54 protein-coding genes and 1 other annotated feature (2 of these 55 running past the window's edge) are annotated in these 57,671 nt (G+C 44.7%); of the genes, 17 read left to right on the top strand and 37 right to left on the bottom strand.

What is annotated here, in order from left to right; genetic code table 11:
• Positions 1–541, top strand: the 3' end of a protein-coding gene (locus ACTSEZ_RS13120) for a cytosine permease (protein WP_369734633.1). The gene continues 755 nt to the left of window position 1, outside the view; only the last 541 of its 1,296 coding nucleotides appear in the window; its start codon lies beyond the left edge, outside the window; it ends in the stop codon at positions 539–541.
• Positions 542–556: 15 nt separating this feature from the next.
• Here the strand turns inward: ACTSEZ_RS13120 and ACTSEZ_RS13115 are convergent, their stop codons facing one another.
• From ACTSEZ_RS13115 to ACTSEZ_RS13105, 3 genes are all read right to left on the bottom strand, one after another.
• Positions 557–724 carry a hypothetical protein gene (locus ACTSEZ_RS13115; protein ID WP_158001618.1) on the bottom strand — a complete coding sequence of 56 codons (168 nt, stop codon included), beginning with the start codon at positions 722–724 and terminating at the stop codon, positions 557–559.
• 82 nt (positions 725–806) lie between these two features.
• Positions 807–2,180: an argininosuccinate lyase gene (gene argH, locus ACTSEZ_RS13110; RefSeq protein WP_369734632.1), complete on the bottom strand. Its 1,374-nt coding sequence runs from the start codon at positions 2,178–2,180 to the stop codon at positions 807–809.
• A complete protein-coding gene (locus ACTSEZ_RS13105) occupies positions 2,177–3,388 on the bottom strand; it encodes an argininosuccinate synthase (RefSeq protein ID WP_369734631.1) in 1,212 nt (403 codons plus the stop codon). Before ACTSEZ_RS13105 ends, argH begins: the two co-directional genes overlap by 4 nt.
• Before the next feature lie 188 nt (positions 3,389–3,576).
• On the opposite strand from ACTSEZ_RS13105, the gene ACTSEZ_RS13100 reads away from it, so the two are divergent.
• Both ACTSEZ_RS13100 and ACTSEZ_RS13095 read left to right on the top strand, forming a co-directional pair.
• The gene (locus ACTSEZ_RS13100) at positions 3,577–3,888 is read left to right on the top strand and encodes a hypothetical protein (protein WP_369734630.1); all 312 of its coding nucleotides are present in this window, start codon (positions 3,577–3,579) and stop codon (positions 3,886–3,888) included.
• Between the two features lie 223 nt (positions 3,889–4,111).
• A complete protein-coding gene (locus tag ACTSEZ_RS13095; protein ID WP_369734629.1) occupies positions 4,112–4,291 on the top strand; it encodes a hypothetical protein in 180 nt (59 codons plus the stop codon).
• A gap of 72 nt (positions 4,292–4,363) precedes the next feature.
• On the opposite strand, the gene ACTSEZ_RS13090 is transcribed toward ACTSEZ_RS13095, so the two are convergent.
• The 10 genes from ACTSEZ_RS13090 to sppA form a co-directional block, all read right to left on the bottom strand.
• Positions 4,364–4,879, bottom strand: a complete 516-nt coding sequence (locus ACTSEZ_RS13090; RefSeq protein WP_369734628.1) for a MogA/MoaB family molybdenum cofactor biosynthesis protein — start codon at positions 4,877–4,879, stop codon at positions 4,364–4,366.
• Positions 4,866–5,720, bottom strand: coding sequence for an EcsC family protein (locus ACTSEZ_RS13085; RefSeq protein ID WP_369734627.1), 855 nt, complete (start codon positions 5,718–5,720; stop codon positions 4,866–4,868). The genes ACTSEZ_RS13090 and ACTSEZ_RS13085 overlap by 14 nt, the downstream gene beginning before the upstream one ends.
• A gap of 81 nt (positions 5,721–5,801) precedes the next feature.
• On the bottom strand, positions 5,802–7,211 hold the full coding sequence (locus tag ACTSEZ_RS13080; protein WP_369734626.1) for a Na+/H+ antiporter NhaC family protein: 1,410 nt from the start codon (positions 7,209–7,211) through the stop codon (positions 5,802–5,804).
• Between the two features lie 106 nt (positions 7,212–7,317).
• Positions 7,318–8,505, bottom strand: coding sequence for an acetate kinase (locus ACTSEZ_RS13075; RefSeq protein ID WP_369734625.1), 1,188 nt, complete (start codon positions 8,503–8,505; stop codon positions 7,318–7,320).
• Between the two features lie 243 nt (positions 8,506–8,748).
• On the bottom strand, positions 8,749–9,738 hold the full coding sequence (locus ACTSEZ_RS13070) for a class I SAM-dependent methyltransferase (RefSeq protein WP_369734624.1): 990 nt from the start codon (positions 9,736–9,738) through the stop codon (positions 8,749–8,751).
• Between the two features lie 414 nt (positions 9,739–10,152).
• Positions 10,153–10,653, bottom strand: coding sequence for a thiol peroxidase (tpx, locus tag ACTSEZ_RS13065; protein ID WP_369734623.1), 501 nt, complete (start codon positions 10,651–10,653; stop codon positions 10,153–10,155).
• 142 nt (positions 10,654–10,795) lie between these two features.
• On the bottom strand, positions 10,796–11,263 hold the full coding sequence (gene ytfJ, locus ACTSEZ_RS13060) for a GerW family sporulation protein (RefSeq protein ID WP_029279096.1): 468 nt from the start codon (positions 11,261–11,263) through the stop codon (positions 10,796–10,798).
• Between the two features lie 15 nt (positions 11,264–11,278).
• The gene (locus ACTSEZ_RS13055; RefSeq protein WP_369734622.1) at positions 11,279–11,980 is read right to left on the bottom strand and encodes a DUF2953 domain-containing protein; all 702 of its coding nucleotides are present in this window, start codon (positions 11,978–11,980) and stop codon (positions 11,279–11,281) included.
• Positions 11,981–12,057: 77 nt separating this feature from the next.
• A complete protein-coding gene (locus ACTSEZ_RS13050; protein WP_369734621.1) occupies positions 12,058–12,579 on the bottom strand; it encodes an RDD family protein in 522 nt (173 codons plus the stop codon).
• A gap of 15 nt (positions 12,580–12,594) precedes the next feature.
• Positions 12,595–13,599: a signal peptide peptidase SppA gene (gene sppA, locus ACTSEZ_RS13045; protein WP_369734620.1), complete on the bottom strand. Its 1,005-nt coding sequence runs from the start codon at positions 13,597–13,599 to the stop codon at positions 12,595–12,597.
• Between the two features lie 162 nt (positions 13,600–13,761).
• Between sppA and ACTSEZ_RS13040 the strand changes: the two genes are divergently transcribed.
• Both ACTSEZ_RS13040 and ACTSEZ_RS13035 read left to right on the top strand, forming a co-directional pair.
• Positions 13,762–14,565 (top strand): NAD kinase, encoded by an 804-nt coding sequence (locus ACTSEZ_RS13040; protein WP_369734619.1) that lies wholly within the window; start codon positions 13,762–13,764, stop codon positions 14,563–14,565.
• A gap of 755 nt (positions 14,566–15,320) precedes the next feature.
• The gene (locus ACTSEZ_RS13035; protein ID WP_369734618.1) at positions 15,321–15,659 is read left to right on the top strand and encodes a hypothetical protein; all 339 of its coding nucleotides are present in this window, start codon (positions 15,321–15,323) and stop codon (positions 15,657–15,659) included.
• An 87-nt stretch (positions 15,660–15,746) separates the two neighbouring features.
• On the opposite strand, the gene ACTSEZ_RS13030 is transcribed toward ACTSEZ_RS13035, so the two are convergent.
• The 6 genes from ACTSEZ_RS13030 to ACTSEZ_RS13005 all read right to left on the bottom strand — a co-directional run bounded on the left by ACTSEZ_RS13030 (position 15,747) and on the right by ACTSEZ_RS13005 (position 21,987).
• On the bottom strand, positions 15,747–17,321 hold the full coding sequence (locus tag ACTSEZ_RS13030) for an amidohydrolase (RefSeq protein ID WP_369734617.1): 1,575 nt from the start codon (positions 17,319–17,321) through the stop codon (positions 15,747–15,749).
• A gap of 94 nt (positions 17,322–17,415) precedes the next feature.
• Positions 17,416–18,993, bottom strand: coding sequence for an acyl-CoA synthetase MbcS (gene mbcS, locus ACTSEZ_RS13025; RefSeq protein WP_369734616.1), 1,578 nt, complete (start codon positions 18,991–18,993; stop codon positions 17,416–17,418).
• A gap of 124 nt (positions 18,994–19,117) precedes the next feature.
• Positions 19,118–19,249 carry a hypothetical protein gene (locus ACTSEZ_RS13020; RefSeq protein ID WP_369734615.1) on the bottom strand — a complete coding sequence of 44 codons (132 nt, stop codon included), beginning with the start codon at positions 19,247–19,249 and terminating at the stop codon, positions 19,118–19,120.
• A 104-nt stretch (positions 19,250–19,353) separates the two neighbouring features.
• Positions 19,354–19,554 carry an alpha/beta-type small acid-soluble spore protein gene (locus tag ACTSEZ_RS13015; protein WP_029279082.1) on the bottom strand — a complete coding sequence of 67 codons (201 nt, stop codon included), beginning with the start codon at positions 19,552–19,554 and terminating at the stop codon, positions 19,354–19,356.
• An 89-nt stretch (positions 19,555–19,643) separates the two neighbouring features.
• Positions 19,644–20,843: a tRNA uracil 4-sulfurtransferase ThiI gene (thiI, locus tag ACTSEZ_RS13010; protein WP_369734614.1), complete on the bottom strand. Its 1,200-nt coding sequence runs from the start codon at positions 20,841–20,843 to the stop codon at positions 19,644–19,646.
• A gap of 4 nt (positions 20,844–20,847) precedes the next feature.
• The gene (locus tag ACTSEZ_RS13005; protein ID WP_369734613.1) at positions 20,848–21,987 is read right to left on the bottom strand and encodes a cysteine desulfurase family protein; all 1,140 of its coding nucleotides are present in this window, start codon (positions 21,985–21,987) and stop codon (positions 20,848–20,850) included.
• A 242-nt stretch (positions 21,988–22,229) separates the two neighbouring features.
• Here ACTSEZ_RS13005 and brnQ point away from each other — a divergent pair, with 242 nt between their 5' ends.
• Positions 22,230–23,579 (top strand): branched-chain amino acid transport system II carrier protein, encoded by a 1,350-nt coding sequence (gene brnQ, locus ACTSEZ_RS13000; protein WP_369734612.1) that lies wholly within the window; start codon positions 22,230–22,232, stop codon positions 23,577–23,579.
• A gap of 43 nt (positions 23,580–23,622) precedes the next feature.
• Here the strand turns inward: brnQ and ezrA are convergent, their stop codons facing one another.
• Positions 23,623–25,320 (bottom strand): septation ring formation regulator EzrA, encoded by a 1,698-nt coding sequence (gene ezrA, locus ACTSEZ_RS12995; RefSeq protein ID WP_369734611.1) that lies wholly within the window; start codon positions 25,318–25,320, stop codon positions 23,623–23,625.
• A 230-nt stretch (positions 25,321–25,550) separates the two neighbouring features.
• On the opposite strand from ezrA, the gene hisJ reads away from it, so the two are divergent.
• Positions 25,551–26,354 (top strand): histidinol-phosphatase HisJ, encoded by an 804-nt coding sequence (gene hisJ, locus ACTSEZ_RS12990; RefSeq protein ID WP_369734610.1) that lies wholly within the window; start codon positions 25,551–25,553, stop codon positions 26,352–26,354.
• A 14-nt stretch (positions 26,355–26,368) separates the two neighbouring features.
• Here the strand turns inward: hisJ and refZ are convergent, their stop codons facing one another.
• Positions 26,369–27,013, bottom strand: a complete 645-nt coding sequence (gene refZ / locus ACTSEZ_RS12985; protein WP_369734609.1) for a forespore capture DNA-binding protein RefZ — start codon at positions 27,011–27,013, stop codon at positions 26,369–26,371.
• Positions 27,014–27,142: 129 nt separating this feature from the next.
• Here refZ and msrC point away from each other — a divergent pair, with 129 nt between their 5' ends.
• Positions 27,143–27,622, top strand: a complete 480-nt coding sequence (gene msrC, locus ACTSEZ_RS12980; RefSeq protein ID WP_369734608.1) for a free L-methionine (R)-S-oxide reductase MsrC — start codon at positions 27,143–27,145, stop codon at positions 27,620–27,622.
• A 63-nt stretch (positions 27,623–27,685) separates the two neighbouring features.
• On the opposite strand, the gene megL is transcribed toward msrC, so the two are convergent.
• Positions 27,686–28,870 (bottom strand): methionine gamma-lyase, encoded by a 1,185-nt coding sequence (megL, locus tag ACTSEZ_RS12975; RefSeq protein ID WP_369734607.1) that lies wholly within the window; start codon positions 28,868–28,870, stop codon positions 27,686–27,688.
• A gap of 91 nt (positions 28,871–28,961) precedes the next feature.
• Positions 28,962–30,758 carry a sensor domain-containing diguanylate cyclase gene (locus ACTSEZ_RS12970; RefSeq protein ID WP_369734606.1) on the bottom strand — a complete coding sequence of 599 codons (1,797 nt, stop codon included), beginning with the start codon at positions 30,756–30,758 and terminating at the stop codon, positions 28,962–28,964.
• Positions 30,759–31,102: 344 nt separating this feature from the next.
• Between ACTSEZ_RS12970 and rpsD the strand changes: the two genes are divergently transcribed.
• Positions 31,103–31,705 (top strand): 30S ribosomal protein S4, encoded by a 603-nt coding sequence (gene rpsD / locus ACTSEZ_RS12965; RefSeq protein WP_369734605.1) that lies wholly within the window; start codon positions 31,103–31,105, stop codon positions 31,703–31,705.
• A 39-nt stretch (positions 31,706–31,744) separates the two neighbouring features.
• On the opposite strand, the gene ACTSEZ_RS12960 is transcribed toward rpsD, so the two are convergent.
• On the bottom strand, positions 31,745–32,677 hold the full coding sequence (locus ACTSEZ_RS12960; protein WP_369734604.1) for a DMT family transporter: 933 nt from the start codon (positions 32,675–32,677) through the stop codon (positions 31,745–31,747).
• A gap of 138 nt (positions 32,678–32,815) precedes the next feature.
• Here ACTSEZ_RS12960 and ACTSEZ_RS12955 point away from each other — a divergent pair, with 138 nt between their 5' ends.
• On the top strand, positions 32,816–34,183 hold the full coding sequence (locus tag ACTSEZ_RS12955; protein WP_369734833.1) for an aminotransferase-like domain-containing protein: 1,368 nt from the start codon (positions 32,816–32,818) through the stop codon (positions 34,181–34,183).
• 264 nt (positions 34,184–34,447) lie between these two features.
• On the opposite strand, the gene ACTSEZ_RS12950 is transcribed toward ACTSEZ_RS12955, so the two are convergent.
• From ACTSEZ_RS12950 to ACTSEZ_RS12940, 3 genes are all read right to left on the bottom strand, one after another.
• Positions 34,448–34,645, bottom strand: a complete 198-nt coding sequence (locus ACTSEZ_RS12950) for a DUF6440 family protein (protein ID WP_369734603.1) — start codon at positions 34,643–34,645, stop codon at positions 34,448–34,450.
• 141 nt (positions 34,646–34,786) lie between these two features.
• On the bottom strand, positions 34,787–35,161 hold the full coding sequence (locus ACTSEZ_RS12945) for a cyclophilin-like fold protein (RefSeq protein ID WP_369734602.1): 375 nt from the start codon (positions 35,159–35,161) through the stop codon (positions 34,787–34,789).
• 153 nt (positions 35,162–35,314) lie between these two features.
• A complete protein-coding gene (locus tag ACTSEZ_RS12940; RefSeq protein WP_369734601.1) occupies positions 35,315–35,893 on the bottom strand; it encodes a sugar O-acetyltransferase in 579 nt (192 codons plus the stop codon).
• 225 nt (positions 35,894–36,118) lie between these two features.
• Here ACTSEZ_RS12940 and ACTSEZ_RS12935 point away from each other — a divergent pair, with 225 nt between their 5' ends.
• Positions 36,119–36,514 (top strand): MerR family transcriptional regulator, encoded by a 396-nt coding sequence (locus ACTSEZ_RS12935; RefSeq protein WP_369734600.1) that lies wholly within the window; start codon positions 36,119–36,121, stop codon positions 36,512–36,514.
• Between the two features lie 91 nt (positions 36,515–36,605).
• On the opposite strand, the gene ACTSEZ_RS12930 is transcribed toward ACTSEZ_RS12935, so the two are convergent.
• Entirely contained in the window at positions 36,606–36,824 is a 219-nt protein-coding gene (locus tag ACTSEZ_RS12930) for a hypothetical protein (RefSeq protein WP_369734599.1), read from the bottom strand.
• Between the two features lie 127 nt (positions 36,825–36,951).
• Positions 36,952–38,217 carry a tyrosine--tRNA ligase gene (tyrS, locus tag ACTSEZ_RS12925; RefSeq protein ID WP_369734598.1) on the bottom strand — a complete coding sequence of 422 codons (1,266 nt, stop codon included), beginning with the start codon at positions 38,215–38,217 and terminating at the stop codon, positions 36,952–36,954.
• A gap of 48 nt (positions 38,218–38,265) precedes the next feature.
• Positions 38,266–38,487, bottom strand: a binding site (T-box leader).
• 131 nt (positions 38,488–38,618) lie between these two features.
• Here tyrS and ACTSEZ_RS12920 point away from each other — a divergent pair.
• The gene (locus ACTSEZ_RS12920; RefSeq protein WP_369734597.1) at positions 38,619–41,537 is read left to right on the top strand and encodes a transglycosylase domain-containing protein; all 2,919 of its coding nucleotides are present in this window, start codon (positions 38,619–38,621) and stop codon (positions 41,535–41,537) included.
• A 486-nt stretch (positions 41,538–42,023) separates the two neighbouring features.
• On the opposite strand, the gene acsA is transcribed toward ACTSEZ_RS12920, so the two are convergent.
• The gene (acsA, locus tag ACTSEZ_RS12915) at positions 42,024–43,742 is read right to left on the bottom strand and encodes an acetate--CoA ligase (protein WP_369734596.1); all 1,719 of its coding nucleotides are present in this window, start codon (positions 43,740–43,742) and stop codon (positions 42,024–42,026) included.
• Positions 43,743–43,904: 162 nt separating this feature from the next.
• Between acsA and ACTSEZ_RS12910 the strand changes: the two genes are divergently transcribed.
• Genes ACTSEZ_RS12910 through ACTSEZ_RS12900 form a run of 3 tightly spaced genes read left to right on the top strand, consistent with a single transcriptional unit; the run spans position 43,905 to position 46,390 of the window.
• Complete coding sequence (locus tag ACTSEZ_RS12910; protein WP_369734595.1) at positions 43,905–44,537, top strand: GNAT family N-acetyltransferase; 633 nt, start codon at positions 43,905–43,907, stop codon at positions 44,535–44,537.
• 39 nt (positions 44,538–44,576) lie between these two features.
• Positions 44,577–45,221 (top strand): acetoin utilization AcuB family protein, encoded by a 645-nt coding sequence (locus tag ACTSEZ_RS12905; protein ID WP_369734594.1) that lies wholly within the window; start codon positions 44,577–44,579, stop codon positions 45,219–45,221.
• Entirely contained in the window at positions 45,218–46,390 is a 1,173-nt protein-coding gene (locus ACTSEZ_RS12900; RefSeq protein WP_369734593.1) for an acetoin utilization protein AcuC, read from the top strand. Before ACTSEZ_RS12905 ends, ACTSEZ_RS12900 begins: the two co-directional genes overlap by 4 nt.
• 42 nt (positions 46,391–46,432) lie before the next feature.
• On the opposite strand, the gene ccpA is transcribed toward ACTSEZ_RS12900, so the two are convergent.
• Together ccpA and ACTSEZ_RS12890 are read right to left on the bottom strand one after the other, a co-directional pair.
• On the bottom strand, positions 46,433–47,503 hold the full coding sequence (gene ccpA / locus ACTSEZ_RS12895) for a catabolite control protein A (protein ID WP_369734592.1): 1,071 nt from the start codon (positions 47,501–47,503) through the stop codon (positions 46,433–46,435).
• Between the two features lie 234 nt (positions 47,504–47,737).
• Positions 47,738–48,814: a bifunctional 3-deoxy-7-phosphoheptulonate synthase/chorismate mutase gene (locus ACTSEZ_RS12890; protein ID WP_029278965.1), complete on the bottom strand. Its 1,077-nt coding sequence runs from the start codon at positions 48,812–48,814 to the stop codon at positions 47,738–47,740.
• Positions 48,815–49,138: 324 nt separating this feature from the next.
• Between ACTSEZ_RS12890 and ACTSEZ_RS12885 the strand changes: the two genes are divergently transcribed.
• On the top strand, positions 49,139–51,259 hold the full coding sequence (locus ACTSEZ_RS12885) for a cell division FtsA domain-containing protein (RefSeq protein ID WP_369734591.1): 2,121 nt from the start codon (positions 49,139–49,141) through the stop codon (positions 51,257–51,259).
• 282 nt (positions 51,260–51,541) lie between these two features.
• On the opposite strand, the gene ytxJ is transcribed toward ACTSEZ_RS12885, so the two are convergent.
• The 3 genes from ytxJ to ACTSEZ_RS12870 all read right to left on the bottom strand — a co-directional run bounded on the left by ytxJ (position 51,542) and on the right by ACTSEZ_RS12870 (position 52,962).
• Positions 51,542–51,871, bottom strand: coding sequence for a bacillithiol system redox-active protein YtxJ (ytxJ, locus tag ACTSEZ_RS12880; protein ID WP_369734590.1), 330 nt, complete (start codon positions 51,869–51,871; stop codon positions 51,542–51,544).
• A gap of 103 nt (positions 51,872–51,974) precedes the next feature.
• Complete coding sequence (locus ACTSEZ_RS12875) at positions 51,975–52,472, bottom strand: YtxH domain-containing protein (RefSeq protein ID WP_369734589.1); 498 nt, start codon at positions 52,470–52,472, stop codon at positions 51,975–51,977.
• A gap of 46 nt (positions 52,473–52,518) precedes the next feature.
• Positions 52,519–52,962: a DUF948 domain-containing protein gene (locus ACTSEZ_RS12870; protein ID WP_369734588.1), complete on the bottom strand. Its 444-nt coding sequence runs from the start codon at positions 52,960–52,962 to the stop codon at positions 52,519–52,521.
• 216 nt (positions 52,963–53,178) lie between these two features.
• Between ACTSEZ_RS12870 and ACTSEZ_RS12865 the strand changes: the two genes are divergently transcribed.
• On the top strand, positions 53,179–54,294 hold the full coding sequence (locus ACTSEZ_RS12865; protein ID WP_369734587.1) for an aminopeptidase: 1,116 nt from the start codon (positions 53,179–53,181) through the stop codon (positions 54,292–54,294).
• Between the two features lie 215 nt (positions 54,295–54,509).
• Here the strand turns inward: ACTSEZ_RS12865 and murC are convergent, their stop codons facing one another.
• A complete protein-coding gene (gene murC / locus ACTSEZ_RS12860) occupies positions 54,510–55,808 on the bottom strand; it encodes a UDP-N-acetylmuramate--L-alanine ligase (RefSeq protein WP_369734586.1) in 1,299 nt (432 codons plus the stop codon).
• Positions 55,809–56,218: 410 nt separating this feature from the next.
• A protein-coding gene (locus ACTSEZ_RS12855; RefSeq protein ID WP_369734585.1) for a DNA translocase FtsK crosses the window boundary here: on the bottom strand, positions 56,219–57,671 show its 3' portion. It continues 1,391 nt past the right edge of the window; only the last 1,453 of its 2,844 coding nucleotides appear in the window; its start codon lies beyond the right edge, outside the window — the gene reads right to left on this strand; its stop codon occupies positions 56,219–56,221.

Raw genomic sequence — 57,671 nt, 5'->3', positions numbered from 1 at the left:
GTTCGGTTTTATCCTGACCGCATTTTTTGGCGCATACAGCGCGGCTCATTTCGGGGAGCTTAATCCCTTCATTTCAGCGAGTGCGCTGACAGACTCGGTGACGCTTGTATCTGTCATTCTGATCTGTTCCATATTGTCCATGTTCTCCATCAATTTAAACAATGCGTATACAGGGGCTTTCAGTCTGCTGAATATTTTCCCTTCGCTTGGAAGACTGAAGAGTGCGGTCGTGTTCGGGACAGCCGCTGTCGCATGCAGCACGATGCCCTCTCTAGTGACGGAAGCATCCTCATTTATCTCATGGATGGGCTCTGCCATCGTCCCGCTGTCTGCTGTTATTATTGCTGAATTTATATACGCGCAACTAAAAGGCAGAGAATTGCATGTACGAAAGCTTAACGGGAAAGGAGCAGCGGCAATCCTGTGCGGCATTGCGTTTTACTGGATCATTCCGGAATCTCTGTCCCCGGGGTTTGTTTCTTTCCTATTTACACTTCTCCTGTACAGCGCTTTGCTGAAAGGACAAAAAAAGTCATCATGAGATGACTTTTTTTGTTTACTCTGATTCTTCTCTCGGCTGCAGATTTTCCTGCAGGAAGTTTTGCTCATATTGCTGCTCAACGACTCCGCTCGAATACGCTTCAGTGATTAATTGAGACGTTTCATTTTCTCCTTCGTAATCGAAGTAGGCGGAGTGGTTTTTAGGATCCTTTTCTTTTCCCATCTTCCTTCAGCTCCCTGTCACCTGATTGTGTTCCCTGTTATCGTTTGTGAAATCAGGAGGAAATACGATGGTAATATCTTCTTTATGACAGAGCGTCTTCAGCCTTAAGCAGCGCTTCCTTTACTTTTGAAAAACCAGTGCCGCCATCACTGATTCTCTTTGCAACGGCTGTGTAGGGATCGATCGCTTCAAACAGATCTTCTGAAAATAAATCAGATGCAGCTTTGTATTCAGCAAGCGGCAGATCTTTTAAGTAGATGCCTTTTTGGATGCACGTATACACAAGCTTTCCGACCACTTCGTGCGCTTCTCGGAAAGGCATGCCTTTTTTAGCAAGATAATCGGCAAGCTCGGTCGCATTTGAAAAATCCTCCGTTGTCGCTTTCTTCATTTTTTCTGCTTTGACCTTGAGTGTGCCGATCATTCCTGTGAAGATCTGCAGACTGCCTTCAACCGTGCGGACTGCATCAAACATGCCCTCTTTGTCTTCCTGCATATCTTTGTTGTATGCAAGGGGAAGACCTTTTAACGTTGTGAGCAGCGCAAACAGATTGCCGTAGACCCGTCCCGTTTTTCCGCGGATCAGCTCGGCCATATCCGGATTTTTCTTTTGAGGCATCATGGAGCTGCCGGTTGCATAGGTGTCATCAAGCTCGACAAACTGAAATTCCTGGCTGCACCAGAGAATCAATTCTTCACAAAGACGGGACAGATGCATCATCATGATCGAGCTGTTGCTTAAAAACTCAACAATGAAATCACGGTCGCTTACGCCGTCAAGGCTGTTTTCATAAATGCCGTCAAACTCCAGTAGCTCAGCCGTCAGCTTGCGGTCAATTGGAAAAGTGGTGCCTGCGAGAGCACCGCAGCCAAGCGGGGAAAGGCTGATCCGCTTCAAGGATTCCGAAAATCGCTGTTTGTCCCGCTCAAGCATCCAAAAATAGGCAAGGAGATGATGAGCAAATGAAATTGGCTGGGCTCTTTGAAGATGTGTATACCCCGGAAGAATAGTCTCCACATTTTCTTTCGCCTGCTTGAGAAGCGTTTCCTGAAACGCAGAGATCAGTCCGACAATTTCGTTCACATGGTTTTTCAGATACAAGTGCATGTCCGTCGCCACTTGGTCATTTCTGCTTCTCCCTGTGTGAAGCTTGCCTCCGACTGGACCAATCTCATCGATCAGCAGTTTCTCAAGATTCAGATGGATATCTTCATAATCCACTGAAAAAGAAAGCTCTCCGTATTCTGCTTTTTCTTTCAGAAGAAGCAGGCCGGATTTAATCTGCTCTGCTTCTTCAAGTGAAAGAATCCCGCATTCGCCAAGCATATGAACATGTGCGAGGCTGCCCTGAATGTCTTCAAAGACTAGCTCTTGATCAAATGAAATAGATGCGCCAAACTCATCTACCCATTTCTCGGGTGTTTTTTGAAAACGGCCTCCCCACAGCTTTTTCATACATTCACCTTCTTTTTCCCCTGCACCATGCTGCTTACTTTTGTCGGAAGTCCATACAGCGAAATAAATCCGACTGCAGCACCGTGGTCAAAGGAATCTTCGGTTGTGTAAGTTGCAAGCTTTTCATCATAGAGGGAATACTCCGACTTTCTTCCTTCTACAATGGCATGCCCTTTAAACAGTTTGACACGAACTGTGCCTGTCACATATTCCTGCGTTTCTTTCAGGAAGCCCATCAGCGCATCTTTTAGCGGCGAGAACCAAAGACCGTTATAAATCAGTTCGGTCAGCTTCATTTCAATGACCGGTTTAAAGTGGGCCACTTCTTTCACCAGCGTCAGATCCTCAAGCTCCTTATGAGCTTTGATCAGCGTCATGGCTGCAGGGCATTCATAGACTTCACGGGATTTGATGCCCACAAGGCGGTTCTCAACATGGTCGATCCGTCCGACTCCATGATTGCCCGCAACTGTGTTTAAATGAAGAATCAGATCAGAAAGCGGGTAAGAAACGCCATTTAGCGTAACAGGAACCCCTTTTTCAAATCCGATTTCAATGATTTCAGGCGTGTCAGGTGTATGTTCCAGCGCGTTCGTCAGATCATAGGCTCCTTCCGGCGGAGCAGCCCACGGATCTTCTAAAACGCCGCATTCATTGCTTCTTCCCCATAAGTTCTGGTCGATTGAGTACGGGCTGTCAAGGTTGACCGGGATTGGAATGTTGTTGTCCATTGCATATTGGATTTCTTCTTCCCGCGACCAGCTCCACTCACGAACAGGCGCAAGCACTTCAAGGTCAGGATTCAATGCTTTGATGGATACTTCAAACCGCACCTGATCGTTTCCTTTTCCCGTGCAGCCGTGGGCTACAGCTACAGCCCCTTCCTGTTCAGCAACCTCTACAAGTTTCTTAGCAATGAGCGGACGGGACAGCGCGGATACAAGCGGATACTTTCCTTCATACAGAGCATGTGCCTGCAGAGCAGCGAGTGCATATTCATCAGCAAATTCTTTTTTCGCATCGATCACATACGATTTAGAAGCGCCGACCTGAAGGGCTTTGCTTTGAACAAACGCCAGGTCTTTTCCTTCTCCAACGTCCAGGCAGCAGGCCACAACTTCATATCCTTGATCCTGAAGCCATTTAACTGCAACTGAAGTATCTAATCCGCCTGAATAGGCAAGAACTACTTTTTTATTTTCGACCATCTTTAATTTCCCCTCTCGGATGTATAAATATTAATTTAGATTTATATTAATTCATTTTAATAACTATCACTTTAACAAGTTATCGCCTGTTTTTCAATACATTTCTTAAAAGTTTTTACGATATTTTCGTGAATTGTATACAGCCCTCATGTAGAATGAAAGAAAATCATGCCTACGGGGGAATGAAGATGAAGCATTTTGTATTCAGCAGCCGGCTGGGAATCTACATCCCGCGGCTTGAAATGGAGTGGGAGAAGCTTACGGAGCAGGAACAGGAATCCATTCTTATGCAGTGGGAAAAAATCCGCGGCCATATACCCGATCAGATTGCAGCGATCGAAAAGATCATAAACAAGAAGCAGGCAGCACTCAATTCAGAGGATGACTTTACTGTTTCCTGCAGGCTGAATTCAGAAATCTCGGAGCACGCGTCGGTCATTAACGACCTTTGGCTGTGGTTCAGGCAAAATCAGCATGTGTCGGAGAGGATGCATCAATAAACAACCTTAAGAGCAGGTCATTCGCATTGAATGTGCCTGCTTTTTGTCCTGATAAGCAAAACCGTATGAAAAGGATATATCTTTTTGTGTTATAATTGTAAAAAATAGTAAAATAAGGATAAATGTCATCTGGTTTTCATTTGCAGCAGCCTTTGAGATGGAATACCTTACAATCTAAACAGTGAACAAAAAACGACCAAAAACCGATGGGAGCGTGACCGAAATGATCTGGTTGTATATTTTGACACCTGTAGTTCTTCTAGGGGGCCTTGCTGTTTATTTCGATAGGAAGTCCGGAAGCATCCCCCCTGATGAAACGGTCCAGGATGAAAAATCAGGGGAAGTGTACAGTCAAAACGGCATGAATTCCAATGGTTTTCATGATGGCGGATCCGGTTATTAAATGAATATCAGCTGTAAATAAGAAAAAGCACCGCGCTCTAAGCGGTGCTTTTCCTTTGGTTTCCGTTTTTGTTCATGAGAGATCTTTCTTCAATTCTTTCACTATATGTCCAAGCTCCGGCAGAATGAGTTTCTCCATTGCAAGTCTGACTGCTCCGGTTGAACCGGGCATGGAGAAAACAATCGTATTGTCGGCGGTTCCTGCGGCCGCCCTGCTCAAAATGGCGGCAGAACCGATGTCTTCCTGATAGCTGAGCATGCGGAAGATCTCGCCGAACCCTGGAAGTTCCTTTTCGAAAATGCCGGACACAGCTTCAAGTGTAACGTCTCTTTTTGCAATGCCTGTGCCGCCGCTGATTAATACAGCATCTATATCAGGAGCTTTGCAGCCGCTGACTGCTGCATTTTTTATGAGCATTACTTCATCGGGAACTATTTCATATTCTGCTGCCCCGTGGCCTGCTTTCTCTAAAAGAGATAGAATGAGCCTGCCGCTTTTGTCTGTATCTGCTGTTCTGGTGTCGCTGACGGTGATCACTTTACAGGATACACGGACAGGAGCCATTTTTTTGTGCTCAATTGAACTCATGCTTTGAATCCTTCTTTTCAAGCAGAAGCCTGTATCTGTAGAATTGATGGGCAAACTCCGTGATCTGCCGTGTCATCTGGTAGTTCACCCCGGCCCCGATTGCCATTCCGATCAATGGTATGCCGCCAATCATTTTTTTTCTCAGCATCGATATCGCTGATACTTTAACAAGCTGCTTCACAAGATGATCAAGTGTCGCCTGATTGGCAAACCCATCTTCTCCTTCATAAAAGAAGGGATGGCTCTCGCTGTCCTGCAATTCTTCCTTAAGGGAAGTCCATTGCTCATACCTCAGGTGCTTAGGCAAAATGGCTGCATGATAAACCTTTAAAGAAGTCATCATCTCATACGGGGTGTTCACTTCATATCCATAGCTGAGTGCCGTCATTTGAACGGCGCGGAGGTTGAGCAGCATTTGGGCAGGCAGATCAATTCCCATCAGCAATAGTCCGCCCGTACCGGCGAGGCCGCCCTGAACGAACGAATAAAGCCTGTGCTTTGACAGCTGAAGATCGGATAAATAATGCAGCTGGTCAACAGATAATTTTTTCAGGTCCTCTATCTGTTCGATTTCATCATGAAATGTCTTTGCCGTCATCAGAAGCTGCTGTCGGGCATCCTGCTGCACATGAGAGTTTTGAATAAACGCATGCAAGTGAAACAAAATATCGTCCAGTTTGCCGAAAAATTTCTCTTTCAGCGGCCCCGGCAGCTGATTCAGTTTTCTGTTCAGCCATTTGTCGTATGTCCGTCCGAAATCCGAGCGAAGATCCTCCCGCATGGAGTCTTCCCATCTTTCGATTTCTAAAAGCAAGGCGGTTTCACGTTTTGTTAGCCCCATGTTCAGCCTCCTGTACATCTCCATTGTTTTCCTTATTATATCACAGGGACCGCTCCGTGCATCAGGATGTAATCAAGTCTCTTAGTTAAGAAAAAATCCCGCACATGCATACAGGACCGCAGCTGCAGCACAGCCGACGGCGGTAAATTTCAATTTATACCTTGCATAGGACACAACCGGCATTTCCAAAATGGATGCTGTTGTTATTGTCGTATCTCCAAGCGGAGATGTCATGGCCCCAAACGCCCCGCTTGCAAAAACCGCTCCGACTGTCAAAGGCAGTGATGCTCCTGAAGCAGCTGCGAGCGTCATTCCAAGAGGCATAAACAGCCCCCACGTCCCCCAGGAGGATCCGATGAAATACCCTACTCCCGAACCGAGCAAAAATATGATGGCCGGGACAAAAGCAGCCGGCAGCACATTTCCAAGCGTTGAGCTGATAAAATCTGAAAACCCGATATCTTCTGCAGAAAGAGACAATGCCCACACAAGGATCAAAAGAATAATTGCCTGCATCAGCTGGTTGCCTCCGTCGTAGAAGTGATAGAGCGTTTCTTTCAGCGGCACACGCCTTATGCTGTAAAACACAAATGTCAGAACGAGTGTTAAAAACACAGCAAGCAGCATGACAAATGTGGCATCCGCTTTTGCAAATGCCTGAAAAAGGGACTTTGCACCTTTTTCCATCCCGTCCTGCCACAGCAGAAACATCGAAAGACCCAGCAGGAAGAATAAAGGCACAATCAGGTGCCACGGCTGAGCCTCTACTTGTTCAAGCTCTTTTTTAAGCCCGATGCCATGATAGGGATGTTCCTCTGCTGCTTCTTTCTTTTCATCCTGCTTTTTCTTCGGCTTTTTAAACGTGCTGACAAGACCAAGAACCAGCATCGCGATGGCAAAAAAGTTAAACGGGATACTCTGGAGATAGATTTGATATGGCGGAAGATCGAGCTGATTCCGCTCAATTCCCCCTTCTACAAGTGACAGCATAAATCCCGTAAATGCCGTTCCCGCCGGCAGGAGAACAATGGTTGAGGCTGTTGAAACGTCCATTGTAAATCCTACTTTTTGTCTTGAAAGCTCGCTTTTTTCCATCAGCGATTTAATGACCGGGCCGATCATCATGATCCTGAACATCGGCATCATAAACGTAAACGGCAAAGACAGCCAGATCATGCTTAAAAGGCCTCTTTCTGATTTGACCCTTTTGCCTACCCATTCTGAAAAACCTTTAATGCCCCCGGAGATCTTCATCATGCCGACAAGTCCGCCGAACAAATAAAGAAACCCGATAATCTGAATATTTGTATCATCTTCAAGTGTTTTTAATACATACTTCAAAACCTGCTCAAGCCCTCCAAGCAGGTCTGGTTTTACAAGATAAGAACCGATAATAAGACCCGCTACAAGTCCGGGCAGTATTTCCTTCAGCCATATGGAAAAAGCAATAACGATGAGAAACGGTACAAGTGAAAGCCAGGCATACTCCATAATTGGCGCTCTCCTTTTGCATGACATTTCTGCTTAGTATTGCCTATAATGGCCATTATTTGCGCAAAAAAAGACAGCCATTTTGCCGGCTGTCTTTTGCGTTTCATTACTTTGCAATGCGCTCTACGTCGCGTGCAATCATTACTTCTTCATTTGTAGGGATGATCATGACTTTAACCGGTGAGTGAGGATAGCTGATAAACGCCTCTTCACCGCGCACCTGGTTCAGCGAAGGATCCCAGTAAACACCCATGAATTCAAGACCGCGGAGAACGCGCTCACGAATATCAATGCTGTTTTCGCCGATTCCTGCCGTAAAGATGATCGCATCTACACCGGACATGCGCGCTGCATAAGAACCGATGTATTTATGAATTCTGCTTGCAAACACTTCAAGAGACGTTCTTGCACGCTCGTTTCCTTCTTCAGCAGCTTTTGTAATGTCGCGAAGGTCTGAAGACAGTCCAGAAATACCGAGCAATCCGCTCTTTTTGTTCAAGATATCAAGCACTTCAATCGCTGAGTGTCCTGTTTTTTCCATGATGAACGGAATAAGGGCAGGGTCAATGTTCCCTGAACGCGTACCCATTGCAACACCTGCAAGAGGTGTGAAGCCCATAGAAGTATCAATAGACTTTCCGCCTTCAATAGCAGCGATGCTTGCGCCGTTTCCTAAGTGGCATGAAATCAGGCGAAGTTGCTCGATCGGACGGCCAAGAAGCTCAGCCGCTCTTTCTGATACATATTTATGCGACGTACCATGGAATCCGTATTTGCGGATGCCGAACTTTTCATAGTACTCGTATGGAAGGCTGTAAAGGAAAGACTGATCAGGCATTGTCTGATGAAAAGCAGTGTCAAAAACGGCTACAGCCGGCACATTTGGAAGCACTTCTTTAAATGCCTTGATTCCGACAACGTTTGCCGGATTGTGAAGAGGAGCAAGCTCTGACAGCTCTTCAATTTGTGCAAGTGTTTCCGGTGTAATCAGGACGGAATCGTCGAACTTTTCGCCACCGTGAACAACACGGTGTCCGATTCCTTCAATTTCATCAAGTGATTGAATGATGCCAAGGTCTGTCAGCTTAGAAAGAAGAATTTTAACAGCCACTGCGTGATCTGGAATTTCCGTTGTTTCTGTTTGTTTTTCTCCGTTCACAGAAATCGTGAATACAGCTTTGTCTAGCCCGATGCGCTCAACAAGACCTGCTGTCAGCACTGTTTCTGCAGGCATTTCAAACAACTGGAACTTCAATGAAGAGCTCCCAGCATTAATTGCAATTACTTTTGCCATAATGGTTACCGCTCCTTTTTATATAAAAACACGTTTGTGTATTAAAAAAATAAAGAAAATCGTTTCTTCTTTATTCTTTACAAATGAACCCGAATATTATCTGCCTTTCTCATTTAAACATTGCATGTCAGACATTTCAAGTGCAATTCACCCCTGCAATCGTTTACAGTTCATATTCATTTAATTCTGACTTTTTGTGTTGTCAGACATAAAAAAGAACCGCGTTATAGCGGTCCCTGAATGTTATTTATTTTCTTTGAACCAGCCGTCAAGCTGCTTCATGATGGACTGCATGCCTGCTTTATCAGAGAAGCTCGGCAGCTCAGCAAGCATGGCGTGCTTCGGTGCAGAAACACCTTCGCCTTTCTTTTGAAGAATAAACAGGCTTTTTTCATGCTGCTTGTCTTTAAACAGGGTCTGCGGGAGCTTCAAAAGACCTTGAACAATAGCATGATCCTTTAAGTATGCTTTCAGCTTCGGTGCTTCTGCAGACTCAAAAAGATGATTCGGCACAATAAAGAAAAGATAGCCGCCCGGTTTTGTATAGTTCAGACTCTGCTCAATAAACAGGTGATGGGAGTATGAATGGCCGCTGTCTGCTTTTAATTTGAATTTGTCTGCACCGACATCATTTGGATAATACCCTACAGGCAAATCGCAGATGACGTAATTTACGGGATCTACATAGAGCGGCTCAAGAGAATCCTGGTTATAAAACTGAACAGTATGCTCTCCAAGATTGGCATTCAGGTAGGCAAGCTTAATCAGGAGGTCATCCACTTCCACACCGTAGCTCAGCACATCCTCCCCGCCAATATGGTTAAGAACGGCCGTGAGAAGGTTGCCCGTCCCAACAGCAGGATCAAGAATCGAAATGTTCTTTTCCCCGGCTGCAAACTTGCTTACCAAGTAGCCTGTAAACAGCCCGACTGTATCCGGAGTCATCTGGTGATTGGCATGGGCGCCATCTTTAAGACCCTTTAGAATAACAAGCTGAAAGGCTTTGCGGATCTCTTCCTTTTGAAAAGAAGAGATGTTTGCCTGTTCATATTTTTTTGCAAGATTCTTTTTCGTGACCTCGCTCATTTCATCCTGCAGCACTTCATTCTGGAAAAGATTTTCTCCGGTTTCAGCTACGGCTTCAATATATGTAAGGTTGCATTCTTTTGAAATAATCTCGGCTGATTCATTCATCATCGTGAACAGCTTTTCAACATTCGAAACGGCTTGCATGGTCGTTTCCTCCTTCATGGTTCGTATCCCTCATTCTACTCATCAGGAGGGGATAATTCAAGCAGGATTGCCTGGGCGGCAAAAAGCAGAACACTTTCTCTTCTCGCATACTTGTAGAAAGTGCTGTTATAACCAGATTAGAACATTTTCTCTTCTCTTGTGGCATTGAAAAGTGCTGCTAAAACAAGTTTAGAACATTTTCTCCTCTAATGCGGGTGTGGAAAGTGCTGTTATAACCAGATTAGAACACTTTCTGACCTCTGACGATTTTGGAAAGTGTTCTTAAAACCCGAGTAGACAAATATTTTTATTTTCAGGTGTGAGAAGGGCAGCTCTATATATTTCACTGCTCGGTTCAATGCACAAAAAAAGAACCTCGCTGCCCAAAGGGCAAGAGGTTCTCCGGAAGACTGATCAGTTGGCAGCTTTAGCAGCTTCGATTGCAGCATCATAGTCTGGATGGTTTGTTGCTTCGCTCACGTATTCTACATACGTTACTTTGTCATTGCTGTCGACAACGAATACAGCTCTCGCAAGAAGTCTGAGTTCTTGGATGTGTACGCCGTATGCTTCGCCAAAGGAAAGGTCGCGATGGTCAGAAACGGTTTGGACATTTTCGATGCCGTTAGCTGCACACCAGCGTTTTTGCGCGAATGGAAGGTCGACGCTGACAGTCAGCACTTTCAGGTTGTCAATTTTTGAAGCTTCTTCATTAAAACGGCGCGTCTGTGCATCACAAACACCTGTGTCGATAGAAGGAACGACAGAAAGAATGCGGACTTGTCCTTTTGAATCGGACAGTGAAACTTCTGATAGATCATTGGCAAGCACTGTGAAATTTGGAGCTGTATCTCCGACTTTTACCTCGTTTCCAATAAGTGTTACCGGATTTTGCTTGAATGTAATAGACGCCATTTAATATTCCTCCTCCGAAAATATGTACAGTGTAAATATAGCCTGAATCAGGCGCTGTTGCAACGGATAAGGGCATCAATCCTCTAAATTGTTCAACAATTACAACAAAAAACGCCTGTCATTTTATGACGGGCGTCCGGGCTTAAATATCAAAATCATCTTTTTGCTGCTGATGACCAGTGTGGCTGTGATCATTTTTGTTCTTTTTGAAGATTCCCTGGATTTTTTCCACTGCCTGTGGAGCCGTATCGAGAATTCGTTCGTACAGGTGTGTGCTTTCATCTAAATGAAGCATTTTAATTCCGTTGTGGCCGACAATGAGAAAGGCAATCGGCGTGATTGAAACTCCGCCGCCGCTTCCGCCGCCAAACGGATGTTTATGGTGGTCATGCTGACCGCCAGCTGTTCCGCCGGTATTCTTTTCTTCAATACCCGTTCCATTAAATTCACTGCCCCCTGCTGCAAACCCGAAACCAACCTTTGAAACGGTCAAAATGACGCTTCCGTCAGGTGTTTCGACAGGGTCGCCGATGATTGTGTTCACATCAATCATCTGCTTAAGATTTTCCATAGCCGTTTTCATCAGGCCCTGAATTGGATGATCGCTCATAATAAGGTTCCTCCTTTAAGCTGGTGTGTTCTTTTTCTTGGACAAAAAAGAAAACTGCTGATCCCGTAAAGTTGGACGTCCGCCTCTCCAGTATTTGAGCAGGCGCAGTCCCGCCAACATAGCATGCCCTGTTCGAAAGTGGAGCATACATGAAAGCATCGTTTTTGAACTCTTTTGATAAAAATTCGGCTCAATTGAAAGAATGGGAGGTTTCTTCAGTTTCATGTAATGGCTGATGATGCCGAGAGCCGCTCCTTTTAATGTCCACCCGGGTCCAATAAGAAATCCTGTTTCAGCGGCGTCGCCTGTGCCTATCTCTGACCGCCACTCAAACTTCGTAATGGAAATATGTGCGAGAAACCGTTTCACGATCGCATGCAGATGCACAATGTGCTCGGTCAATTCTTTCACATCCTTTATGCTGGTCAGCATATCATCAGGAGAAATTTTTTCGTCACTGTTCTTAGGCTTTTGATTTTCGCCGACTGCTTTTTCTTTTTTCAGCAGCAGGTTCGGTCCATCAGGATCCACTTTAATTAAAGGAATTTTATAGGTGTATTTCAGCAGTCCAAACAGAGCTCTAAGTTTCAGGCTTATTTCATCGTCGTGTCCCACGTGTCTGATATCAGCGATAATCGTTATTTTCATAAACAAGAAAAGCGTAATAAAAAAAAGTAGTGCAATAGCGCAAATCCATATCCAAACCACCTGTTTCACATCCTTTCAATCCTCCAGTATCGTCCTCGGCAAAAAAAAATAAACCTGCGGCGGCCGCAGGTTTATTTCCTCAAAGCTTATTGTGTCCTTGCCGGAGCAAGGGTTCTTTCGCTTTTTCTCAGATATTCAGTTACAACGGCTGTATCTGCAAACAAATCGTGCACTCCCTGTTTCTTTGGAGTGAATGCTGCGACTGCGTAGCCGATCCACGTGAACTTTGAAATAAATCGCCCGATAAACTCTCTGAACAGAACGGTGCTCCATGTCAGTTTTTCCTGTTTAACAGAAATCACTTTCAGACCAAGCACCATTTTACCGAGAGTTTGCCCGAGAAATTTCGTCATCAGGACAAAATACGCGTAAAAGACGGCCGCGGAACAAATCGCGATCGGAGAAAAAATAAACGTTTTCGATACTGGAATATCCAGCCATGTAAAAAGCGGATGAAAGACAATCCGGTTGATGCTCCAAATGACAATGATATCAATCAGATACGCCCAGAATCTAAGCCAGAAGCCGGCGTAGTGGACATCCATTTCTTCTAGGTGATAAAGAGGCTGCTCCCGGGTTTGGCTGTTTTCTTCAAACGTAGCATCCATCTGCAAACCCTCCTTTTATTCTGAGTACAAATACATCATTCTCGGTGAATTCGACTGCGAGAAGAAACGGTATAAGCCCATCAGCTCAAATTCCTCGCTGAACACTTTTGTTGCGCCAAGTGACAGCAGTGAATCAAGTCCGGCATTCATTTCATACTCGACTACCTGTGCACCGTCGATCTTCAAATCTTTTTTCATGCCTTTTAAGGCATCATCAGAGTATCCCAGTTCATCAATCAAGTTCAGCTCTTTTGCCTGGCGCCCATCATAAATACGGCCGTCTGCAATTTTTCTTACTTCTGCATCTGACATCCCGCGCCCGCCTGCAATAACGTCGACAAATCCGCTGTACGCATTATCAACCATTGCCTGAAGGATTTTGCGGTCTTCAGCTGTCATTTCCCGGGAAGGAGACATGATATCTTTAAACTCCCCGCTCTTGATCGTTTCGAACTTCACGCCGTATTTCTCAGCAAGGCCGCTGTAATTCACTCCCTGCATGATGACGCCAAGCGAACCGGTTAAAGTATCCGGGGCTGCGTAAATTTTATCGGCAGGGGCAGAGATATAATAGCCTCCTGAAGCAGCTGTCGTTCCCATTGACACATAGATCTTTTTGTCATGCTTTTCTTTTGCATCCATCAAATGTTTATGTATTTCCGCACTCTCCACAACTCCTCCGCCCGGAGAATTCACTTTGAGCATAATGCCGCTGACATTGTTGTCTTCCGCTGCAGCATCAATCATTTTCAGGAACTGCTGATGATTGTAGCCTGCCGTCTCAAAAAAAGACGTCACATTTTCACCCGTGTCCTGAATCACGCCGTTCACTTCAAGGACGACGATTTTGTCTGATTCATTTCCTGCTTCAAGCACCGTCTCTGCAAATTCTTCATTTGCTGAAAGTGCATCTGTAAAGGCATTGCTGTTGGCCAAAGCCATACTTGTCAAGCTGATCACAACGGATACTCCGAACAGAACAGCTGCGGTGACAAGTGCCCCCCATCGTTTCCCATTCATGCTGATTCCTCCTAAAACAGTTTCTGCAGGCCGAAAAACCTTTAGCCTGGCACGTGCAATTATTTTAATATTTAAGATGAAAATGGTAAACTAAACACCATAAAGTATTGTAACACCATTTTCTAGGAATGTGTAACTTTTCCAACATTAAGGAGGATCACCATGACAGATAATCGGCGCAATGTTTACTTTTTCTACAAAAAACAGGATGATTTAGTACATAAAGTGGAAGGGCTTACTTCCCTCGCTTCCGAAAATGGATTTACAGTTGTGCAGGATGCAAAACAGGCTAACATCATTGTCAGCATTGGCGGGGACGGCACATTCCTTCAGGCTGTCAGAAAAACCGGATTCAGAGAAGACTGCCTGTATGCAGGAATTTCCGTAAAAGGAACTGTAAGCCTTTACTGTGATTTTAAAATTGAAGAAACAGATAAAATGATTGAGGCCATGAAGGAGGCTCAAGTGGAGGTAAGACGTTACCCGATCCTGAATGTAACCGTTGACGGCCATACATCCTTCCAGTGCCTGAACGAATGCTCTATCCGCTCCGGCATCATCAAAACGTTTGTTATTGACGTCTTTATTGATAACCTTCACTTTGAAACATTCAGAGGCGACGGCATGATCATCTCTACGCCAACAGGCAGCACGGCCTATAACAAATCCGTTCAGGGAGCAGTGGTTGACCCGCTTCTGCCATGTCTGCAAGTAAGCGAGCTTGCCTCTTTGAACAACAATAAATACAGGACACTCGGTTCCCCGTTTATCTTAAGCGGAGACAGAAAGCTTACACTGAAAATCGTTCAGGACGGCAATGACCACCCTGTCATCGGCATGGACAACGATGCCCTGAGCATCCGCCACGTTGAAAACGTCGAGCTTTCCCTAAGCCCGTCCATGATTAAAACCGTTAAGCTTAAAGACAATTCCTTCTGGGAAAAAGTGAAGCGGACGTTTTTATAAAGAAAAGCGGAATCGCCCGTTTAGCTCCGGGAGTCAGATAAGGAAACGGCGGTAAAGGCGCTATTTGCCTTTGCCGACGGTTCCGTTCTGACAGAGGAGTTGGGGCGATGGAGCTGGACACCGAGAAAAGCGGAGCCTTCCGTTTAGCCCTGACAGGCAGAAAAGAAATCACCGGAAAAGTCCGGGTTTGACTTTTGCGGGGATTTTGTTCTGACGGAAGGGCTGGGAGGCGGAGCTGGACACCACGAAATGCGGAATCGCCTTGGTCAGCTCCGAAGGGCAGAAAAGGATCCGACGGAAAAAGCCGGTTTTGCTTTTTACGGCGGAGCCGTTCTGACCGAGGAGTTAGGCGATGGAGCTGGACACCACTTAAGCTAATGACTGTGGAGGAATGACAGATTGGCATTCTGGTTTTATTACCCTGTATTTCGTGATTGATGAAATACAGGGTATTATTTCGGCTTTTTGCATCCCTATATTCTGCTACTGCTGATTTATAGGGCAGTATTTTTCCTTTTTGCATCCCTATATTCTGCTACTCCTAATTTATATGGCAACATTTCGGCTTTTTGCATCCCTATATTCTGCTCCTACTGATTTATAGGGCAGCATTTCGGCTTTTTGCATCCCTATATTCGGCTACTCCTAATTTATAGGGCAGCATTTCGGCTTTTTGCATCCCTATATTCGGCTACTGCTGATTTACATGGCAGTATTTTGGCATCTTGCCGCTCCATAATAACCGCCAGAGGAGGATGAACGGAATTTCAAAATTTGTTTTGCACGCTGTCTCCAATTTCCTCTTCGGTTCCGTCTTTCAATACATGTTTGTCTTATTTGTTATACTCTTCCTTTATGTGAGTGAAGCTCTGGGCTATACATTAGATCCGACATTGGAAAAAGGATTATTGATTCCTTTTCTTTTCATTACCGCTGCGGCAGGTTTTGTTTACTTTTCCGCAGTCATCTTGACAAACATGTATTACAGGAAGAAAATCAAATTGAAAAAAACGCATTTTCTACTGCTCACTTTTCTTTTCTTTTCATCAGGTGTTTTTGCAAACGGAGAGAGAATAGCAACCTTTTTCAATTGATGAAGCGATTGAATGAACTGCAAAGCAGCAATAAAAAAACGCCTGGAAAACCAGGCGTTTTTTATTACCTTCTAATCCAGCGTTCATTCACTTCTTCTCATACACAACCGTATCATCAACAACCGTCATAACCACTTCGGTCTCAAGAAGGGCATCTTCTTCAAAGATATCCCTGCTCAGGACGGTAAAGTCTGCGGTGTAGCCTTTTGCGATGCAGCCGTATTCATGTTCATGATGCACGGCATACGTGCTCCCTTTAGTGTATAGCTCCACCGCTTCATATACCGACAATCTCTCTTCTGGAAGATAGACCTGCCCGTCGTAAATGCTCTCTCTTTTTGCAGCTGAGTAAATTCCAAGGAGGGGATCGATCGGTTCAATCGGCGCATCAGATCCCCCTGCACATTTCACGCCTTCTTTAATTAGCGTTTTCCAGGCGTAGCAGTACTTTATTTTATCCCGTCCGATGCGGTCCATCACCCATGGAAAGTCACTTGATGAAAATCTGGGCTGAATGTCGAGAATAACAGGGAGTTTCTTTACACGTTCAATCAGTTCCGCGTTCAGAATTTGAGCGTGAATCAGCCGGTCGTGCTGATGCTTTTGACGGGGAGGATTCGCCTCAATTGCATCAAGCGTTTTTTCAAAGGCGAGGTCGCCAATCGTGTGAATGGCAGCCTCCATGCCATACCCTCTGGCTTTTTGAATCAGGCTGTGAAGCCCTTCATCTGAGTGGATGCTGACGCCATTTGTTCCGGGATCATCTTCATAAGGCTCGCTTAAGAGAGCCGTTCTTCCCCCAAGTGCACCATCGGCAAATAGCTTCATTGCGCCGAATTCGATAAACGGCCCCAAATCCCGCTCTTTCTGCTGAAATTCATCTGTTATATGGTGATGAACAAGAAGATGCGCTCTAAACTTTTTCTTTTCTCCATTAATCACTGAGTCAAATGCGCCAAGAACATTTTCCAGGCTGCCGTAGTAAGACAGATCTTCGGTATGTCCTCCAACAAGACCTTTTTTATGGCAGTCCTCGATCGATTTCAGCAATGCTTTATGTAAATATTCCTTTGAAACCTGCGGCTGCGCCTGAAAAACAAGCTCCTGGGCCCCATCATGCATATAGCCCGTCGGATCTCCGTCCTTATCCCGGACAATCACGCCGCCTTCCGGGTCAGGAGTTGCTGCAGAAATACCTGCCAGCTCCATAGCTTTTGTATTCACAATGACGGCATGATGGCAGATACGTTTAATTAAGATGGGATGAACCTCTGAAATGTCATCAAGCTCTCTTCTGTGAAGGATTTTGCGGTCAGGAAATTGGTTTTCATTAAACCCTTCTCCGATAATCCACTCACCGTGCTGAATAGTCTTTGCACGCTCGCGCAAGCTATCGAGCACTTCCTCTGAAGAAGCCATTTCTGAAAAATCAAGGTGCATCAGCTTTTCGCCATGGCCAATCACATGCATATGACTGTCTGTAAAACCCGGCAGCATCGTATGTCCGTCTAAATTCATTTCTGTTGCCCCGGGATATAAAGACCGGAGTTTTGCCAGGTCCCCCGTTTCTTTAATGAAGCCATTTTCTGTATAGACCGCTTCAACTGTATCTCTTTCTTCTATTAAAGTGTAAATGTTCCCGCCGAACCAAAGCGTGCCCACGTTCTCATTCCTCCAGCTCATTCATTTGAATCTATGGTATCATTCAGAGCATGGAAAAACCAGACAGAGAGCTCCTGTCTGGTTTTCACTGAATTTAAGCTTCTGCAAGCTCGCGCTGTCTGAGCTCAATCCGTCTGATTTTGCCTGACGTCGTTTTTGGCAGTTCCTCGACAAATTCAATTTTACGCGGATATTTGTAAGGTGCTGTCAGTTCTTTGACATGATCCTGAAGAGCTGGAATCAAATCCGGTGAGGAGGCATCCACTTCCTCCTGAAGCACGACAAATGCTTTTACGATGCTTCCGCGAAGCTCATCTGGACTTGCGACAACCGCGCATTCCTTGACGAAAGGATGCTTGACGAGCGCATCTTCAACTTCAAACGGTCCGATTGTATAGCCTGAGCTGATGATGATATCGTCTCTTCTGCCTTCAAACCAGAAGTAGCCGTCTTCATCCTTTCTGGCGCGGTCACCTGTAATATAGTAGTCTCCTCTGAACTGCATGGCAGTCCGCTCGGCATCTTTGTAGTATTCTTTGAACAGGGCAGGAGTATCAACATGCACAGCGATGTCGCCGACTTCACCAACCGCACAGATGTCTCCGTCCTCATTGATGATTTCCACTTTATTGCCCGGCGTCGGCTTGCCCATAGAGCCAGGCTTCAGCTGCATTCCTTTCATCACGCCGACGAGCAGTGTATTTTCAGTCTGGCCGTAGCCGTCTCTTACTTCTATGCCAAAGTAATTTCTGAACGTATCAATCACTTCACGGTTGAGCGGTTCACCTGCTGAAACGGCGCTGTGCAGCTCAGGAAGAGAATAATCCTTCAGATTGTCCACTTTGGCCATCAGGCGATACTCTGTAGGAGTACAGCAAAGTACGTTTACTTTATAATCCTGAAGCAGCTGCAGATACTTCTTAGGTTCAAAGCGGCCGTTGTACACAAGTCCCGTTGCCCCTGATCCAAGAACCGATAAGAACGGGCTCCAGATCCATTTTTGCCAGCCTGGTCCCGCCGTCGCCCAGACAACATCGTTCTCTTCAATACTGAGCCAATTGCTTGCAGCGGTTTTAAGATGGGCAAAAGCCCAGCCGTGCGTATGAACGACGCCTTTTGGATTGCCGGTTGTTCCGGATGTGTAGGACAAGAAAGCGTGGCTGTCTCTCTTTGTTTCTGCCATCTTGAGATCGCCTGACTGCCCGGCAGCCTCTTCTTCAAGACTGTACCAGCCTTCTGAAGTCCCTCCGACAGCAAATTTATGCAGGCTGTCATATTCTTTAATCCCGCTGCATTCCGCAGTAAAGTCGGTGTATGAAATGATGGCTTTCACATCTCCGTGGGTCACCCGGTATTGAAGATCCTTGGTGCGCAGCATTTCTGAGCTTGGTATGACAACAAAGCCTGCTTTAAGAGCTCCCAAGTAAACCGCATAAGCTTCTGGAAACCTCGGAATAATGACAAGAATTTTATCTCCCTGCTTGAGGCCCTTACTAAGTAAAGCGCTTCCAATTCTGTTCGCTCTGTCTAGAAGCTGTCCGTATGTAAGTTCCTGTTTTTCTCCCTGCTCATTTTCCCATTTAAGAGCGACCCGGTTTGCATCTTTTGCGTGTTTTTCAACTTCTTCTACTAAATTGTAGATTTCTGGCGCAATTAGTTCATTTCTCAGCATCAGTGACCCCTCCTTGTACTTTCTATTCGATTATACATAATAATTTAACATTTTTGAATATTATTACAAAATAACTTCCTTTTTTAAAATTAAAAAAAGACACGGATAGAATCCGTGTCCTGTCTTAACTCTGTTCATTTGATTCTACTGCATTTTTAGGTTCGTTTCTTCGTTTTCTGCCTTGCTTTCTTGACTTTTGAAGCTTTTGGTTCTGTTCCGGTCCCTCAGAAAACTCAGTGCGGTTGTTTTTTGTCATGTTTGGCAGCCTCCTCTATATGAATTGCTCATAGAGCAAAAAAGGGCAAAGAAAAGAGCGGGGTATGATCCCCACCCTTCGTAGCCATATCTATTTAGTTCAGGTTATTTTGAAAATCCACCCATGTTTTGTTGAGCGTAAGATACTAGACGTTTAGTGATCTCACCGCCAACAGAACCGTTAGCACGAGCAGTTGTTTCAGGTCCTAAGTTCACTCCGAACTCAGAAGCGATTTCGTATTTCATTTGGTCGATCGCTTGTTGTGCGCCTGGTACTACTAGTTGGTTTGAGCTGTTGTTTGCCATGTGTTTTCACCTCCTTGTGAGTATAGATTGTGTAAAAACACATGGCTTCATACAAACTTAATTTGGTAATTGTTCACAATTTCCTTTCATTAAAAGAATTCATCGAATTCTTCTTCAGAAGCAGCAGACAATTCCACTAATTCAGTCCGTTCAACAGCTTTTAAAATCATCGGCTCAAAATCAAGAAAGCTTTCAAAACGCTGCGCTTTCTCAAGCTTTGGCTTCGTTGCCGGTGATGGAGGCGTAAAAATGGTGCAGCAGTCCTCATATGGCAAGATGGATGTATCATGCGTGCCGATCTGCTTTGCAAGAGAGATGATATCTTTTTTGTCAGAGGCAATCAGCGGCCTGATGATAGGCGTGTTCGTCACGTCGTTAATGGCATACATGCTTTCAAGCGTCTGGCTTGCCACCTGCCCGAGACTCTCTCCTGTCACAATGGCAAGCGCGTCATGCTTCTCCCGTATCTTATCGGCTATTTGCAACATCATCCTGCGCGTGGAAGTCATGACATAGCTTTCAGGAACCTGCTTTTGAATCGCTTCTTGTATCTCTGTAAAAGGAACGATATGCAATCTGATTCTGCCCCCGAAAACAGTAAGCCTGCGGGCAAGATCAATCACCTTTTGCTTTGCCCGCTCACTTGTGTACGGCGGGCTGAAAAAGTGGACAGCTTCAAGCTCTATCCCTCTTTTCATCGCAAAATAGCCGGCTACAGGACTGTCAATTCCTCCTGAAAGCATCAAAACGGCTTTACCGCTTGCACCTGCCGGCAATCCGCCGATGCCCTCGTAGTCTTTGGAAGACAGGTAGGCTGCTTCCCCGCGGACCTCAACCCTTACGTCAATATCCGGGCTGTGTACATCTACAGTCAGTCCGTCAGTATTTTTCAATATATGGCTGCCTACTTCATAATTAATTTCATTTGTCAGCAATGGAAATGTTTTATCCGCTCTTTTAGCAGAAATTTTGAACGAGTCTCCTGCCTTGTATTGGCCTTCTATTAAAGCGAGAGCACCATTTTTGATTTCTTCCAGTTCTCTTTTCGTCTTCAATACAAGACTGAAGGAGTGAATGCCGAATACGAGCGGAAGCTTCTCAAGAATCCCCTCGTGATTTTCCCCGTTCAAGTTGATATAAAGCCGGTCGCGGTTGCCCCAGTATCCCAGTGCAGGATAATCAGACAGCACCGATTTGAGGTTTTGCTTCAGACAGTTTACGAACCATCTTCTGTTTTTTCCTTTAGTGGTAATTTCCCCGTACCTTACCATAATGTGCTCATACTTCATAAAACTACCTCGCAAGTTTCACTAGTTTTTTTACAGATGCTTCTAAAACGGTTAAAAACCGCTCCAGGTCTTTATCTTCTGTGTCGTACGAAAGGCTCACCCTGATGGAGCTTGAAGCAGCTGACCCGCTTTTTCCCATCGCAAGCAGCACTGTGCTGCTGCGCTTTCGCTTTGAAGAGCAGGCCGAGGTGGTGGAGACGTAAATCTCTTCCTGTTCAAGCATCCGCAATAGAACTTCAGCCTCTGTACCCGGCACGGAAAAGTTGATAATATGGTCGGCCGACTGCCCGCCAGGCGTGTTGATCTGGACCGTTTCCATATTTGCGAGCCCCTTAAATAGGAAATGCTTTTGACGTTTCATCTTTTCCCGGTTCGATTTGTACCGTTCAGTCGACATTCTTAGTGCTTTTGCCATCGATGCAGCAAGAGCAGCACTTTCCGTTCCGGAGCGTGCCTGCATTTCCTGATCGCCTCCTGAGAGCATCGGCAAAAGCTTTACCCCTTTTTTCATATAAAGGGCACCGCATCCTTTCAAACCATGGAATTTATGGCCTGATATGGTGCACAAATCAATATGTTCAAGCGACAATGGAACCTTTCCTGCTCCCTGGACAGCATCCACATGAAATGCGATTCTCGGGTACGCCTCAAGCATTTCTCCTATTTGTTCAACAGGCTGAATGGTCCCAACCTCATTATTTATATGCATGATTGACACCAAGATCGTGTCAGGTCTAATGGCTTCTTCTACCTTTTCTATTGTGATCATCCCGTACTCATCCGGCTGCAGGTATGTAACGTCAAAGTCAAAGTGTTCCTGCAGCTGCTTGATGCTTTCAATGACTGAGGGATGCTCAATCTTGCTTGTGATGATGTGTTTTCCATGATGTTTTCGCGCAAGAGCTAACCCTTTGACTGCCAGATTGTTCCCTTCAGTGCCGCCTGAAGTAAATATGACTTCGTTTTCTTCGGCACCTAAAAGCATGGCTGTCTGCCTTCTTGCCTGCGTGAGAACCTTTTCCGCTTCAGCTCCCAGGCTGTGCAGGGAGGAAGGATTGGCAAAAAACCGGGTTGCAACTTGTGAGAAAGCGTGCAATACTTCATCGTATGGTTTTGTTGTAGCGCTATTGTCCAGGTAAATCATTTCCTGCTCCTCCTGTGTACAAACGAGGATGATATCCTCAATCTTAATAGTTTGCACGAAACAAACAATCATAATAACACAGTTTGATGAAATAAGAAATCTTTCAAATAACATTTGACAGATTTAATTTTTAGAATATAATAAAAATTGATTTAATCACATTTTTCGACAAATTTTTCGGCGGATGTGATAGGATGTAAACGGATACATTGTTAGTACGTATATCTCAGGGGGATTTTTTGATGTCGAATAAATCGTTAACCATAAAAGAAACATTTGTTATAGGACTGATGCTGTTTGCCTTGTTTTTTGGCGCAGGGAACCTGATTTTCCCTCCGGCACTGGGGCAGCTCTCAGGAGATCACATGTGGACGGCGATTATAGGCTTCCTTATTACAGGTGTGGGACTTCCGCTTCTTGGAGTCATTGCCATCGGGCTGTCCGGCAGTGATATTCAGTCGCTTGCCGGCAGAGTCCATCCGCTGTTTGGATTCTTCTTTCCTTTTGTTCTCTATCTTGCAATTGGCCCAATCTTTGCGATTCCCAGAACGGCGACCGTCACATATGAAATTGGAGTGATTCCATATTTGCCGGAGTCATTGAGCGGGAACGGCTGGATCCTGTTTCTTTTCACGCTGGTCTTTTTTGCAGTAACGTACTGGCTGTCACTGAACCCTACCAAACTAGTTGATACAATCGGTAAACTGCTTACGCCGGTGCTGCTTTTAGTACTTGCCCTGATTACAGTGAAAATGCTGATTTCTCCGCTTGGAACGTTTGAAAGTCCCACGAAAGAGTACGAGAACGGCGCGTTTTTCAAAGGGTTTCTTGAAGGCTACTTGACCATGGACACACTTGCGGCACTGGTTTTCGGAATTGTTGTCATCAATGCGGTGAAAGACAAGGGAGTTACGGACAGATCCCAAATAGCAAAAATTTGCTTGAACTCAGGGCTAATTGCTGCTGCCGGACTCATGCTTGTCTATATTTCATTGGCCTATCTAGGCGCTACAAGCGTCTCAAAAGTTGGATACCTTGATAACGGCGGAGCTATTTTATCTGAATCTGTTCATTACTTATTCGGATCTTTTGGAAATGCAGTCCTTGGGACGGCCATCCTGTTTGCATGCCTGACTACAAGTATCGGACTCGTTTCTTCCTGCGGCAATTATTTTTCGAAAATTTTCCCAAGTCTGTCTTATAAAACGATTACCTTAATCATTTGCCTGTTCAGTATGACAGTGGCAAACGCCGGATTAACAAAGCTGATTTCGTTTTCTGTTCCTGTTCTGGTGGCGTTGTACCCTCTTGCCATTGTGCTGATTGCTTTATCTTTCTTCCACTCCTATTTCAGGGGGGCAAACGAAGTTTATCTTGGAAGCCTGCTTTTTACATTTGTGATAAGCGTCGCTGACGGTCTAAAAGCGGGAGGACTTCTTCCAGCAGGACTGGACGCCTGGATGAAAGGGAATGTTCCATTGTTTGAATACGGTATTGGCTTTATAGTCCCTGCTGCAGTCGGCGGCGTTCTGGGATATGTCTATTCCTCGTTCAGAACGGCACCAGCTTCACCAGACAGCCGGAGAAAGTAACAAATAAAAAAGATCCCGCACCGTTGAAGGTGCGGGATCTTTTTTATTTGGACGTCTGTTCTTCCAGCATGCTTTGAAGCTTTGACAGCGAGCCAGGCTCAACCTGTTCCAAGGCTGCAGCTGCTTTATCGAGCGACTTTGTATATTCATAATTGCGGAAGTGATCCTCCGCTTCTTTCAGCTGTTCAGCAAGCGTACCATTTCTTCTCCTGTACTTGTTGCCGTACTGAATGACTTTCTCTGTCAGGTAGACTTGTTCAATCATTTCGTCTGACTGTCTTGAAAAAATTTCAATATGAGCAGTCGCTTCTTCAAGGATACGATTAACATCGATCATATTAAGCGGGATTTCTTCAAGCTTTCGGCCTGCGTCTGCGAGAGAACGCTTCGCTTCTTTCAAAAGTTCTGCAAGATTTGGCGGCAGTCCCGGAACGTTGCTTTTTTGAATCTTCCGGCTTGCATCATAAAGCTGTTTTCTTCCTTCAGCAAGGGCTGCCCGCGCTTCTCTTTCTTCTTTCCTCAGTGCACGGAGCATTTCACTGAACTCCTGGTGCTCTGCACGCACTTCTTCGATTTGTCTTTGGAGCTGTTCGAGCTCTTCCTTCAAAATGGAATGGGCCAGCTGTTCGGACTGAAGCTTGTTCTGGATAAGAGAAAACTGTTTGCACAGCGCTGAAATCTGTTTTTCAATCTTACGGCGGCGGTCAAGGTCCACTTCTGAAATCTGGTAGCTTTCTTTGACAAGTTCCGCTTCTTCTTCTGTTTCCTGACGCTTTTTAAGAAGATCTGCAAGCTGCTCATCTATTTTTACAGCAGCGGTCTGGACGAAATGATGGGCGAGTACTTCTTTTTCAAGCAAGTCGTAAAAAGTATCAATCGCTTCCTGCATCTCTTCTATATTTTCTTTTACTTCGAGAGTCTCGCCTTGAGCAAGAAGGGCCATATACGCCTCCAGCTGTTTGTTCATTTTTTCAAGCTCTGTCTCAAGCTGGATATGCTTCAGGTGGAATCCGTTATCAAGCATTTCCTGATAGCCGTCAGACAGCTCTGAAAGCTGATTTGGAATGACAGTCTGACATTCTGCGAGCAGCTTTGGAATTTCGTCAATCTTCTCAAGGAGAATATGGATCTCGTCCTTTTGCCCCAGAAGGATTTCACGTGCTGCAAGGTAATTCCCTTCTTCTGTTTCCGTTTCAAACTGCTTAAGCGCCTCAGTGATTTCTGCAAGCCTGATTTCAAGCGCCGCATGCGACTTTCCGAAGGTATGGCTGTGCGCAAGCAGGGTCTTCTTCGCTTTTTTGACCTGTATTCTTACCTCTTCGATTTCTGTGCTGTTTTTCTCTTCACTTGTAATCAGTTCATCAATTTCAGAGATGATGATTTCAATTGATTCGTCAACAAGCTTAAGCGTTTTCTCGATATGTTCAAGCACTTTTTTCGATTTTGAAAAGCGGTACTTGTCTGCGTAATCCTCTGCATCAAACAGGAGCTCCTCTACTTCCGGAAGCTGGGCTGTCAGGATCTCGTCCCACTCTTTTCTCCACCGCTCAAATAATTCTTCCGCCTGTCCTGTCATCTTTAAATCTTTGACCTTTGAAAGCTCATCTGCAATCGACCGGTTCATAATTTCGATTTTCAAGGCTTCCAGCCGGTCTACTTCTTTGTAAATATTTCTTCTGATTGCGTAGCCGACTCCAAATAAAACCAGCAAAATGACAATAAGTCCAATAACGACTTCCATAGTGAGCCCCCTCGTTGTGTTCCAGCAAATCGTCATAACAAGGTATAATATATTTATATGAATGTAAGTAACGATTGTCGAATTTTCATATGTAATCAGTTCATTATACGGTTAAATGTTTTTTCATTGTATTTATGATACCATGTAAACGACAATTTTTGACCGGTATTTTAAATTTTTTTGCACAATTTATCGCCATATTTCGCGGTACTTGAGAGGGGATTTTCTGCATGAGAAAAAAAGACGGACATGTACATACGCCATTTTGCCCGCACGGCTCTGATGACAGCCTTGAAATGTATGTTGAAAGGGCTTTGAGTGAAGGATTTGAGGAGCTGACTTTTACAGAGCATGCCCCTCTTCCGGAAGGGTTCATTGATCCTGTTCCAGGGAGCGACAGCGCTATGAGCCGGGCTAAATTGGAGGATTATATTACCCGGGTCACTGCAGTGAAAAAGTCCTTTGACGGAAATATAAAAATTAATCTCGGCTTTGAAGTGGACTTTATCCGCGGTTATGAAAAAGGGACAGAACGCTTTTTAAACGACTATGGCCCGTACATGGATGACGGGATTCTGTCTGTTCATTTTCTGAAACCCGGCACTGAGTATCAATGCCTTGATTTTGACAGTGACACCTTTTTAAAAATGGCTGAATCGGCCGGCGGCGTAAGGAAGCTGCATGAACTTTACTATGAGACTCTGCTTGCTGCAGTTCAATCAGAGCTTGGTCCTTATAAGCCGGGCAGGCTTGGACATCTGACGCTTATAAAAAAATTCCAGAGAGCATTTCCGGCTGAGTTTGACTTAAAAGACCTGCAGCTGTCCCTTCTTTCTGCTGTTAAAAAGAACCGGATGGAACTCGATTTTAATACAGCAGGACTCAGAAAAGAACTTTGCGGCGTGCTCTATCTTGACGGATGGATGATCAGGGAGGCACAAAAACAAAACATCCCTCTCATATACGGGTCTGATGCCCATAGTGCAAAGGATGTTGGAGCACACTATTTTCATTATGAGGAGGCCCTTGTCTGATTTGGAAGGATTCCTTACACAATCGCTTCCTTCTTTGACGGATCGCATAAAAGATGGTCAATCCAGATTTCGATTTCGTGAAAATACTGTTTCACGAAGTAGATTTCATGTGTTTGAATATAGAGGACTTCGCTCATATATTGCGGCTGAAGGTACGGCATGTTCAGAAGGCTCTTCAGCTGTACAAGAATGTGGGCCATCGGTGCTTTCCGGAACTGTCCGGAGAGGATGCCCTCTTCAAGAATGGCTTTAAAAAAGTACTTCTCTTTTGTGAGATACGTTGTCATCACTTCTCTGATCAACATAGAGTCGAGGGTTACTTCTCTCAGAACAAATCGTGCAAGTTGACGGTTTTCATGCTGATAGTTTAGAATATCCCCAATCAAGAGAAGCAGGCAGTTTTTTGGTGTTTCACGGCTCAGGCGGAGATAGCCTGTTTCAATGACTGAAAGGTATCCTTCATAATACTTTGAAACCAAGTATTCCAGAAGGCCGCCCTTTCCATTAAAGTAATAGGAGATGTGAGCAACATTGACATTCGCTTTTTTGGCAATTTCCCTCACGGATGTGCCGTTAAAGCCCTGTGTGTTGAACAGTGCTACAGCTGCATCGATGATCTTTTCTTTCGTTTGATTGGAGGCGTTCGGCTGCACTGGCATAAATCTCACCCCTTTCATCATTACTTTGTACATTCAAGAAAATAGGAGAATATCCTCTATTCTTTTCTCGACAAAGTTTGTCCGCACGCTTATAAACGCGTGAAAAATACACAAAGGTGGGGAAATATCGTGTTTCATGTCGAAAATTACAGCGGAAAACAAGAAGAAAATTACGAAATGCTCATTAAGCAGCTGAAGGCTTTGCTGCATGGAGAAAAAGATGCCATTGCCAATCTGGCCAATGCGTCGGCTCTATTAAACCAGTTTCTTGAGGAGATCAATTGGGTCGGTTTTTATCTTTACAAAGAAAGCGAGCTTGTTCTTGGCCCGTATCAGGGATTGCCGGCGTGCGTCAGAATACCTGTCGGAAAAGGCGTCTGCGGGACCGCTGCTCTTAACCGCAAAACGGAGAGAGTGGCGGATGTTCATGCTTTTCCGGGACACATCGCGTGTGATGCAGCATCTCAGTCTGAAATCGTCGTCCCGATGGTGAAGGACGGGGAGTTAATCGGCGTCCTTGATATTGACAGTCCAATTAAAGACAGATTCAGTGAGCTTGACCAAAAGTATTTGGAGAAGTTCACGGAAACACTTATTGAATTTCTATGAGTTTTCCACTTTTAAAAGTATGACAAAATGCCCGAGAGGTCTGAGAACCCCTTGGGCCTTTTTTTATAAAGCATCCAAAGCCTGACTCAGATCATTCCAAATGTCTTCCACATTTTCAAGGCCGACAGACAGCCGCACAAGATTGTCGCTGATGCCCATCTCCTGCCTTTCCGATTCTGGAATAACCGAATGGGTCATAGTGGCAGGATGCTGAATCAGACTCTCCGCATCACCCAGACTTACAGCGATTTTTATAAGATTCAGCGCGTTCATAAATCGCTGAACCTCCAATTTGCTCTCTTCTTTTAACGTGAAAGAAATCAGTCCGCCGCCTTTTTTCATTTGCTTTCTGGCAATACGCGTTTCCTCAGAGTCACCGATAAATGGATACACCACCTGCCCGACTGCAGGATGCTTCAGCAATCTCCCGGCAATTTCAGCAGCACTCTCACAATGCCGGTCCATTCTGACTGGGAGAGTCTTCAGCCCTCTAAGCAAAAGCCATGCATCAAACGGAGACATAATGGCCCCGATATCTTTCCTTTCTGTCATAGCAAGCTTTTGAATGTACCCTTTATCCCCGGCAGCAAACCCGCCGATCACATCTCCATGCCCGCTGATGTATTTCGTGGCGCTGTGAAGAACAATATCACAGCCGTGAGAAAGCGGCTGCTGAAGGTACGGCGAACAGAACGTATTGTCAACCACGACGCGAAGCCCATGAGCTTTAGCAGCTTCTGCAACGGTTTGAAGACTGATGATTTGCATCGTCGGATTAATTGGCGTTTCAATATAAATAAAGGCAGTTTCCGGTCTAATCTCTTTTTCAATCTCTTCTTTTGAAGCAAGCTCAGAAAACGAATACGTCACGCCAAACTTTTCTTTCAGCATGTTCAAAAGACCAAACGTACAGCCGTAGATCCCTTTTGAGCAAAGAATGTGAGAACCTGTTCTCACCATTGACATCATAACGGCAGAAACCGCTCCCATGCCTGATCCAAAAGCAAGTGCTGCTTCTGCTCCTTCAAGCGACGCAATCTTTTGTTCAGCCAGCTGAACCGTCGGATTGCCGAGCCTTGAATAAATATGTCCTTCTTCTGCTCCTGCAAATCTCTGCTCGCCTATTTCCGCCCTGTCAAAAACAAAAGTGGCCGTTTGATAAAGCGGCGGAGCCAGACTGTTATATGGATCTTTCATCTTTTCCTGACTGTGAATCACCTTTGTTTCAAATTGATATTCCTTCCCCATGTCTTTTCCCCCTTAAGCTGCTGCCTTACATATCATATGATAAACCAGCTTATTTTGAAAGCGCTTTCTTATTGTCATAAAAAAAGAAGCGTCAGGAGGTCTCGTGCACGACCTCTGATTCTTCATGAAAGACAACGCAGTTCTTTCCGTTTTCTTTTGCTTTGTAAAGTGCCTGATCCGCTCTTCTTATCATTCTTTTGAGTGATTCAGGATCCTCTGCCGTCCAGTGTGCGACGCCGCACGAAATGGTAACAGACGGAAAGGTCTCATTCTTTACAGACTCAACGATGCGGTTCGCAAGTTCGATGCCAAAATGAGGGTCAGCCTGAGGCAAGTAAACGGCAAGCTCCTCACCGCCCCATCTGGCTCCAACATCATTCTTTCTGATGCTGTTCATAATGATGCCGGCCACCTGAATTAACACATCGTCCCCTGTCTGATGTCCGTGCGTATCATTAACGGCTTTAAAATCATCAATATCCATTAAGATAAGTGCTCCCTGTCTGTCTGTTTTAAGAGAGTGCTGCACCGAATCATCCAGATAATTGCGGGAATAAAGTTTTGTAAGGTGGTCTGTAATCACAAGCAGTTCAAGTTCTTCTCTCAGCATGGAGTTCATTAATGCAAGCGTTGAATGGTGAATGAGCGACTGCATCAATTTAAACATTTCAAACGTGAACGCATAGGGTTCACTATGCAAAATAACAGCAAAACCCTTTAATTCATCCCTTTGCACCATCGGAATGGCAATCATGGAAGAAAAAGCGGCATCTTTCACCTTTAAGTCACCGATGAATACTCCTTCAAGCTCCTGCCTCACTCTGCTTTCTGCAAGCCTCAGATAAAAGTCTGCACCCTCAGTCTGAAAAAAAGAAGTGCTGCCAGGCAGCATCCGTGTTCCGCCTTCGCTGCTGGTATAAAAGAAGCCGGTCTCATCAGCAGAAAAAGAACGGATAATCCGGTCCGACATATAAGTCATCGTATCGATCAGCCTTAGGTTTTTGTTGAGTTTGTGAGATGTCTCATTGATGAGCTGCAAATCAGAAACAAGTTTTTTCGACTGTTCGTAGAGCTTGGCATTTTCATAAGCATGACCTGCAGCTTCTGCAAGTGAAGCCGTCATCATCGTTTCATCCTCGTCCAGTTCAGACCGGTTCTGCTGAGTAACCTCGACTACACCGTATATGCCCTGGTTCCCTTTAAGCGGCGCATACAAAATAACCTGGTTTGCAGACTCCGGGGCATCCCATTTAATCTCTCCCTTTAAATAGGCTTCCATTGCACTCTCGCTGCCTGTCCCTTCATAATCGAACTCTTTCACCGGCAGTTCATGTCTGCTGTCACTGTCATGCGATAAAAATAAATAAAACAGGTAGGCAGGAAACAATTTCTGAAGAGAAAAAATGAATTGATTTAACACTTCATCCTTATTCATCGTCGCATGAAGTTTTTTAGTAAGCGCATAAAGCTCCTGATAGTTTTTTTCCACTTCCGTTTTCTTTTGAAGGCGCTGAAAGTAAGCAAGAAAATGATTGCACTCTTTAATTAATAGTCTATAAAAATCTTCATCAAAAACGTGTTCCTTCTCGGTTACGGAAAGCAGGAATCCATCAGAAAGCATAAGGTCGACCCTTGACTCTGCCCGTTCGATTAATGAGCGCTTCTGTCTGAAGGGCACCGTGTGGTAGGAATGCGAACTTGCAGCAATCAACAGGTACTGATCCTCTTTGCGTTCAAAAAAAGAAACACACTCTGCACTTAAATATGATTGGAGGCAGCTGACAGCATATTCCTCTGCCTGTCTGCTGTACGGACGTGCCTGACTGCTGATATAATCAAAAAAAGAACTTTTAATGGATAGTAGTATGTATTCAGAATGACTTGTCACAAAAATCCCCCGTATGTCCGAATCAGCTTTCGTTACTTCAGTATAACATATATTTTTTTCCAATTTATTATCCGAATGTGTTATTTCCTCTATTTGTATTATCGTCTTTCTTAATAGATTGTTGACTTTCAAATATCAAAATTATATAATGGTCGTTGTGTAAAATAAATATTCGCAGCCTATTGATACCACTGCTGTGATTTCATTTTGTTCCTCTGTGATGAGGTGTATCGTGTAACTCTCTGCTGCTGGAGCGAGGATATATGAAAACAAAATGTGCACTCAGTCAGGGTCAGTCTGTTTTTATTTTATGCCAAATAAAAACATGTAAGGAGGAGACATCTATGTCTCGTTATACAGGTCCAAGTTGGAAACTTTCCCGCCGTCTGGGAATTTCATTAAGCGGAACAGGTAAAGAATTAGAAAAGCGTCCATTCGCACCAGGTCAGCACGGCCCGACTCAGCGTAAAAAACTTTCTGAGTACGGCTTACAGCTTCAAGAAAAACAAAAGCTTCGCCACATGTTCGGTGTGAACGAGCGTCAATTCCGCAACACATTTGACAAAGCTGCTAAAATGACTGGTAAACACGGTGAAAACTTCATGATTCTTCTTGAATCACGTCTTGACAACGTTGTTTATCGTTTAGGCCTAGCTCGCACTCGCCGCCAGGCACGCCAAGTTGTTAACCATGGCCACATCCTGGTTGATGGAAGCCGCGTAGACATTCCTTCATACCAAGTGAAGCCAGGTCAAACAATTACACTTCGCGAAAAATCTCGCAACCTTGACATCGTTAAAGAATCTATCGAAGTAAACAACTTCGTTCCTGATTTCCTAACTTTCGATGCTGACAAATTAGAAGGTACTTTCACTCGTCTTCCAGAGCGTTCTGAAATGCCTGCTGAAATTAACGAAGCTCTTATCGTTGAGTTCTACTCTCGTTAATTTTTACAAACCCCCTTATCATGTTGTTTTTACAATATGTCAGGGGGTTTTTTGTTTTGTCTTCTCTGCAAATTCAGAAACAGCCATGCTATGATAATCACCCTTTTTTGATACTGCCGCATTTCTTCCAAAGAATACAGAAATAACTACAATAACTGCTGTAAAAACCGTCACCATAGTAACAGATTCACCTAGAAGGAGCGCTGCAAATCCTATCATCAAAAACGGCTGTAAATATTGCAGCTGGCTAATTCGTGCAATTCCCCCTGCTGCCATCCCTCCATACCAGGCAACATAGGCTAAAAACTGGCTTACAACCCCCAAATAGAGCAAACTGGCCCAAGCCTGCCATGGCACACGCAACATTTCCACAGACATATTCATCGCTACAGGAATCAGGAAAAAAGGCGCACCTATTACAATTGCCCAGGCGATTACTTGCCAGCTCCCCATCTCCCTTGACAGCTTTCCTCCCTCAGCATAACTAAGTCCCAAAATAAGAATGGCTGCAAAGAGTCCTGCATCCTCGAATTGGAGTTTTCCAAGACCTAAATGGATTGCATATGCAATGACAGCTCCTGAACCAATGAAGCTTGCAATCCAAAACCTGAAAGAAGGACTCTCTCCGCCTCTGAACAGGGCGAAACCTGCTGTAGCCAAAGGCAGTAATGCCAGTTCCACTGCTCCGTGTGAAACAGGGAGAGTCTTCATTGCCCATGAAGTCAGTAAAGGAAAGCCTAACACAGCTCCCACTGCAACAATGAAAATACCTTTCAGCTGCTTAAGGTCAGGTGCTTTTTCCTTTCGCAAGATCAGTATTACTCCCACCAGTACGAATGCAATGACTGTTCTTCCTAATCCCACTATCGTTGTGCCGAAATATTCAACTGCTAGACCTGTGGCAGGCAAAGTTAAACTAAAGCAGATTACGCCCACTAACCCCAGCAGTAAACCCATTTTTTCTTGCTCCATCTTCTCTCCCCCTTAAATTATCCGGAAAAATGAGGACAATTCAGATATAATCACATACTATTAGAAACAGATAACGGATACCATTGCTGTTTGCATCATCTGTCAGGGTACAGTTGTTTTAAGGAGGGCGGAATGACATTGAATCTAAAATACCTGAAACTCGCAGAAAATATTAAAGGTGAACTAAAAAAAAGAAATTTACCTGCCGGCAGTAAACTTCCTTCTATCCGAAGACTGTCTGAGGAATATAACTGCAGTAAAAATACGGTCATAAAAGCATTCCATGAACTAGAAAAAGAACACTTGATATATGCAATCCCCCAAAGCGGATATTATCTTGTGAATGAACCAATACTGCCAGACAATCAAGCTGGTACAATTGATTTCTTATCCGCTGGACCAGATAAACATTTATTGCCCTACAAAGAATTTCAGCACTGCATTAATCAAGCAATAGAAACATACAAGGAAGAGGTTTTTACATATTCAGATCAACAAGGCCTGCTTACGCTGCGCGAGCAGCTTACAAATAACTTTCAATATTCCCAGGTCTTTACGTTCGTTGAGCGTGTAGTGATCGTTTCAGGTGCACAACAAGCCATACATTTGCTGACTGCCCTGCCATTTCCTAATGGCAAAAAGAATATTCTTATTGAACAGCCAACGTATTTCGGTATGATTGAAACGCTCAAAGTAAACAAAGCTAAAGCCTTTGGCATTGAACTATCCATGAATGAAATTGATTTAGAACAAATCGAATATCACTTTAAAAACAGCGATATTAAGTTTTTTTATGTCATACCGAGATTTCATAATCCCCTCGGACACTCTTATACGAATGATGAGAAGAAAAAAATTGTGGAGTTAGCAAATAAATACGATGTTTATATTGTCGAGGATGATTTTCTGGGAGAATTGGAACGAAATAAAAAAGCGGATCCGTTTTTCGCTTTCGATCCGTCTGGGAGAGTCATTTACATTCAAAGTTTCTCCAAAATCTTTCTTCCTGGCCTGAGGATCGCAAGCGTTATACTGCCAGACAATTTAGTTGAAATTTTTTTGCGATACAAGTTCAGTGCTGACTTTAACAGCCCAGTTCTTTCCCAGGGAGCATTGGATATTTATTTAAAAAGCGGAATGTACCGCAGTCATTTAAAGAAAATAAAAGAAGTATATTTTCATAGGATGAACCTGTTGAAACATTCTTGCAGCCAATATCTTCCCAAGGGAACACAATATACGGAGCCGGATTCAGGATTTTATCTTTCTATCTATTTACCGAACAGCATTTCATCAAAAAGACTTGCCAAATTCCTTTTTGAGCAGGAGGTTCTTTTAGATGATACACACAGAATGTTTCTACCGGAGTTTAATAAAGACAATCTCATTCGTTTATGTATTTCCCAGGTGCATGAAAAGGAAATAATACAAGGCGTGAAAAAGATAAATGAAGCTATTACAGAATTTTACAATAAAAAACCTCATGCCATTTACCATCACAACTAAAAAGCAGCAGACAAGGAGTTCATGCTTGATTTTTGGGTTTTGAGGGCTTCCTTCAGTATGGTTACATGATTAAACCCACTCTGCAATTGCGGAGTGGGTGTTAGTCTGCTGTTATAGGTACTAGTCCACCCGAAATCCGGATTGTACCGCGCAGCAAATGACACTTCTTTGTATTTTTTTCAAGCAGCAGCTAATCACGCTAAAGTTTTAGAGATAGTAAAAGGCAATCCTTTTTAATGAGAGGTTGCTTAAAACGATTACTTTTCAATTGGCTCCTATCTGGTCCACTATTACCTTTCCATTCTCGTCTAACAAAGGTGTGAGAGCGCAGCCTTGCGCACTCCATGTGTATAAATAGTTAACACCTGTTTGACGGTCAACCCATATAGATATTAGGCTCCCCTGCTGAGAAGTTTGTATCAGCTTTTCATCAAAACGTTTATCATCTTTTTTATTGAACATCATTTATCACTCCTTATATATACTTTTAAATACCTAATCTCCTTTCTCCTTTAGTGATTAGATCAATACTGTATGACCACATTATTCTATACAGTGAATTTTTTTCCTGCATGTAACAACCTACTATTTTTCTTCTGCATGTTACTTCCTGTTTTCTTCCAGATCAAAAGCAACAGTTACATCTTCCGCTCCTGCAGCTTGAGCAAAACGCGCTGCGTCCTCAATGTATCCCATTCTTGTATAACGATAAGTACTCGAGAAACTTTCATAGAACAGCACTAGACAGTTATTTCCATACAGCATAATATCTCCTGCCCGGATCTCTCCCGGCCTTTCGGAGTCTTCAGGAAGGACATCTGAAAAATTGTAGAATTTTTCATTGCGATTATGATCGTTCATATTCATACTCAGGGGCAGTTTCTCAATGAATGCCCGGGTCGTTTGATGGTCATAAAGTTTTGCAGAAAATACCTGTTCACCAATTGTTAGTGTCACATCTATCAACTGATCTGTCATACTACTCTTCCCCGTTTCTTGAAGTGAGTTTTCCAGGCTGACCTCCCTTTCACTGCCGGTGCAGGCAGTCAGGGCAAAGCTGCAGAGAAACAAACATAGGACTGCTCTTCTACTATTCATGCTCCCCATATAAAATAACTTCACAGTTCTGCTTTAATCCTGATCAGATTCTATTTTCTTTATCATTTTCGCAGGCACACCGCCTGCAATGACATTCGGCGGCACATCCTTTGTTACAACTGCACCAGCGGCAATAATTGCCCCATCGCCTATGGTTACACCTGGAAGGATGGTGGCATTTGCACCTATCCAGACGCTGGTGCCAATGGTAATTGGCGCAGGATGCAAAGTGCTGCGTTTCCGGGGATCGATGTCATGATTAAGAGTAGCCAGCACAACATTATGCCCAATGAGTGCTCCATCGCCAATCGTAATCCCTCCCTGATCCTGAAAGCGGCAGCCAGAGTTGATAAAAACGTTCCTGCCCACATGAATGTTTTTCCCAAAATCCGTATAAAATGGCGGGAACAAAGCAAATGAAGGATCCGCCGGTTTACCTGTCAACTGCGAGAACAGTTCCTGGATTTCCTGGGGAGTATGGTACCTTCCGTTTAACTCAGCCGTTATTTTAAGTGCTTCTTGAGAAAATGTATGCATCAGCTGGTGCATCTCTGAATGTCCCGCCACCGCTTCTCCCCTGTTTAAGTGTGCCAGAAAATCATGAATGTCCATTATAATCCTCCCTGTAAATACGTTTGATTACGCTCGCTTACGACCTCTTATTTCTCCCCTGCAGTCTCCATGTTATTGCTTATAGTTAACTCTAGGTCAAGAGTAAATAGAGCTGCACTGCACAATTAAATGACTTTTTTGACACACAAAACAGCTCGTGATACGATTCAATTCACAAATCTCAAGTTAACTGCAGGTTTAAATTTATAGGGGAGGAGATGAAGCATGAATACATATTCCATTGGAGAAGCAGCGAAGGAATTAAACCTTACCGTATATACTTTGCGCTACTATGACAAAGAAGGCCTGATGCCTTTTGTAGAACGGACACCCAGCGGTACAAGAGTGTTCAAGGAGTCGGATATTGAAGCTTTAAGAATTATTGAATGCCTGAAATCCACCGGAATGCCGATAAAAGAAATTAAATCTTTTATAGATTGGTGTTCTGAGGGAGATTCTACATTAAAACAGAGGTATGAAATGTTTATGGAACGTAAGGCAAGTGTAGAGGCTCAAATGGAAGAACTGAAAAAGACGATGGAAATCATTCATCATAAATGCTGGTATTACAAGACTGCGATGGATGCCGGAACAGAGAATATTCATAAAGAGAACGTCTAGGTTTGCCTGAAACCTGCCTTTATTTTATCTTTAATAAGATGGAACAAAGGCAGGTTTTGTTTCTTTGTTTCGCCACCCGTTTTTTCTATAACTACGCATAATTCACTCGTTTCCCCTTCACACCGGCAGATAAAATGTTGTTCACCTTAAAGATCCTCACCTGCTGCTTTGAAAAACAGTACGCCTTCACATAGCTGCCGCGCATTTCTCTCACAGCGATTGTTCTCTGGGACAAAGCTCCTTTTTCAGAAAGATAAATAATTTCAATTGGAAGCTTCTGATTTATCGATCTCTCAAATAATCCGTTCATGTTGTCAGCTCCTTTTCTCTCCCTCTATTATATGCAAACACATGTTCGTTTACAACTTTTTGGGTGAGGATTTGGAGTGTAATTATTGCCAAGAAAAAAGCCTCTATAAAATAGAGGCTTTCCCTTATTATTTATACTGAATAAGCGTGTACTTCTTCTTTCCTCTGCGGATGACGGTGAACTTGCCGTCAATGCGGTCTTCGGATCCAAGAACTTTGTCTGTTTCCTGGATGCGCTCTCCGTTGATGTATACCGCTCCGTTTGAGACGTCTTCTCTCGCCTGGCGTTTTGAAGGCGAAATTTTGGCATTGACTAAAAGGTCAATCAGGCCGATTTCGTTCTCTTCTACTGTAAAAGCAGGAACATCTTTGAAGCCCTGTTCAATTTCATCGCCCGTCAGCTCTTTGATGTTGCCGCTGAACAGTGCCTGTGAAATTTTAATGGCCTGTTCGAGTGATTTCTCGCCATGCACAAGCTTTGTCATTTCTTCAGCGAGTGCTTTCTGTGCTGCGCGTTTTTCCGGCGCATCTGTCAGCTGCTGCTCCAGTGAACCGATTTCTTCATGAGAAAGGAATGTGAAAAACTTGATGTATTTGATGACATCGCGGTCGTCTGTGTTAATCCAGAACTGGTAGAATTCGTAAGGCGTTGTCTTTTCTTTATCAAGCCAGATCGCGCCGCCTTCTGTTTTGCCGAATTTCGTGCCGTCTGATTTTGTTACAAGCGGTACAGTTAAACCGAATGCTTTTGCATTTTCTTCTGATTTGCGGATCAGCTCAAGACCTGCTGTAATGTTGCCCCACTGATCGCTTCCTCCAACTTGAAGTCTGCAGCCTTCTTCTCTGTACAGGTTCAAAAAGTCGTATGATTGCAGGATCATGTAGCTGAATTCTGTGTATGAGATGCCGGATTCGATTCTTGATGCAACCGTATCTTTAGCAAGCATGTAGTTAATGCCGAAGTTTTTGCCCACATCCCGAAGGAATGTAATCAGATCCATAGAACCGATCCAGTCGAAGTTGTTTGCAAGTACGGCAGGATTTTTGCCTGAAGGATCAAAATCAAGGAAACGCGACAGCTGGTTTTTAATTTTATCTGACCATTCTTTGACGATATCAGATGTATTCAGTGTACGTTCTGCTTTTTTTCCGGATGGGTCTCCAATCATTCCTGTAGCTCCCCCTACGAGGGCGATTGGACGGTGTCCTGCCTGCTGGAAACGGCGAAGCGTCAAGATTGGAAGCAGATGGCCGATATGCAGGCTGTCTGCTGTCGGGTCAAATCCGGTATATAATTTAACAGACTCCTCTTCCAGCACCTTTTTCAGGCCTTCTTCGTCTGTCATTTGATTAATTAATCCTCTGAACTGAAGATCTTTGAGCAATTCACTCATTTTGCTTCTCTCCTTTTTCTTAAAATACAAAAACGCCCCTTCATAAAATGAAGGGGCGTGGAATACGCGGTACCACCCTGCTTTGGGAAGCATGCTTCCCGTCTCGAAAAGATAACGGCCTTTAACCGTCTTCTGCTAATTGGCGGATCTGCCGTTCACAAAAGAAGCTCCTGGAGGTAATTCATGATCCATCTTTGTGCTGATTTGCATCGGCCATCAGCTTTCTGGGACAGGGAGATGTTCACTACTTCTTCCAATCAAAGCAATAAAATAATAATAAATCTTTTTTACCACAACTCAGCACGACTTGTCAAACGATCCGCCCTGATTTGACAAGATCATACAAAAGTACTGTTTTTTTATGATATAATGAAGTGATTGTATAGGGGGATGATACGCTCATGGATAAACTTAGAACGTGGTACAGAAAATGGATGCCTTACAAACATAGAACAATTAAAGGGTTTAACATTACATATGGAGTCATCTGGAACCTGGTGCTTGTGTTTATTGTAATCGGTTTACTGACGGCTTCTTTCGGTGCGGGCGTAGGAGCAGGGTATTTTGCTTCTCTCGTAAAAGATGAACCTCTCCGCACATACAATTCAATGAAAAAAGACATTTACAACTATGAAGAAACCTCACAGGTTTATTTTTCGGATAATGTTTACCTCGGCAAGCTACAGGCAGATATTGAACGGCAGGAAGTAAAGCTTGCGGATATTTCGGATCATGTGAAAAATGCCGTAATTGCGACAGAAGATGAATTTTTCTACGAGCATGAAGGCGTTGTTCCTAAAGCGATTATGCGCGCCCTTTTTCAGGAAGCAACCAATTCGGCTAACCGCTCAGGCGGAAGCACGCTGACACAGCAGCTCATCAAAAATCAGATCCTGACCGATGAAGTTTCTTTTGACCGAAAAGCAAAAGAAATTCTGCTCGCCCTCAGACTCGAGCGTTTTTTTGAAAAAGAAGAGATTCTTGAAGCTTACTTGAATGTAGCGGATCTTGGAAGAAATGCATCAGGCAGAAATGTCGCGGGAGTACAGGCAGCTGCTCAAGGCATTTTCGGAGTCGATGCAAAAGACCTGTCCCTTCCTCAGGCTGCGTTTATAGCGGGACTGCCGCAAAGCCCGTTTGGCTATACTCCGTTTACAAACGAAGGTAAAATTAAAGGAGATCTTGACGCGGGAACATCCAGAATGAAAACCGTTCTGCGCCGCATGCACGACAAAGGCTTTATTACCCAGCAGGAATTCCAGGAAGCAAGCAAGTTTGACCTCAGAAAAAGCTTAACAGCTGCCAAACCTTCATCAGTTGATGAGTATCCTTGGCTCACCTACGAAATCGAAGAACGCGCGAGAGATATTCTTCTTGCCCAGCTCGCGGAAAAAGACGGCCACAAACTGGATAAATTAAAGCAAAATAAAGAACTCTATGCAGAATATAAAGCTTTGGCAGACAGAAATCTAAGACAAAACGGCTACAAGATTCATACCACCGTCAATAAGGCGATGTACGATAAAATGAATGCCATTGCCAAATCCTATGAATATTACGGCAACAGTAAACCAGAATACAAGATTGATAAAGAAACAGGCAAAAAGATTCAGGTACAGGAACCGGTTGAAGTAGGAGCTGTATTAATCGAAAACAAAACCGGAAAAATCCTCAGCTTTGTCGGGGGAAGAGATCACGCTGTTTCACAGACGAATCATGCGACAGATGCACCGCGATCGAATGGATCGACGATGAAACCGCTTGTTGCTTATGCACCTGCTATGGAGCTTGGTGAACTACAGCCTGGTTCTGTGCTTGCGGATGTGCCATTGCCAGGAAAATACTCTCCAGGTAACTTTGACGGAAGATTCCATGGTTTCACAAGCGCAAGATACGCGCTCGCTAAATCATATAATATCCCTGCTGTTAAAGCATACATGAAAATACAGAATAAAAATCCTCTTTCTTATCTAAAAAAAATGGGCATGACCACTATTCATAAAAGTGACGGGGGACCATCTACGGCACTAGGAGGTATAACTACCGGGGTAACTGTTGAAGAAAACGTTAATGCCTATACAACATTTGCGAACGGCGGAAAGTTTATTGATGCTTATCTGATTGAAAAAATTGAAACAAAAACAGGAGAAGTCATTTTTCAGCACAAATCAAAAGCAGTAGATGTTTTTTCGCCGCAGACAGCTTATTTAACGCTTGATATGATGAGAGATGTCATCAGTGAAGGGACAGCAGCTTCCGCAAAAAATTACTTGTCTTTCAGTGCTGACTGGGCCGGAAAAACTGGAACGAGTCAGGAATACAGGGACATCTGGTTTGTAGCCTCTAATCCAAATGTGTCTTTTGGAACTTGGCTCGGATATGATACACCTAAACCTGTTGATAAAAGGTATAAGGGGATGAACTATGGCAATAGAAACATTCTCCTCTGGTCAAAAATGATGAACGCCGCCTATGAAATAAACCCTGGACTAATCGCTCCAAAGTCCACATTTAAAATGCCGGGCGGAATTGTCCAGAGATCCTACTGCGCACTTTCAGGAGACCTTCCGTCTGCGATGTGCCAGCAGGCAGGACTTGTGTCAACAGATCTTTTCAATGCCAAGTTTGTGCCTACTAAGACAGATAACAGTCTGACATCGGGCAAATATGTATTCGTTAAAGACCGTGCGTATCAGGTTCCGCCTTCTGCACCGGCTGAATTTGTCCAGCAGGGTCCGATGCTGAAGAAGGAAATCCTTGAAATGCATAACCTCAGCAGCTTCAGCGACTTAAAAGAACTGCTGCCAAACAAAACAAACTGGGGGAAAATTGTTGTCACCGACGGAAATGAGATCAGGGACAACGGTGCAGTTCCAGGGCAAGTATCCGGTGTCCGAATAAGCGGCAGCTCTCTTGCCTGGAACACAAGCGGAGATTCTGATGTCATCGGATACCGCGTATATGCAGCCGGCAACTTCTCTAAAAACTTTAAAAAAGTTGCCAGCATTCCAGCTTCCAAGAGCCTGTCTGCTTCAATCGGCGGTTCTCCGGCAGCCTATTATGTCACAGCAGTTGATGTAGCCGGAAAAGAATCACCTGCTTCCGCCATTGTGAAAAGCGGCAGCTACCAGGCAGAAAAACCGGCTGCGCCAAAACCTGCAGTGCCTAAGCCTGCCGAACCGAAGCCGGCAGAACCAAAACCTGCGGAGCCTAAGCCTTCTGAACCGAAGCCGCCGGCTCCGCCTGAAAAACCAAAACCTGGAGAGCCGGCAAAACCACCGGGCGAACCTCAGACACCGCCTGAAAAACCTAATGGATGATTATAATGAAGGATGCCCGCTGCGGGCATCCTTTTTTAGATTCAGGTAGTGGCGCTAAAAACGAAGGTTCCACCACCGAGAAAGTGGCAGTACTCCGGCGAGTCGTACCACAAACGAAGGTTTCAACATCAAGAAAGTGGCTGCACTCCACCTAGTGGCGCCACAAATATAGGTTCCACCACCGTGAAAATGGCACCACTCCGACGAATTGCGCCACAAACGAAGATTCCACCACCGAGAAAGTGGCAGTACTCCGGCGAGTCGTACCACAAACGAGAGTTTCAACATCAAGAAAGTGGCTGCACTCCGACGAGTTGCGCCACAAATAAAGGTTCAAGCACCAAGAAAGTGGCTGCACTCCACCGAGTGGCGCCACAAACCAAGGTTCAAGCACCAAGAAAGTGGCAGCACAAACCAAAATCCTTCCCAACAGAAAAAATCCGAACTAATTACCTCAGTTCGGATTTTCCTTGTTCTATTCGTTCTTTAATCTTCCATTGTCGACAAGTCACCTGTCGGAAGGTCAAGTTCCCATGCTTTCAGGACGCGGCGCATAATTTTTCCGCTGCGTGTTTTAGGCAGCTTGTCGCGGAATTCGATTTCGCGCGGTGCCGCGTGTGCAGCCAGGCCTTTTTTGACGAAGTTGCGGATTTCTTCTTTGAGTTCATCCGTCGCCTCATAGCCGTCGCGAAGGGCGACAAACGCTTTGATGATCTCGCCGCGGACAGGATCAGGTTTGCCGATGACGCCTGCTTCTGCAATGGCAGGGTGTTCGACAAGCTTGCTTTCCACTTCAAACGGCCCTACGCGCTCACCGGAAGTCATGATGACGTCATCAATTCTTCCCTGGAACCAGTAATAGCCGTCTTCATCCTTATAGGCAGAGTCACCTGATACATACCAGTCGCCCGGCATGAAATAGGATTCGTACTTTTCTTTGTTGTTCCAGATTGCATGCATCATGGAAGGCCAGCCTTTTTTTATGGCAAGGTTGCCCATGCGGTACGGCGGCACTTCATTTCCCTGGTCATCCACTATGGCAGCCTGGACGCCAGGAATCGGCTTGCCCATAGAGCCCGGTTTAATTTCCATGGACGGGTAGTTGCAGATCACCTGCGCGCCTGTTTCAGTCATCCACCACGTATCATGGATCCGGTTATCAAACACTTTCACTCCCCATCTGACAACTTCAGGGTTGAGGGGCTCTCCGACACTCAAAACATGTCTTAATGAGCTCAAATCATATTGTTTAACGAGCTCGTCTCCTGCTCCCATCAGCATGCGGAAGGCAGTCGGCGCACTGTACCAGACGGTAACGCCATAGTTTTGGATCGTTTCATACCAATGCTCAGGCTTGAATCTTCCCCCAACAATGACATTTGATGCACCGTGTAGCCATGGTCCGAAAATACCGTAGACTGTACCCGTTACCCAGCCTGGATCTGCTGTGCACCAGTAAACGTCATCTTCCTTCAGGTCAAGAACCCAGCTGCCTGTCTGGTAATGCTGGACCATTGCCTGATGGACATGAAGCACGCCTTTAGGTTTTCCTGTCGAACCGGACGTGTAGTGAAGAAGAAGTCCGTCCGTCTTTTCTACCCATTCAATTTCGAGCTTCGTGCTCGCGGTTTTCATTCTTGTAAGGAAATCTATGTACGGACCATCTTCATTTACATTTTCTCCAACTAAGACAACATGCTTTAAAGCAGGCAGATCGTTGAACGGAACCCGCTCAAGCAGTTCAGGCGTTGTCACAATGACCTTAGCCTCGCTGTCTTTCAGGCGGTCGCTTACTGCCCCCTCCATGAATGCCTCAAATAAAGGACCTACGATGGCACCCAGTTTGATGGCTCCAAGAACGGTAAAATAAAGCTCAGGCGTTCTCGGCATGAAGACAAACACTCTGTCGCCTTTTTCAACATCTGCACATTGGCGGAGAATATTCCCTGCTTTATTTGAGCGTTCTTTCATTTCTTTGAACGTATACTTCTCTTCTCTTTCAGGGTCCCGGTAGTACAAGGCAACCTTGTTCTTCCGGAAAGATTCTGCATGTTTGTCAATTGCTTCGTATGCAGCATTGATTCTTCCTGTTTCCGACCACGAGAGGTTTTTTTCTGCCTCAGACCAGTCAAATTGGTCATAGGTTTTTTGGTAGTCTTCAAGATTGTGGTTCCCCTTTGCTGCTGGCAGCGCTTCCAACTTCATCTTAATTCCCCCTTGTTCAGTGTATACATCCTCTATTATAGAACAGTTTCTATCTTTTCTCAATTTTTAAAAAAATGACGGTTTTTTCGTGTAAACGCTTCATTTTCTATTTTTTCTAGTATAATAGATGATAGTTCAGCAGATTAAAAAGGCGGTGAATGAATGGAACACCCGAAAACGTACAACGCAAAAGAGATTAAAACTCCGTTTGGCCCCCTTATTATAGAGGGACCCATTAAGCCTGAAAAACTGGCGGGACTTGAATTTCACAAGGATCTGGTGGCTTTCAGGCAGCCTGAGCAGCAGCACAGGGCGCTGATCGAAATAGCGGGACTTCCGGAAGGCCGGATTATCATTGCAAGAAATCGCCATACCATTGTCGGGTATGTTACATATTTGTATCCTGACCCTCTTGAGAGATGGTCAGAAGGAAAGATGGAAAATCTGATTGAACTCGGTGCGATTGAAGTCATACCTGAATTCCGGGGCTTCTCTGTGGGAAAAAACCTTCTGAGAGTTTCGATGATGGATGATGCCATGGAGGATTACATCACCATTACAACCGAGTACTATTGGCACTGGGATTTAAAAGGAACCGGACTGAATGTATGGGAATACAGGAAAGTCATGGAGAAGATGATGAATGCAGGCGGCCTTGAATGGTATGCGACAGATGAACCTGAAATCAGCTCTCATCCTGCAAACTGCCTGATGGCAAAAATCGGAAAAAGAGTCGATCAGGACTCCGTTCAGCAGTTTGACCAATTGAGATTCAAAAACCGCTTTATGTACTGATATGTTTCGTTCATGCTTTAAAACAAAGGGGTAATAAGAATGATCGTCGAACAAATCATGAATAAAAACGTCGTTACGCTTCCGCCGGATGCAACCATTGCTGAAGCCATCGAAAAAATGGCTGAACACCGGATCCGCCATATTCTTATTGTGTCAGGAAACGATATGCTCGCAGGCATCGTTTCAGACAGGGACATAAAGGATGCGAGCCCTTCCATATTCGAACTGACCAATGACAGGGAAACCTTGAATAAACCGCTTAAATCCATTATGAAAACAGATGCGATTACCGGACATCCGCTTGATTTTGTTGAAGAAATCTCGTCTATTTTCTATGAGCATAAAATTGGCTGTCTGCCTATTATCAAACACGGAAAGCTAGTGGGGATTGTGACCGAAACGGATCTTCTCCATACATTTGTTCAGCTGACAGGAGCTGACCAGCCCGGCTCTCAGATTGAAGTAAAAGTTCCGAACGTATCAGGAGTTCTTTCAGAAGCAGCAGCTGTTTTCAGCAGACACAATGTGAATATATCGAGTGTGCTCGTTTATCCTGATCAGGACGAACGGTTTAAGATCCTCGTCTTCAGAGTTCAGACAATGAATCCGATGCCTTTAATTGAGGAGCTTGATAAAGAAGGCTATACTGTTCTGTGGCCTAATGTACCGGGGATTTCGTCATGAAAGAAAATATCTTCATCTACTCCCCTCTTTTTCAGCAGTACAAATTCAGCCAGGACCACCCGTTCAACCAGCTGAGAGTTGAATTGACCTATGACCTGCTGAAAAAGATGAATGCATTGTCTGATGATGAGCTTGCAGCTCCGAGAATGGCCACAGATGAAGAGCTTGCACTCGTTCACGACAAAAAGTACATAGAAGCTGTAAAAAAGGCAGGAGCGGGAGAACTGGATCAAAAAGAGGCAATGAATTACGGGATCGGAACGGAAGATACACCTATTTTTCCGGGTATGCACGATGCCGCAGCACTTCTTGTCGGAGGCACGCTTGCAGCAGTCGAGCACGTTATGGAAGGAAAATCCAAAAGAGCCTTGAATCTTGGGGGCGGGCTTCATCACGGCTTCCGCGGCAAGGCTTCCGGATTTTGCATATACAACGACAGTTCTGTTGCGATTAAGTACATTCAGAAAAAGTATCAGGCGAAAGTGCTGTATATCGATACAGATGCTCATCACGGAGATGGCGTGCAGTGGACTTTTTACGATGACCCTTCCGTCTGCACCCTGTCCATTCATGAAACCGGACGCTATTTATTTCCTGGGACAGGCAATGTGACCGAGCGCGGCGCAGGACAGGGCTACGGGTATTCGTTTAATGTACCGCTTGATGCCTTTACTGAAGATGAATCCTGGATGGATGCCTACAGGCAGTCTATCCGGGAGGTTGCCGCTTTCTTTAAGCCTGATGTGATTCTTACCCAAAACGGGGCAGATGCTCACTTTTATGATCCTCTTACCCATTTCGCGACAACAACCGCTATTTTCAAAGAAATTCCTAAGCTGGCTCAGGAAATTGCTGATGAGTACTGCGGAGGTAAATGGATTGCCGTCGGCGGCGGCGGGTATGACATTTGGAGAGTTGTCCCAAGGGCATGGGCGATGATCTGGCTTCAGATGAAGAATCTGCCTGCAGAAGGAAATCTTCCTATCGAGTGGATTGAACAGTGGCAGTCTAAAGCACCTGTCACACTTCCTTCCTTCTGGCACGATTCCAAGGATGACTATAAAGCCATCCCGAGAAAGCTTGAAATCGAAGAGAAAAATGCGCAGACGACCGCTAAAGCTCTTTTTCCGATCCGTCAGAACAAAACGAAAGACAGGCACTCTCTTTAAACCTTAAAAAAGGCATGAATCGCAGGGATTCATGCCTTTTAATTATGATTTTGTCGATTGTCTGATTTCAATGCGGTGCGGAAGCTCAACAATGTGATTTTCCACTTCTTCTTTGTTCATCAGCTTTGTCAGCAGACGCATAGCTACAGCTCCGATGTCATAAGTCGGCTGAACAACGGTTGTCAGCTTAGGGCGGACCATTGATGCAAGCTTCGTGTTGTCAAATCCGATGATTTCAATATCATTTGGAATCACATAGCCAAGGTCCTGAGCGGCATGTACAACTCCAAGCGCCATTTCATCTGTACCCGCAAAGATGGCAGTCGGTTTATCAGACAGCTCATTGATTTTCTCAAACGCCTCAAGGCCTGAATCATACGTGTAGTCACCCTCTGTGATCAGCGCTTCATCAGCATCGATGCCTGCTTCTGATAATGCACGGAGGTAGCCCTTCATTTTCATTTCTTTATTAATCGGCTCTTCCATTGGTCCTGTTACATAACCGATGCGCTTATGGCCTTTTTCAATCAGCATGGACACAGCATCAAAAGATGCCTGCTCATAGTTGATGTTTACTGAAGGCGTCACTTCATTTACATCAACAGAGGCAGCAAGAACGATCGGTACAGGGGAGCGCTTAAACTCTTCCACATGCTCGTCTGTAATATTTCCGCCCATGAAGACAATTCCGTCTACTTGCTTTCCAAGCATCGTGTTCAGCAGGTGAAGTTCTTTATCGCGGTTTTGATCTGAATTACTCAAGATAATATTGTATTTGTACATAGTTGCGATATCTTCAATTCCGCGGGCAAGTTCTGCATAAAAAGTGCTTGAGATATCAGGAATGATAACCCCTACAGTCGTTGTTTTCTTGCTGGCAAGTCCCCGTGCAACGGCATTTGGGCGGTAGCCGAGACGATCAATGGCTTCAGACACCTTTTTGCGCGTTGTCGGTTTTACATTCGGATTGCCGTTTACAACCCTTGATACTGTAGCCATGGAAACATTCGCTTCGCGGGCTACATCGTAAATCGTAATATTGTTCATTTTCCTACACTCCTTCGAAATCCATCTATATGTATAGTTAGCATTTACAATTATTGAAAGTAACATGTCATCATTATGAATTTATATGTACATAATGATACGATACTATGAAAACGTAAGCAATCAATTTACAGCGTTTTTACGCAATATAACCGTATTTGTTCATAAATGAGCAAAGTTTTTCGTAAACAGCACTGTTTTCTATCATAAATAAAACATGGTGATGTTGCAAGCAAAACAAAATCAGGGTGCCGTGCGGATTAAAGAATTCTCTCCTCCGAGGCACCCTGAACAGGTTGTTTATGCTTTAACTTTAATTAAAGGTTTAATTTCATTCATGAAATCAGCAAACTGATCGAAATCCATCTGCTGGGCCGAATCTGACAGTGCAACCGCCGGGTCCGGATGAACCTCTGCCATTACGCCGTCTGCTCCGATTGCAAGTGCAGCTTTTGCACATGGAATAAGCAAATCGCGGCGTCCTGTTGAATGCGTCACATCCACAAGTACCGGCAAGTGCGTTTCCTGTTTCAAAATAGGGACCGCTGAAATATCAAGCGTGTTGCGTGTTGCTGTTTCATACGTTCTGATGCCGCGTTCACAAAGAATAATCTGGTCATTCCCCTGTGAAATGATGTACTCGGCAGCATTTACAAATTCATCAAGGGTTGCCGCAAGACCGCGCTTCAGGAGCACAGGCTTGTTAACGGCACCGGCAGCTTTCAGCAGCTCAAAGTTCTGCATGTTGCGTGCACCGATCTGAATGACATCAATGTATTGAATCGCAATCTCGATATCCGCCGGGTTGACGATTTCACTGATGACAGCCATATCGTACTCATCGGCAACGCGTTTCAAGATTTTCAGGCCTTCTACACCAAGACCCTGGAAATCATAAGGGCTTGTGCGCGGTTTGAACGCACCGCCGCGAAGCAGGCGTACACCCTGTTTTTTGGCTTCTTCTGCAACAGCAGCAACCTGCTCATAGCTTTCAACTGCGCATGGACCGGCAATCAGCACCTGGCTGCCGTCTCCGATTTTAACTCCTTTTACATCCACGATCGTATCTTCAGGTTTCTTTTTGCGTGAAACAAGAAGGGCTTTGCGGTGGTCGTCTTCCTGAAGCTCAAGACTCGCTTTAAAGATTTCTTTGAATATATGCTGAATGGTGGAATCCTCGAAAGGCCCGTCATTGTTTTCTTTCAGTTTGTTAAGCATTCTTCGTTCACGGACAGGATCATATCGATTAACGCCCTGCGCTTCCTTGGCTTTACCAATATCCTGTACTAACTTTCCTCGCTCATTAATCAGCTGTAATATCTGCAGATTAATCTCTTCTGCTCTCTCTCGCAATGCTTCTAACTCGGCGTTACTCATCTGACTCATCCTTTCCCGTTTTTATAGAAACCGGCAAACCGGCTTGTACATGCATCTTATTCAAGCATCTGTCCGTATTCAAAGCAGATGCATTATGCACTGAAAAGAAAATAGTAATCATTTTCTTTTGTAATTAGTGATAATTATATACAAAAACAATCCTGTTGTCACGCATTTTTCTTTAACATTTAAACGCTTTTAAGCAATAAAGCGTTTGGGCGATTGTTTTTACTGTCTTTTTCAGGAGTCTGTATGACGCACGGCTGATGTTTTTTCGAAATCAGCCGATAAAGTAGATAAGAATAAATGAAAGAGGTGCTGTTCATGAAAGCAGCTGACCATACATTCGCACTCGATATCGGCACGCGTTCAGTCGTGGGACTGCTTCTCTCTCGGCGCAGCGGCGTGTTTGAAATCATTGATGCCGTCATAGAAGAACATAATGAGCGCTCAATGCTCGACGGACAGATCCACGATATTCAAGCTGTTGCCAGAGTCATTGTGTCCGTAAAAGAAAAGCTTGAAAAAAAACATGGACCTCTGACGAAAGTCTGCGTTGCCGCAGCAGGAAGAGCGCTTAAAACCCTTCGTGCAGAAGCATCCATTGATATAAAAGGAAAACCTATTCTGGAAGCTGAGGCAGTCTCCCAGCTTGAATTAATGGCCGTTCAACTTGCCCAGCAGGAAATCGCGCTGAAAGAAACAGGCATGGCAGGCTATGACTGCGTGGGCTACTCTGTTATTTCCTATAAGCTTGATCAGCAGGAGATCGGCAGCCTGCTCGATCAGCAGGGTCACACCGCATCTGTCGAGATTATAGCTACCTTTCTGCCTAAGGTTGTAACAGAGTCTCTCCTGGCCGCTTTAAAAAGAGCAAACTTAGAAATGCTTGCCATGACGCTTGAACCGATTGCAGCCATCAATGTGCTGATACCGGCATCTATGAGAAGGCTCAACGTGGCTCTGGTTGATATTGGGGCAGGCACATCTGACATTGCCATTACAAGTGAAGGCACGGTTACCGCATACGGAATGGTGCCGGCAGCAGGAGATGCGATTACAGAAGCTGTTTCAGACGAATATTTGCTTGATTTTCATGAAGCAGAACGGGTGAAAAGAGATCTTAATACGTCACAGATCATCCGTTTTAAGGATATCCTCGGCTATGAGAAAAGTGTTTCAAAAGAAGCAGCGGCTGCCTCCATACAGCCTGCCGCTTCCCGTCTCTCGAAATTAATAAAAGAAGAAATCCTCTCCCTCAACAGCGGAAAGCCTCCAAGAGCTGTCATGCTGATCGGGGGAGGCAGCTTGACTCCGGGACTGCCGGCCCTGCTTGCAGAACAATTGTCGCTGCCTGAAGACCGCATTGCCATTAGAGGGATTGAAGCAATCCAGCAGCTTCATCTTTCAGAGAGCTTGGGAAAAGGACCGGAGCTTGTGACGCCGATCGGCATCGCAATTACTTCAAGCATCAATCCGATTCATTATGTCAGTGTCAGTGTCAACGGACAGAAAGTGAGACTTCTTCAGATGAAAAAGCGGACCGTCTCTGACAGCCTGCTGTCATCCGGCATTCAGCTGTCAGGCTATTACGGCAAACCCGGACTTGCCTATTTTGTATCAATCAACGGCCGCTCTGTGACCGTTCCGGGCACCTACGGCGAAGCACCCGTCATCTGCAAAAACGGCAGGCGCTGTTCAGTAGATGAAGAACTTCAGAACGGGGATGAAATAACGATTCAAAAAGGGAAGGACGGCCACTCCCTCCCTGTCGTCATTTCAGATTTGATCGATGTTGTCCCGGAGAAGAAAATCATTTTAAACGGCGAGCAAGTCGCAGTCCAAGCGAAGCTCTTAAAAAATGGAACACCGGCTGAACCCAATGACCCGGTCGCTGACAGGGATGTGATTACATATACGTTCCCTGACAAAGTCATGGACCTTTTTCAGGACGCGTCAAGATGCACGCCCTTCTGCCTGTCTGTTGACGGGCGATTAGTCCATCTGGACGCATTCTCAGGAAAGATCACGATAAACCATGAAAAAGCACACCCGGATTCCTCATTCAAAGAATGGGATCAGATAGCTGCCGTCCGCAAAAAAAGGCCAACTCTGGGCCAGGTGCTTTCTGCTCTTGAAATGGATGCCTATGAATCCATCACCATTTTCTATAATCAAGAGCCCACTGTCATTAAAAAAATGCTCCTCCACGTATACAGAGGAGGAAACCTGCTGTCCTTATCAGATGAAATACGAAGCGGCGATGACTTAAAAATTCAAAAACAGCAGGCATGCAACTTCATCTTCCAGGATGTGTTCAAAGCTGTGGACGTCACATTCCCCGCTCAGACGAACAAGCGCTTCCTCCTGCTGAAAAATGAACAGGAAACAAGTTTCCATGAAGAGCTCTCTCCAGGAGATAGGCTGAGTATAAAGTGGATATAAGAAAAGCGGAGCCGACTGCTTAGCTCCGACAGGCAGAAAAGAAATCACCCGAAAAGTCCGGTTTTGACTTTTTGGGGGATTTTGTTCTGACAGAGGAGCTAGGAGGTGGAGCTGGACAACAAGAAAAGCGGAGCCGACTGCTTAGCTCCGACAGGCAGAAAAGAAATCACCCGAAAAGTCCGGTTTTGACTTTTTGGGGGATTTTGTTCTGACAGAGGAGCTAGGAGGTGGAGCTGGACAACAAGAAAAGCGGAGCCGGCTGAACGGCTCCGCTTTCTTCTGTTAGTTTCCTGCAGCCTGCTTGAGGGAGTCTGCTGTGATTTTCCAGTGTGATTCGTTCCAGACAACCTGCTTGTCCTTGAACAGAAGGGCCTGTGGCGATTCGTGCCTGATTCCGTATGTTTCGGCAATATAGTTGGAAAGGGGTCTTGCTTCCTGCACATTCAAGTAATAGGCGGGAATGGAATCGTTCCCTTCTGTAAACGCGGAGAACTCAGAAAAGGCGGCCTGGGCAATCGGGCACGTCAAGCTGTTTTTAAAAAACAGGAATGCACCTTCCTGCTCGGTTATTTTCTGGAAGTCTTCTACTGTATCAATTTTTACTTTTGGCATGATTTTAGGCCTCCACTGGTTTTACCTACATTTTATACGAATAAATGACAAAATAAAAACAATCGGCTTTAAGCTGCCGATTGTTTTTTCTATTTCAGGAAGCTTACTTATTGATTTCTTCTTTTTTCGCTTCCTCAATCTCTTTGTTCACTTGTTTTTTAAGCTCTTCTGAATGTGGCGTTGTTCCGGCAGTTGGAGCCGCTGCCGGGCTTACCGGCGATTGTACTTCCGCATTCAGCTGAGGCTCATCGGCTGCTTCAGGAGCAAGTCTGATTTCGTCCTCTGTCTGCTCGTCGTTTTGCTGTTTGGATGCTTTTAGATCACGGACTTTGCTCATGATCTGTGAAGACTGGTCAGTCACAGCCTGTGAAAGGGTGGCTGATTTTTCTTTTGCAATCGCAGCAAACTCGTTGCCTTTTTCAAGGGCGTCGTTTGTGATTTTACCTGTTTTTTCTTTTACAATGACAGCCTGTTCTCCAATATTATCACGAAGTTCTTTACCTGATTTTGGCGCAAGGAAAAGGGCGGTTGTTGCACCCACAATCCCTCCAACAAGTGTTCCGATCAGAAAATCTTTACTGTTGATTCCATCTTTGCTCATGATAAATTCCTCCCTATTGTGATTCTTCTATATTTTTGAAACGGGTTCATATAGTCGGGTACTTCTGCTGTTCTCGAACTTCTTTTTTGATCTTCCATTTGTTCCAGACATCCATGGCGACGTTGCTCCACTGGACGACCTGATTGATTTTATCCTGATTTTTCTCAAGGTTTGTGCCGACAGAAACGGCTACCTTTTGAACAGAATCATTGAAGTTCTGCAGGGATGATCCGACACCCTGAACAGCGGATACAACTGTATTCAGTTTTTCGGATTTCTCCTGAATGTCTTCTGCCAAAGCATTGGTCTTATGCAGCAATTGAGTCGTTTCAAGGGTAATACCCTGCACCTGTTTTTCAAGGCCTTCCAGTGTGCCTGCTACATTGTTCAAAGTAGCCGACAGCGCCTTCAGCGTTTTCGACAGGAACACGACAAGAACTGTGAATGCAATTGCAATGAGTGCAACAGCTAAGTATAAAATAATTTCCAACTTCAGCACCTCCAAATAAGCGATAGTAACTGTTTCCCTTAAGAAACAAATCATAAACATGAATTTTTCATACACCTAGTATTCTACAAAACACACCGGATTCCTCTCCTATTATGACCGAGTTTTTCAATTTTCACTAAAAATTTTAACTCTTTTTTAAAACATCGGTTACAATAAAGGCTGTGCCGGTTATTTGTTTACATAGGAGGAAGAACAATGAAAGATCCCCGCATTCAAACACTCGCCAAAAACCTGATCAATTATTCAGTTAAACTGAAAAAAGGCGAGAAAGTACTTATTGAAAATTTCGGTCTGCAAAGAGAGCTCGTTACGGCTCTTGTTCAAGAAGCCTACGCTGCAGGAGGATATCCGTTTGTATCCCTCAAGGATCAGCAGGTGGACCGTGCCCTTCTCATGGGAGGACAGGAAGAGCAATACAGCATGATGGCCGATTTTGAAGCAAATGTGATGAGCAAAATGGATGCTTATATCGGGCTTCGTTCAGGTGACAACATTAATGAACATGCAGATGTGCCTGATGCTCAGATGAAGCTCCAGAGCCGGACTGTCGGCAAAAAGGTTCACCGTGATATCCGCGTTCCTAAAACAAGATGGGTTGTCCTCCGCTATCCAAACGCTTCTATGGCCCAGCTTGCGAAAATGAGCACGGAAGCATTTGAAGACTTCTATTTTGATGTCTGCAATCTCGACTATGGCAAAATGGATGAGGCGATGGACTCGCTCGTCAAACTGATGAACCGAACGGATGAAGTGAGAATTACAGGTCCCGGAACTGATCTCGTTTTCTCCATTAAAGACATACCTGCCGTTAAATGTGCAGGAGAAATGAATATCCCTGACGGCGAGGTTTATACGGCGCCGGTCCGCGATTCTGTCAATGGAACCATTACGTACAACACGCCTTCACCATACAACGGCTTCACGTTTGAAAATGTAAAACTAACGTTTAAAGACGGCAAAATTGTTGAAGCCGAATCAAACGACACAGAACGCATCAACAGTATTTTTGACACAGATGAAGGAGCAAGATATATCGGCGAGTTCGCGATTGGCGTCAATCCGTATATCCAGCATCCGATGCAGGATATTCTGTTTGATGAAAAGATTGACGGCAGCTTCCACTTTACGCCTGGACAATGCTATGATGATGCATTTAACGGCAACCACTCCAATATCCATTGGGACATGGTAAACATTCAGCGCCCTGAATACGGCGGCGGAGAAATGTATTTTGACGGTGTCCTCATCAGAAAAGACGGCGTCTTTGTCATTGATGAGCTAAAAGGGCTGAACCCTGAAAATCTGAAATAAGTAACAAAAGCGGAAGCGACAAGGCCCGCTCCGATAGTCAGATAAGAACCCGGCGGAAAAGTCCGGGTTTGACTTTTATGACGGATTTGTTCTGACAGAGGATCTAGGCGCTTCCGCTTGCCGAGGATAACTTTGTTATTTTGTGCACAGCCTTTTATTCATTATAATTTCATTAAACACACAAAAAAGCATGAGCCGCGGCTCATGCTTTTTTTTTAACCTAATTCATTTTCGTAGGCACGCTGGTATTTCTGAATGTCTCCTGCTCCCATGAACACAAGAACGCCGCCTTCGTGCTTTTTAAGGACGCCAGTTTCTTCTTCATCAATCAGGGCTGCTGAATCAATTTTATTCAATAGATCCTGAATCGACAGCTTTCCGATGTTTTCCCGGGCAGAGCCGAAAATATCGCATAGGTAAACCATATCCGCTTTCTTCAGGCTGTCTGCAAATTCATCAAGAAACGACTGTGTGCGGGTAAACGTATGCGGCTGGAAAACAGCCACGATTTCACGGTCCGGATATTTTTGTCTGGCTGCATCAATCGTTGCCGTGATTTCAGTCGGATGATGAGCATAGTCATCAATCAGAACCTGATTGCCGATTTTCTTCTCGTTGAACCGGCGCTTTACACCTTCAAATGTTTGAAGCTGCGCCTGAATGACCTCTGCATCGATTTCTTCATAGTGGCAAATGGCAATGACAGAAAGAGCATTCAGCACACTGTGGTCTCCGAACGTAGGAATTTTAAATGAAGCATAGAATGTGTTTCGGACAAACACATCAAAGCTTGTTCCATCCGTTGATTTGACGACATTTCGTGCCTGGAAGTCGTTTTCTTCGCTGAATCCGTAGTACACGACAGGAACATTAGCCTGGATATGCTGAAGGTGCTCATCATCACCGCATGCGATAATCCCTTTTTTCACTTGCATGGCCATTTCCTGGAACGCTTTAAAAACATCATCAATGCTGCTGAAGTAGTCGGGATGATCAAAGTCGATATTCGTCATGATCGCATAATCCGGATAGTAGGAAAGGAAATGCCTGCGGTACTCGCACGCTTCAAAAACAAAGTATTCGCTTCCTTCCATCCCTCTGCCTGTTCCGTCTCCAATGAGGAAGGAAGTAGGCTTTGCACCCTGCATCACATGAGCGAGCAAACCGGTTGTAGACGTTTTGCCGTGTGCTCCCGTTACGCCTACACTTGTAAACTTTTCCATGAATTGACCCAGGAAAATGTGATAGCGGATGATCTCAAGACCGAGATTTTTTGCTTCTTCGATTTCCGGGTGTGTGTCCGGAAACGCATTTCCGGCTATAATCGTCAGTCCTTGATGGATATTCTCTTTTGAAAATGGGAAAATATTAATTCCGCGCTGTTCTAATGCTTTTTGTGTAAAGATTGGCTTTTCAATGTCAGATCCCTGAACCTCATAGTTCATGTCATGAAGAATCTGTGCCAGGGCGCTCATTCCAGTCCCTTTTATTCCAACAAAATGGTAAACAGTCATAAATAGAACCTCCAACAAACGTCTATCTGTTTGACATTATATGATTCTTAACCCAATGTGCAACCGGAGGCTGCATAAGATAGCGGTTATGTATTTTAATTGCAGGCCTGCAGCATTCTGAATTCTGCAGATTCTCTGCATAGCTTTTAAGAATGATGAAAACAAATCGTATTTTTTCCTGCCCAATGCATCTTAAACGATATCCTTGAACTTGGCAAGTGCTTAATCAAAATGGCGCGCTCTCATTCGGCCGCTGCGCCCCCTGATGGCTTTCCCTCAAAGAATTTGCCCTGATTTCAGGGATTTGTTTTTCACAGCAGAAAAAGAGGGAAACTGTATAGAAACAGTTTTCCCAATTGAGGAAGATAATACCTTCTCACCCTGAAAATATTATCTTCTTTTCAAATGAATCAGTAAACACTTCTTTCCTGTATGCTTTCAAGATCCTGCTCTGTAATCAGCACTTCACGGGGCTTGCTTCCCCTTGCCTCCGAAATAATGCCCTGCTTTTCCATCATATCCATTAATCTGGCGGCGCGGTTATAGCCGATTCTGAATCTTCTCTGCAGACTGGAGGTGGAAGCTCCTCCCTGATCGACAATGTATTCACATGCTTCTAAAAGCAGCTCATCCTCATCATTCTCAATACTTGATTTTTTCATTAATTCTTCCTGTTCGAACAAAAACACCGGCTTCATTTGATTTCTGACATGGCCCACTACCCGCTCAATTTCTTCATCCGACACAAAGTTCCCCTGCAGTCTGACTGCCTTAGATGTTCCGTTTTCAAGGAACAGCATGTCCCCTTTGCCAAGCAGCTTTTCTGCACCGGCTGCATCAAGAATCGTGCGGGAGTCTACTTGGGAGGAAACCGAGAAGGCAATTCTTGTCGGAATATTTGACTTGATCAGACCCGTAATAACATCAACGGACGGTCTTTGAGTAGCAACGATCAGATGGATGCCGCAGGCTCTTGCTTTCTGGGCAATTCTGCAGATGGATTCTTCGACATCGGCAGGCGCAGCCATCATTAAATCTGCCAGCTCATCAATCACAATCACCAAGTAAGGCATATGTTCACCTGAATTGTGCTTGGCTGCAAGCTCATTGTAGCGTGAAATATCCCTTGCTCCTGCATGGGCAAACAGTTCATATCTGCGTTCCATTTCCTCAACTGCCCATTTCAGCGCACCCGTAGCGGCTTTCACATCTGTGATGACCGGGCTGACTAAATGGGGAACATTCTGATACGGAGCAAGCTCCACCATTTTAGGGTCGATCAGCATCAGCTTCACTTCATGCGGTGAAGCTTTATACAGCAGGCTCACGAGTATCGTATTGATGCAGACGCTTTTTCCTGAGCCGGTAGCACCAGCAATCAGTCCATGAGGCATCTTTTTCAAATCGGTCACAACAGCCTGGCCGGATATATCCAGTCCAAGAGCTGCTGTAAGCGGCGACTGGCTGTTTATGAAGTCGGGACTTCTCAGAATTTCTCTCAGGTAAACCATTTTGCTGTGTCTGTTCGGCACCTCAATGCCAATCCGGTTCTTCCCTGGTATCGGCGCTTCGATGCGGATATCCTTGGCAGAGAGACTAAGCTTTATGTCATCTGTCAGATTCGTAATTTTGTTGACTTTCACACCCGGCTCCGGCTGCACCTCAAGACGTGTTACAGCCGGTCCCTGTGTCACGTGAACAACTTTTGCTTTGACGTTGAAATTCTCAAGTGTCATATTCAGCAGCTGTGTCTGCTCTCTCAGCCATTCCGTATCATCTACAATTTCCTTCGGCGGAATGTTCAGAAGCTGGAGAGACGGGAACGCATAAGCAGAGCCTCCAGGCACGCTCTGATTTCTTTGA

This window comes from Metabacillus mesotrionivorans, from assembly GCF_052171315.1.
Lineage (GTDB): Bacteria > Bacillota > Bacilli > Bacillales > Bacillaceae > Bacillus_P.
This window is presented reverse-complemented; position numbering and strand designations above follow the sequence as displayed.

Bases quoted from the DNA above. Each gene is read 5' to 3' on its own strand.
- ACTSEZ_RS13115 (WP_158001618.1), bottom strand. From the start codon at position 724: ATGGGAAAAGAAAAGGATCCTAAAAACCACTCCGCCTACTTCGATTAC.
- argH (WP_369734632.1), bottom strand. From the start codon at position 2,180: ATGAAAAAGCTGTGGGGAGGCCGTTTTCAAAAAACACCCGAGAAATGG.
- ACTSEZ_RS13105 (WP_369734631.1), bottom strand. From the start codon at position 3,388: ATGGTCGAAAATAAAAAAGTAGTTCTTGCCTATTCAGGCGGATTAGAT.
- ACTSEZ_RS13100 (WP_369734630.1), top strand. From the start codon at position 3,577: ATGAAGCATTTTGTATTCAGCAGCCGGCTGGGAATCTACATCCCGCGG.
- ACTSEZ_RS13095 (WP_369734629.1), top strand. From the start codon at position 4,112: ATGATCTGGTTGTATATTTTGACACCTGTAGTTCTTCTAGGGGGCCTT.
- ACTSEZ_RS13090 (WP_369734628.1), bottom strand. From the start codon at position 4,879: ATGAGTTCAATTGAGCACAAAAAAATGGCTCCTGTCCGTGTATCCTGT.
- ACTSEZ_RS13085 (WP_369734627.1), bottom strand. From the start codon at position 5,720: ATGGGGCTAACAAAACGTGAAACCGCCTTGCTTTTAGAAATCGAAAGA.
- ACTSEZ_RS13080 (WP_369734626.1), bottom strand. From the start codon at position 7,211: ATGGAGTATGCCTGGCTTTCACTTGTACCGTTTCTCATCGTTATTGCT.
- ACTSEZ_RS13075 (WP_369734625.1), bottom strand. From the start codon at position 8,505: ATGGCAAAAGTAATTGCAATTAATGCTGGGAGCTCTTCATTGAAGTTC.
- ACTSEZ_RS13070 (WP_369734624.1), bottom strand. From the start codon at position 9,738: ATGCAAGCCGTTTCGAATGTTGAAAAGCTGTTCACGATGATGAATGAA.
- tpx (WP_369734623.1), bottom strand. From the start codon at position 10,653: ATGGCGTCTATTACATTCAAGCAAAATCCGGTAACACTTATTGGAAAC.
- ytfJ (WP_029279096.1), bottom strand. From the start codon at position 11,263: ATGAGCGATCATCCAATTCAGGGCCTGATGAAAACGGCTATGGAAAAT.
- ACTSEZ_RS13050 (WP_369734621.1), bottom strand. From the start codon at position 12,579: ATGGATGCTACGTTTGAAGAAAACAGCCAAACCCGGGAGCAGCCTCTT.
- sppA (WP_369734620.1), bottom strand. From the start codon at position 13,599: ATGAATGGGAAACGATGGGGGGCACTTGTCACCGCAGCTGTTCTGTTC.
- ACTSEZ_RS13040 (WP_369734619.1), top strand. From the start codon at position 13,762: ATGACAGATAATCGGCGCAATGTTTACTTTTTCTACAAAAAACAGGAT.
- ACTSEZ_RS13035 (WP_369734618.1), top strand. From the start codon at position 15,321: ATGAACGGAATTTCAAAATTTGTTTTGCACGCTGTCTCCAATTTCCTC.
- mbcS (WP_369734616.1), bottom strand. From the start codon at position 18,993: ATGCTGAGAAATGAACTAATTGCGCCAGAAATCTACAATTTAGTAGAA.
- ACTSEZ_RS13020 (WP_369734615.1), bottom strand. From the start codon at position 19,249: ATGACAAAAAACAACCGCACTGAGTTTTCTGAGGGACCGGAACAGAAC.
- ACTSEZ_RS13015 (WP_029279082.1), bottom strand. From the start codon at position 19,554: ATGGCAAACAACAGCTCAAACCAACTAGTAGTACCAGGCGCACAACAA.
- thiI (WP_369734614.1), bottom strand. From the start codon at position 20,843: ATGAAGTATGAGCACATTATGGTAAGGTACGGGGAAATTACCACTAAA.
- ACTSEZ_RS13005 (WP_369734613.1), bottom strand. From the start codon at position 21,987: ATGATTTACCTGGACAATAGCGCTACAACAAAACCATACGATGAAGTA.
- brnQ (WP_369734612.1), top strand. From the start codon at position 22,230: ATGTCGAATAAATCGTTAACCATAAAAGAAACATTTGTTATAGGACTG.
- ezrA (WP_369734611.1), bottom strand. From the start codon at position 25,320: ATGGAAGTCGTTATTGGACTTATTGTCATTTTGCTGGTTTTATTTGGA.
- hisJ (WP_369734610.1), top strand. From the start codon at position 25,551: ATGAGAAAAAAAGACGGACATGTACATACGCCATTTTGCCCGCACGGC.
- refZ (WP_369734609.1), bottom strand. From the start codon at position 27,013: ATGCCAGTGCAGCCGAACGCCTCCAATCAAACGAAAGAAAAGATCATC.
- megL (WP_369734607.1), bottom strand. From the start codon at position 28,870: ATGGGGAAGGAATATCAATTTGAAACAAAGGTGATTCACAGTCAGGAA.
- rpsD (WP_369734605.1), top strand. From the start codon at position 31,103: ATGTCTCGTTATACAGGTCCAAGTTGGAAACTTTCCCGCCGTCTGGGA.
- ACTSEZ_RS12960 (WP_369734604.1), bottom strand. From the start codon at position 32,677: ATGGAGCAAGAAAAAATGGGTTTACTGCTGGGGTTAGTGGGCGTAATC.
- ACTSEZ_RS12950 (WP_369734603.1), bottom strand. From the start codon at position 34,645: ATGTTCAATAAAAAAGATGATAAACGTTTTGATGAAAAGCTGATACAA.
- ACTSEZ_RS12945 (WP_369734602.1), bottom strand. From the start codon at position 35,161: ATGACAGATCAGTTGATAGATGTGACACTAACAATTGGTGAACAGGTA.
- ACTSEZ_RS12940 (WP_369734601.1), bottom strand. From the start codon at position 35,893: ATGGACATTCATGATTTTCTGGCACACTTAAACAGGGGAGAAGCGGTG.
- ACTSEZ_RS12935 (WP_369734600.1), top strand. From the start codon at position 36,119: ATGAATACATATTCCATTGGAGAAGCAGCGAAGGAATTAAACCTTACC.
- ACTSEZ_RS12930 (WP_369734599.1), bottom strand. From the start codon at position 36,824: ATGAACGGATTATTTGAGAGATCGATAAATCAGAAGCTTCCAATTGAA.
- tyrS (WP_369734598.1), bottom strand. From the start codon at position 38,217: ATGAGTGAATTGCTCAAAGATCTTCAGTTCAGAGGATTAATTAATCAA.
- ACTSEZ_RS12920 (WP_369734597.1), top strand. From the start codon at position 38,619: ATGGATAAACTTAGAACGTGGTACAGAAAATGGATGCCTTACAAACAT.
- acsA (WP_369734596.1), bottom strand. From the start codon at position 43,742: ATGAAGTTGGAAGCGCTGCCAGCAGCAAAGGGGAACCACAATCTTGAA.
- ACTSEZ_RS12910 (WP_369734595.1), top strand. From the start codon at position 43,905: ATGGAACACCCGAAAACGTACAACGCAAAAGAGATTAAAACTCCGTTT.
- ACTSEZ_RS12905 (WP_369734594.1), top strand. From the start codon at position 44,577: ATGATCGTCGAACAAATCATGAATAAAAACGTCGTTACGCTTCCGCCG.
- ACTSEZ_RS12900 (WP_369734593.1), top strand. From the start codon at position 45,218: ATGAAAGAAAATATCTTCATCTACTCCCCTCTTTTTCAGCAGTACAAA.
- ccpA (WP_369734592.1), bottom strand. From the start codon at position 47,503: ATGTTACTTTCAATAATTGTAAATGCTAACTATACATATAGATGGATT.
- ACTSEZ_RS12890 (WP_029278965.1), bottom strand. From the start codon at position 48,814: ATGAGTAACGCCGAGTTAGAAGCATTGCGAGAGAGAGCAGAAGAGATT.
- ACTSEZ_RS12885 (WP_369734591.1), top strand. From the start codon at position 49,139: ATGAAAGCAGCTGACCATACATTCGCACTCGATATCGGCACGCGTTCA.
- ytxJ (WP_369734590.1), bottom strand. From the start codon at position 51,871: ATGCCAAAAGTAAAAATTGATACAGTAGAAGACTTCCAGAAAATAACC.
- ACTSEZ_RS12875 (WP_369734589.1), bottom strand. From the start codon at position 52,472: ATGAGCAAAGATGGAATCAACAGTAAAGATTTTCTGATCGGAACACTT.
- ACTSEZ_RS12865 (WP_369734587.1), top strand. From the start codon at position 53,179: ATGAAAGATCCCCGCATTCAAACACTCGCCAAAAACCTGATCAATTAT.
- murC (WP_369734586.1), bottom strand. From the start codon at position 55,808: ATGACTGTTTACCATTTTGTTGGAATAAAAGGGACTGGAATGAGCGCC.